Below are 57,671 nucleotides of genomic sequence, written 5' to 3'. Positions count from 1 at the left end.
ATCAGTACAGACAAACTCAATTTCATAGGGCAGATACAATTGCGTATGTTGCTGAGTCGCTTCCACCCATTCTTTCACACCACTTGGTGCCATAATTTTTAATGGCGCCTTGCGGCCATTCATGGCGGCGCTTGCCAATATGCCTGGCAAGCCATAACAGTGATCGCCATGAATGTGAGTGATGAAGATGGCTTGTAAGGCATTGATCGATAAATTGGTATGAAGTATCTGATGTTGCGTTCCCTCACCACAATCAACAAGGTACCAGCCATTGCCTCTTTCTTCGCGTACCGCGAGGCCGGTTACATTACGAGTTTTGGTGGGAACGCCTGCCGACGTTCCGAGAAAGACAATATTCATTTTTTACCTTGATACATAAAGACGGTTTATCTTGCCTAAGCCTAATGCTTTCATGACCAAGCGGCAATCTCGGGTTGTATACACGGCTTATTGTTTGCTTAGATTCAAAAAACACACATCCGTCGCTGCTAAGAATTGTTATCTTCTAAACACTTCCTGAGCTAAAATACCGACCTTATTCGTACTTTAATACAAGAGATTTATAAATGACCGCATTTGATACAAAAGTGGAAGAGCTGATTGCTAAGCATCCCCATTTAACCAAAGACGAAGCCATCAAAATTGTCACTGAGAAAAATAGCCGTAAGAAACAGAAGAGAAATGAAAGATCAAATAAAGGCGGTGCAAACAAGGGTTAGCAATACGGTATATAACACTTTGTAAACACGCGGTTTCGAAGTTGTGCCTTAGTACATTCTTGGCGAAATGACACAGCAGAAAAAAGGCCCCTTTGTCATGTTGCAAAGGGGCCTTTTGCTTAATGTCGTTTAACTTGCCATGCGGCTTGCATTGAAAATTTCAATCCAATAACCGTCAGGGTCTTTAATAAAGGCAATGTTATTCATCTTGCCATCGCTTAGTTTTTTCTGGAATGGCACACCTAGCGTTTCAAAACGCTGACACGCGCCTTCTAGATCGGGCACATGAAAACCAATGTGACCAAAACCACGAGGATCACTGTTACCATTGTGATATTGCGTATTGTCTGCGTTATCATCCCAGTTATGGGTAAGCTCTAACATGGCAGGGCGACCAAAGGTTTGCGCGGTTCGTACCGAATCATCGTTACTAATATCGGAAAAATCTTCACCGTGAGTCAGAAAATACAAACTGAATTTCATGTCTGGAAAATCGAGTTTCTTTAATAGCGTCATGCCCATCACTCGGGTATAAAAATCGAGTGTGCGTAAAGGATCGGCAATGCGCAACATGGTTTGGTTGAATACAAACCCATTCGTTGCAGGGTCTTTTTCTTCACACAAGCCCTCGGCTTGTTCAAAATGACGACTCATATTTGTACTCCCGTGTGGTAATAAATGTATAACTTAGGAGCTGGGGGCTGGCTGCGAAATTCCAACCCCTTATGACCTTAATTCGTTAGTACTCCAACGCCATCTCTGCCATTTTCATGGTGTTTTCAAAAGATTCACAGCCTGCGATAAACAAGCCGTTATGACAGAACATGGCATCGTCTAAACCAGTTACGTCTTGCAGTTCTTTATCAGACAATCCAGCCCACGGCGCGGGAAGTTTTTTACGGTCTTCAAACGAGCCTAGTTCGACTGGCACGGTTTGTATGCGCCATTGTCCTGTTTGAGATGGGTAAACCATGAACAAGGCATCTTGCGATAACCTAAGAACCGTAGTTTTCCATGGTGTGTATTGTTCTAACACGATGACTCTTGGATCTTCGGCTTTTTCGATTGCGTTGGCGACGATGGTTTTTGCGTTTACGCCACCACTGGCAGCGGCAATGAATCGAGTTAATATGCGAGATGCAAAGGCAACCGCTTCATCGAAACAGGCATCAAAATCGCCTTCTTCTTGCCATGTAGGATTAAACATAGAGATGGTTTGGCTCAGGCTAATGCCTGTTTGTACGCCTTCTACGTGTCCGCAATCTATGGCGTCGATGGTAGATACTAAATTTTTATCCAGTGAATTAGCGACTTCTTGATTGCCTGCGCATATTTCTAGGCCGTACTTTTGCCAAATCAAACCAAATGATGAAAACGGGATGCCGTTTTCGCGTGCGCCTGCGCCACCTTTCTGGTGGTGATCAAAACGGCCTTTGTCTGCGTCGTATATACCGCCTACGTCTACCACAATGTCGGCTTTGGCTATGATGTCTAAGTCACGTGTACGTACTAATTCTACAGACGGAAAAATGCTTTTAAGTGCGGCTACGGCAAATACGTCGTCTGCATGAAAGTTTGCATTGTGCGTTGCGATTACTTGAGTTTGTTCGGTCATTCTGTAGTCTCTTTTATTGATATCATTTCACTTAACAGCACACACGTCACTTCACAGTACATACGTACCAAGGGTCGGCATTTTACGGGGTTTTAATGATGGGTGACACCTTTCGTTTCAACCGTATCTCAGACAAGCTTACGTAAAAGCCAATAAGAATAGTGTGGAACCACTGAATTTGTCGGAAAAGGGTAAAGATAGTCTAGGCGTTGTGTTGCTCGCTCTGTGCTTATTGTTAAGCTGAAAAAATAGGAATATGATTCCTAAAACCTTAGGGGAGTAGTCTCTCAGCTTTGTCTGAGATAACCGTCAACAGTCTCCGAACAATCGTTCGTGGCGGTTATGTCCAGTTTTCTGGATTGACCAGACTTAAGGCAAGCGTTGTTCTCGGGGTGGAGGGCATTGCTTGCCTTTGTCTCTTCCACCCCGAGGGTAAGACTGTGTTTCCTATCATTGCTTTTCTAACTTTCGTGTTTTGTTTGTCGAGATCATTACGATTTCTGTCCACTGTTTTTTATACATCGTCTTTTTCCTTTATCCGTGAGGCAACCCTATGACGCTCGCTATTTTAGCCTTATTAGGTGGCTTTGTTTTGTTGGTGTGGAGTGCGGATCGTTTTGTAGAAGGGGCGGCCGTTACGGCAAAATACGCAGGTATGCCTCCATTGCTGATTGGTATGGTGATTGTTGGTTTTGGTACCTCGGCACCAGAAATGGTGGTGTCTGCGATGGCAGCAATGGATGGTAATCCTGATCTTGCTTTGGGTAATGCGCTTGGCTCGAACATTGTTAACACGGGTCTGGTTCTAGGTGTGACGGCAATGATTGCGCCGATTATGGTGCAATCTAATATTGTTCGAAAAGAGTTGCCCTTGTTGTTGTTAATTGGCTTGTTATTTGGCTATTTTATTTGGGATGGGTCATTAACGCGCTTTGAATCTACGCTCTTGCTTGTTGGTTTTTTTGCCTTGGTTGGTTGGAGTATATTTTCTGCCATGAAGGGCAAAGGCGATGCGCTAGAAAGCGAAATGGAACAAGAGTTGGTTACTCATGCGATGTCTATCAAAAAGGCCATTTTTTGGTTGGTTTTTGGGCTTGTTCTTTTGATCGTCAGCTCTCGTGTGCTTGTGTGGGGAGCGGTTAACATTGCTCACCTATTTGGTGTGAGTGATTTGATTATCGGCCTTACGATTGTTGCATTGGGAACGTCACTGCCAGAACTGGCGGCTTCCATTATTGCCGTTAGAAAAGGTGAACATGATATTGCCATTGGTAATGTGGTTGGTTCGAACATGTTTAACCTACTGGCAGTAATAGGGATTGCGGGTACTATATCGCCAATGACAAACTTGTCTGCCGATGTACTGTCACGCGATTGGTTGGTGATGATGGGGATGACGGTTGTGTTATTAATTATGGCATATGGTTTCCGTCGAGCTGGTCGTATTAATCGCTATGAAGGAGCCGTTCTGTTGCTCGCTTTTGCCGCTTATAATGTCTGGTTAGTCTCATCAGTCATTGGGTAATATAAAATTTTATCGGTCAGACAGGAATTAAGAAGAGAAGTCTATGGAAGAGTTATTCGCTCAATTTTGGCAAAATCATTCCAACACAATTATTGCTCTTGGTTATAAAATTGTATTGGCAATCGTAATATTCATAGCCAGTTCATACATAGCAAAAGCTGTGCGAAGGGCAATACTGAATACGAATTCTAAGCTTAATAAGCTAGATGCAACTTTGACACCTATATTTTCAACCGTCGTAAGTTATGCGGTTTATGTTATAGGTGGCGTGTTTATTTTAGATATATTTGGTGTCAATACGGCCAGTCTTATTGCCTTAGTTGGTGCGGCCGGTTTGGCAATTGGATTAGCGTTAAAAGACACATTAAGTAATATTGCCGCGGGGATTATGTTGCTGATATTGCGGCCATTTCGAGCGGGTGACTTTATTGAATTTGGCTTTACGCAAGGAACGGTAAAAGAAATAAATCTATTTACCTGCGTTTTTGAGACCGTCGATGGCTTATATATCGCTTGCCCTAATAGTGTTTTGTGGGGTGGCCACATTAAAAATTTCACTCGAAATGGTAAGAGACGAATGGATATTGTTGTCGGAATATCTTATTCGGATTCTATTGATGTAGGTTTATCTGTGCTTAGGCAAGTGGCGGTAGGTGAGCCTCGACTCTTGGTTGATCCTGTTCCTCAGGTAATGGTTGTGTCTATGATGGACAGCTCGGTGAATATTCAACTTAGAGCGTGGGCAAAAACGGATGACTATTGGCCGACTTACTGGGACTTAAACAAACAAGTTAAAGAGTCGATTGAAGCGGCAGGCTTGACGATTCCGTTTCCTCAACGAACGCTGCATGTTGTTAGTGAGCCTAGCGCGCAGGCTTTGAAAGAGAAGAGTACAACGCGGAATTTATAATGTGATGGGAAACCGCTAGGTGATTCTTCTAGCGGCTTCTTCTACTTTGCAAAGCAGTTCTAACAGCTTTTTCTGGTCAGATTTACTTAGTGTCTTTAGCAGTAATTCTTCTGTAGAAGTGGCGAGTACAACGACTTTTCCATAATGTTCTCGGCCGACGTAGGTCAGGGAAAACTCGACCAAGCGACGGTCTTGTTCATTGACGATTTTTTGCACCCAGCCTTTGCTACACAGGCTTGTTCCCGCCCGAGACGCTGCGACTCTATCTAAGCCGATGGCTTTTTCCAAATCTCTTACTGAGAGCTTGTCATACTTACCTAAGTGAGCCAGCACGCGCCATTCAGGAACGGTTAATCCATATTGATTTCTATATTTACGAGCCAAGGCTTCGGATGTTTGCTGAGCGGCCTGATTAAGGCGATATGGAATGAAGTTATTTAGATCAAACATTTACTTACCTTTTCTAAGACTCTTTAAACATCAAAAATATACAAGAGCGTGTGCTTATGGACCGCGATAGAGCCTAGTGTAAAGCTTAACTTGCAAGCAACCTATAAAAAAATTTGCCTACAAAAGCAGCTTATTCATTTCAAATGAAATGAGTTGACTCGTTTCATTTGAAATGATTATATATATTTTCACTTACTATTTCGGCTTAAGTCATGTCTTATCTCAGCGGCTTTAGAAATTATCATTCGACCGAGGCGTTAGCGGGCGTTTTGCCTATTGGACAGAACAGTCCTCAGCGCTGCGCATTTGGTTTATATGCAGAACAGATCAGTGGCTCTGCATTTACGGCACCCCAAGGGCACAATCTACGTAGCTGGATGTACCGCATTAGACCCAGTGTTGCGCATCGAGCTGACGGAGACTTGGTTGAGTTCGTTAACTGGGTATCTCAATCAGACGAAAGCAATACGCAAATTGCCTTTGATCCGCTTAGATGGAATCCATTGGCGGCTGTAGAAGGGCATTGGGTTGAGTCTGTTCGCACCTTAACTATCGCAGGCTCTGCAAGCTCGCAAATTGGTATGTCAGCGAGTATTGCTACATTGTATGAGCAGCAACAGCCTGTATTACAAAACCATGATGCAGAAATGTTGGTCATGCCGATCAGTTCCTCTATTAGCTTGCGGACTGAGTTTGGTGTGCTGGATATTGGTGTTGGCTCGCTTGGTGTTATTCCGCGTTCTGCATTTGTTGAATTAAGTACTGAAAATACAACCCAAATTTACTTGTTAGAAAATTATGGTTCACCTTTTGAATTGCCTAATCGCGGTGCCATAGGCGCGAATGGTTTGGCGAATGAACGTGACTTTGAATATCCAACGGCGAGCTTTGTAGAGCAACAATCAGCAACTTGGGTGATTGAAAAGAGAGAAGGGCGCTTTCGTGAATTCACCCTTGAACATTCGCCATTTGATGTGCTTGGTTGGCATGGAAATCATGCTCCTTATCGATATGATTTGAGACGCTTTAATACTCTTGGCTCGATAAGCTATGATCATCCTGATCCTTCGATTTTTACGGTTCTGACGTCACCAAGCCAAACTGCCGGTGTGGCAAATATAGATGTGGTGGTATTTGGTGATCGTTGGTTGGTTGCTGAAAATACCTTTCGTCCACCTTGGTATCATCGTAATGTCATGGCTGAGTTTATGGGATTAATTTACGGTACGTACGACGCTAAACCGAATGGTTTTTTGCCTGGAGGTGCTAGTCTTCATAATGCTGGTTCGCCACATGGCCCTGATTATGATGCGTTTTCAAAAGCATCAGCGTCAGAATTGACTCCCCATAAATTATCAGGAACACTCGCGTTTATGTTTGAAACCAGTGCGCCTCAGCGAATTACCCACTTTGCAGCGAATGCGACTGAACGTCAAAAAGACTATGTCGGCTGTTGGAAAGACATTCAACCAGCTAGCCAAATTATTAAAGAGTTCAACGTACCGGATAACAAAAGTAGGAACAACAAAAGTACGGACAGCCACAATGGGTAATCTTTGCTCTGGGCGTCTACAATTATCTATTGCACTCCACTGGTCTCGAAGTGTGCGGGGAATTGCTATTCCGCCGCCTTCACAGGCTTAAAATCATTGCCTTTTAAATACATTATTTTCCAAATATAACGATAAATAGGAATACAGAAATGGCAGATTTATTTGAAAACCCAGTTGGATTAGACGGTTTTGAATTTGTAGAGTTTGCAGGCCCCAACCCAGAGAAAATAGCGGAAGTGTTTCAGCTTATGGGGTTTGAATTAGTCGCGAAACACCGTTCGAAAGATGTCGAGCTTTATCGACAAGGCGGCATTAATTTTATCTTAAATAAAGAAAAAGGCAGTGAGGCCTATTACTTTGGTCAGGAACACGGCAATGCCGCAGCAGGCATGGGGTTTCGTGTTAAAAATGCACACAAAGCCTACGAGTATGTTCTATCTAAAGGTGCTAAACCAATGGATATTCCGACTGGTCCTATGGAACTTAGGTTGCCTGCAATCAAGGGGATTGGTGGCGCGCCTATTTATCTAATCGACCGTTATGACGATGGTTTATCCATCTATGATATTGATTTCGAGTTCCTGCCAGATGTAGATAAAAAGCCTGTAGGTCATGGCTTTTACGAGATTGACCATCTGACTCACAACGTCTACCGAGGTCGTATGGCCTATTGGGGGCGCTTCTATGAAACCTTATTTAACTTTCGTGAGATTCGTTACTTCGATATCAAGGGTGAATATACTGGTTTAACGTCACGAGCCATGACGGCTCCCGATGGGAAAATTCGTATTCCCTTGAATGAAGAAGCAGCTGGTGGCTCAGGTCAAATTGAAGAGTTTCTGATGTCATTCAATGGCGAAGGCATTCAGCATATTGCTTTGCGCACAGACAATTTAATGGCCAGTGTCGATTCCTTGCGTGCCAGCGGTATTCAGCTGATGACGGCACCACCGGAGACCTATTACGACATGCTGGAAGAGCGCCTTCCTGGTCATGGTGAAAAGGTCGATGAGCTGAAAGCGCGCGGTATTTTGTTGGATGGCACTATCGATGGCGCGCCACGATTGTTGCTGCAAATATTCTCTACCAATCAGTTAGGCCCAGTGTTTTTTGAGTTTATCCAACGCAAAGGCGATGACGGTTTTGGGGAAGGCAACTTTAAAGCCTTGTTTGAATCTATAGAGCGCGATCAAGTAGCTCGTGGCGTCATCGAAACTAACGCGTAAAGGATGAAGTGATGGAAAACGTTGGTACGCTTTATTCTTATTGGCGCTCTTCTGCAGCCTATCGAGTCAGAATTGCGCTTGCTCTAAAGGGGTTATCTTATGACACCGCTTTCGTTCACTTGGTTAACGGCGGCGGTGAGCAGCATTCCCCTGAATATAAGTCGTTAAATGCGCAAGGCTTGGTGCCGAGTTGGCAAGATGAAGAGGGCGTACTAACGCAATCTTTGGCTATTATCGAATACATCAATGATTGCCATCCTGATACGCCTTTGCTTCCCGCAGCGCCTTTTGCGCGCGCCAAAGTCCGTGCGATGGCGCAAGCGATTGCCTGTGAAATCCACCCGATTAACAACTTACGCGTTCTTAAATACCTTCGTACTAGTGTGGGTTTAGACGATGATGCGGTTAAAAGTTGGTATCAGCATTGGGTGAGCGAAGGCTTGGGCGCCTTGGAATTAATGGTCGAAGATGACGGTTTTTGTTATGGCAACACGCCATCGCTTGCGGATATCTGTTTGATTCCTCAACTGTATAACGCTCGTCGTTTTAACGTCGACTTAACAATCTATCCCAAATTGTATCGTATCGAAGCCAACTGTCTTCAGCTAGAAGCATTTAAGCAAGCGGGGCCAGAAGCCCAAGCTGATGCACAACTGTAAGTGAGTTAAATATGATAAATACTAAACAAAGTCACCTCAAGGAGATGTTCTGTGAATACCAATCGCATTAACAGCTGGTTGCCGAGCGCTAACATGGCAGGTTGCGAATTTCCCTTAGCGAACTTGCCTTATGCAGTCTTTTCCAGTGCCGATCAAATACATCATATTGGCGTCGGCATCGGCGATAAAATTGCTAATCTGAACGCACTTGAAGAAGCTGGGCTATTGGATAGTTTGGATCATAGCTTGCGTGACGCCGTCAAACAAAATGCTCTGAATCAACTTATGGGGCTAGGTCATACACAATGGCATGCGCTGCGTCTTCGATTGACCGAATTGTTCAGCAATAGCGCTTACCAAGACAAAGTAGAGCCTTGCTTGATTCCTCAGTCAGAGGTTGTTTTTCATTTGCCTTGCCAAATTGGTGACTACACAGATTTTTACACTTCTGTGCATCATGCCACACGAGTTGGATCATTGTTTCGCCCAGATAATCCGCTTTTGCCAAACTACAAATGGATACCGATTGGCTATCATGGTCGAGCGTCTTCCATACGTGTGTCGGGCGAAGCCTTTAAGCGTCCTGCAGGGCAGTTAAAAGCACCTGACGCCGAGCGTCCAGTATTAGAACTCTGTAAACGTCTTGATTATGAATTAGAGCTAGGGATTTTTATTGGCAAAGGTAGCCAGTTAGGAACGCCTATTTCAATGGCCGACGCTGAACAGCATGTTTTCGGTGTGTCCATGTTTAACGACTGGTCTGCTCGCGATATTCAGGCATGGGAATATCAACCTTTGGGACCATTCTTGTCGAAAAACTTCTTTTCTAGTCTAAGTCCTTGGGTAGTACCGATGGCAGCGCTGGAACCTTACCGCTGTGATTGGACGCGAGATGCTGAAGATCCTCAACCGCTTGATTATCTAGACTCTAAAGCTAATCGCACAAAGGGCGCGATAGACATCAAGTTAGAGGTTTGGATAGAAACGGCCAAAATGCGAGCGAACAATCAGCCCGCTGAACGCCTTGCAAAAAGTAACTTCAAAGACTCCTATTGGACCATTGCGCAAATGGTGGCCCACCACACCGTGAATGGATGTGATCTAAAACCGGGAGACCTATTTGGCAGTGGTACTCAGTCTGGTCCAGATCTCGAAGAGTCCGGTTCTCTTCTTGAGCTCACCGTAGGTGGAAAGAATCCCATTACATTGAGTAATGGCGAGCAACGTACCTTTGTTGAAGATGGCGACCGAATTATTCTGAAAGGTTACTGTGGAGACGATCAACTAAGAATTGGCCTAGGGCAGGTGGATAACCTTGTTCAGGCTGGCAACAAGCCTTAATGACTAGGCTTGTTTTTATATAGCATCAAGCTAAATATCTAAAAAAATAGCTCTGGTTCCAACGAACTAGAGCTATTTTTTATCTTATTCTACATACGGTAAGCTTAATAAACTGCTAGAAATAGGTCATTACTTAAAGGTTATTACTGCCAAATTTCAACTCGGTTACGGCCTTGCTCCTTGGCTCGATATAAGGCTTGGTCGGCGAGGCGGAGTAAATCTTGATAGCTCTCTACTTGATGAGCAAACGCCACGCCCATACTGACCGTCATGGTTAAGTCGGCTGCGATGTCGCTATAGTCATAGGTTTCAATACAATGACGTATATTTTCGCAATAAGCCGCCACATCTGCATCATTCATATCTTTAATCATTAAGGTGAACTCTTCGCCGCCCCAACGAGCAGCATGTATCTGATGATCGGCAAGCAGTTTTAGCTGTTTAGCGAGCGCCTTTATCGCCTTATCTCCAATCAAATGAGAATAATGGTCATTGATTTTTTTGAAGTGGTCGATATCCATAATAACCAAGGCGAGCGGTGTTTGTTGCTGCTTGGCTTGAATAAACTTGTCGCTGAGCCATTTGTCAAAAGCACGTCGATTTGGCAAGCCAGTTAACTTATCTTCATTGGCTTGACGCTGGAAATCTTCCGATTGTTGACGCAATGCATAGGTTTGTTTTTCGACTAGGGCTTTTAGTTTTAACTCACTTTTTTGCAATCGTTGTACGCGCCATTTTATGCTACCAGCAAGAATGATCAGCACCAAAAGCGCTAAGCCGATCTGTACCTCTAAGCGCTGCCAGAAGTGGGGTAAAATAGTGAACTCATAAACTTGATCAGCATTATTCCAGTCACTATATGGGTATCGGGCACTGACCAGAAACTTATATTTACCCGGTGCTAAATTGGTGTATTCGGCAATGGTATTTTTGCCCCTAGAAGCCCAGTTATCTTCAAAACCTACTAGCCTTGTCCGATATTCAATACGGGAAGACATGATGTATCCGAGTCCTGCATAGTTAAATACGACTCTATTAGTACCTGCAGGTAATATGTTTTGCTGATTGGCAGACAGTTCAAATCCGTCTGCCAATATAGATTCTATGGTGAGAGGCAAGCGTGTTGTGTTTTTTTGCGAGATAGTGGAGCTGTCTATCATGGCAACACCTTTAGAAGTGGCAAACCAGAGCTTGCCATTGTCCATAGCAACCGCTGCAGGGTTCGAGCCGCCATTTGCTTGAGCGCTTGCTAATCCGTCACTTTCTGAATAATGCTCAAACGCAATCTCATTTTGGCGACCATCAGCCACAGCATGAGCCTCATGATAGTCGACTCGCCAAATGCCACGATTACTGGTTAGCCAAAGCCCATTAGTACCGTCATAAACTACTTGGAATAGTTTATCTATGGGCAAGCCTGAGCGCCGTCCAACCAAGCCTAGCTGTCCATCTTGTTGGTTATATCGAATTAAGCCGCGGTCCGTAGCAATCCAGACATAACCTTCCTCCATCCAGAAGCCAAAAGCATATTCAGCCTCTTCGAGGTTATTAATAGGAACAATTTCAAAACCATTGGATGTTAATTTGGCAACACCCACTCCAGTTCCTACCCAAATTTGGCCTCGGTCGTCTTCCGCCAATGCCATGATGTAATTGTCAGGTAGGCCATTATTGCGAGTGAAAATTTGTTGCTGGCCAGCGGCATTTCGTTGCACAAGGCCATTGGTTGTACCAATCCATAAATTGCCGTGACTGTCTTCTAAAATGGATCTGACTTCATCGCTGGGTAATCCATTTCCATGATCAAACTGAGGGATTAATTGCTGATCTTTCCAGAGCATTAGACCATTAAGATAAGTGCCTACCCAAATACCACCATCATGCTGCTTAGCAAAGCTAAGGACAGAAACAGGAGCGCTATTATTAGCGCGCGCATTACGGGCGATATTGTTATGAATAAGGCTAAGGCCTTCACTTGAGCCAACCAGTACAGTATCGGAATCAATGTCGATAACGCTGCGAACATAATCGCCTACTAGATTGCGGCTCTTAGTCCAAGTAGTAAAAGGCGCTTTGCGCAGACGCACCAAACCGCCATTAGTGCCAATCCAAATGCTGCCTTCGAAGTCCTGTAATATGGATAACACACGATTATTCGGCAAACCAGAATGAGTATTTAGTCTTTCTATGTGGCTATTGCTGATCTTTATAAGGCCATTCTTGATAGTACCTAACCACAGGTTGTTTTCGTCATCTTCCATTAGAGCGCTAATGGCTTCACCTGCCAAACTAGGATGTACAATGCTGGCTCTATTATCTTCTAAAATAAAAGCGCCTCGTTCAGTGGCCACCAATAGACGCTTGTCGTGAGTTTCCAGAATGGAATAAACATGTAACTTTGGTAGATTGAACTTAGTTAATATGTCTTGTTTGTCTTGCCCATTTAGATGATATAAACCTTCTTCAGTTGTCGCCCAAATTCGACCTTTACTGTCTTCAAGTAATCGGTAAGCACTAATGTTCTGCAATACCCAAACTTCTTCAGTGGCAACATTTTCAATACTTGGCTTTGGCCGATGAAAAACGCCCAACCCTTCAACGGCTATCCAAAGGTCGCCGGAACTGTCTTTGAGCACGTTATTTACCATACTTGCAGCAGCAGATTGTGGCTGCCAGAGATTACCTTGGCGATACGTAATGCCACCTCTCACTCCAGCAATCCACAAGCCATTATCAGAGTCTGATACGAGAGTTCGAATACCTGAATCTAAAATGCCCGTTTTATCCGAGCGCTCATAAAAACGAAAATCACGACCATTGTAACGGGCAACACCTTCCCAAGTTGCAAACCATATATAACCATCAGAAGTTTGCGCGATGGCATTAATACTGTTGTGTGGAAGGCCTTCATGAGTAGACCAAGTGTCTTTGAAATAATCTGAAAGAGGAGTAGAGGTGTTCGCATGAGCCACATTCAAAGCGCATAACAACACAATTCCTAACCATAATGGCATTGTTCTATGCGAATAGATAAGCGTCATTTTTCCCTCATACTTATACAGATTAATAACATCGAGCCTGATTGTTATTCACTATCAAAACATCTCTAGGTAGCGATATATACAATATATTGGTTTGCGAGTTTTAATATAAATTGAACACTAAGACTAGATGAGAATCAGTCTTAGAAAATTGGCCGAATATTACCATAAAGATTTTGAATGCAATGTTTCTAAATGTTAATGAAATGCCGAGTACAGCTTGAAACTTCGTGGAAATTACACCTTATTCGCGAAATATTACAGAACTTGTATTAGGTTATGATTAATAAATTCTGCTTATGACTAATGTCTAGAATATATCGCAAAAAAAAGCAGAGGGAAGTTGATGGATTTTTACTGGAAAGGAGGAAATAAAGGGAAAGGGCCAGTACATCTGTTTATTAGCACTTAAACGTCTCAGAGACAGGTTAAATCGCGATTAACTTTTACGTTCTAACTTGTCTCTGATGGTTTTTAGCTTAAGGTCTTGATTTAAGACTTAGTAACATTTTGCCTCTTTATTCTGCGCAACCAAGGCTTCATAAATCGGCAGATTTTTTGGCAAATTGGCTTGTAAATTTTTAATACGATTAGAGTTTGATGGGTGAGTCGACAACAACTCAGGTGTTTTACTCTCGCCGCCAGCACTCATATTACGCCACAACTGAACGCTTTCTCGCGGATCAAAGCCCGCTTCCGCCATGTATTCTAAGCCTAGTAAATCGGCTTCTGATTCATGCGAACGGCTGAAAGGTAAAATAATACCGACCTGCGCACCAAGCCCCAATGCTTGGAAAATTGCAATTTTCTCTGGTGATTCCTCACCACTCAACTGATACCCTAGCGCCAAAGCTTGGCTAGTCGCCAACTGAGTCGAAACGCGCTCATTACCGTGTCGCGCAATCACGTGCGCCAACTCATGCCCAACTACTGCCGCCAACTGAGATTGATTGTCCGCTACTTTTAATAAGCCAGTATAAACACCCACCTTATAGCCTGGCAGAGCAAACGCGTTTACCTGCTCATCGTTAAACAACACAACTTCCCAATCTTGATTACGATATTTATCCGGTAACACCGCAATTAGTGTATCCGCCACACATTGTACCTGTTCACGTAACTTCGCATCCGATGATGCAGGCGTTTCCTTCTTCATCTCAGTAAAAGACTGAATACCCATCTCATTCATTTGACTGTCTGGCAGCACCGCAAACTGCTTACGACCTGTAGGCGAAGAACTACAACCCACCATCACAACTAACACCGCCGCCAGCGCGGCCTTAAAAGAAACCTTTATAAACACCATCGTAAAACCGCCTTGAAAACTGCTGGACTGTTGGATATGGATGTCATTATAGAGAAGGGTTTTTGTTAGAAGCAAATAGATATGGGATTTAGTTTGTTAAAGGTTTTGTCAGGACTAGGGCAAGTAGTGGGTAGCGTCATGTAGGATCTAACATGACGTTCTTAAAATGCGTTTTAAATTGTTCTGCTGCTTTATTGAAGACTCACTTAGAATTGTAAACGATTCTTTACAATACCAAGATCTACTTTGAGTTAGGATGTAAATATGCCAAGGGGAAGAGCATATTGTTAATGAAAGGAAAGTGACTGAAGTATTGAGATGCATAGGATGCATTTCGTTCCCTTAATATAAGCTTTGGTTGAGTAATATCTTGAAGCAATTACAGACTGCATTTTTTTATTTTATTTCGTTGTTTTTTGCTACAGCATTATTGTGCTTGCCGGCAAACGTATCTGCGCAGGATATGAATTTAGGTGACGGTTGGGAATATGCGTGGGGAGACTCTGCGTTTAATTCTGATGGTGTTCCCTTATGGACGCAACAAAATAGCCTAGCTGATTGGCAACCCATTGCTTTTCCTGCCGATCCACCTGCTCGTAGTGCTCACGATAATGTTTGGTTTCGTATAAAACTTCCGCAACATGTTTATAGAGATCCTGTATTTTACGCGTCCAGTATAGATTTATTGGCTGAAGTGTATTTGGATGGTGAGCTTATTTATAAACATGGTCAGTTAGATCAGAATGGTGTAGGTGTATTTGCTGGTTGGCCTTGGCACATGATTACTCTGCCTGAGAATTTTGCGGGCAAAACACTCTATTTTCGGGTGTATTCAAATTATATAAATATTGGCTTTTGGGGAGAGCGAAAGCTCACCGAGCGAGTTGATGCCCTGAAACAAATTATCGAAGAGTCATTGCAAGGTTTTATAGTCGCTGGCGTGACCATTTTTATTGCGTTAATGGCGGCTATTTTTGCCATGTTAAAAGGTCAGCGTCGCCAATTTCTGAATGTATGTCTCTTTTCTCTTGCGGCAGCGGGACTAGTGTTGGGAGACATTCCAGCTATGAAGCTCATTTGGGATCAACCCTTACTTTGGAACTATATCGGTGCGTACGCGTATTTTTTACTCCCAATTCCAATGTTTATGTTGTTGGCTGAGTGGTTATCAGATGCCGGTTTAGAGGTTCGTCATTTTCAGTGGCTCTGGCGTGCTCATTTTGTGTTTTTGTTGTTAGCAGCAATTGGAAGCGTGTCTGGCCTCCTTCATCTTACTCAGCTTTATCCAGCATTTGATGGCATGTTTATCGTGACGTTACTCCTGCTGGTAGTTTTTGTTCTATTGGTGTTTAACCGTGTTCGTCTGGAGCAAAAATTACTTATTCTGGCTTACTTTGGTTTTTGCTCTGTAATGATGCTTGATATGGCGGTTGCACATAATTGGATATCATGGAGTTCTGTTCCTGTTTCTAGTGGTGCGCTGCTATTTTCTGTAGCGATCATTGGTTTGTCTTTTAACCATTATTTATCTACTCAAAGAAGATTAGCGAAGCTGAATATATCATTAGAGTCTAAAGTCATTGAGCGTACCGAGCAGCTGAGCATTATGGTAAAGCAAGAAGCATTACGCGCTAATGGTTTGTTATTTCAGCAAGAAAAACTTGAAATTGTCAGTGATATTATCTTTGAACTTGAAAGCTGCCATACACTAGAAGTAGGAATTGAAAAGATAGCCAATAACATCGAAGCACTTTGTGCGCCTTTTTCTGGTGTATTTAGCATTGCGGTTACAGATGAATGGCGAAATGTTCACAGCTGGGGAGATGTCATAGACGCTCCTTTCTTTGATATTACCGCTCTGATCAAGCCTAAGTTTAATAACGAGAAGGGGTTCTTTCCTTTTAGAATCGTTAATCAGCAAGGTTCTGTTCGTTACGTCGCGATGCTGCAAGTGCTGGTAACAGAGGAACTTAATGGTTATACCACTTTGCACTTTATGAAATTGCTAAAGCGAGCCATAGAAAAAATCAACATTACCTTAGCAAATATAGCCCTACGTGAGGAACTGCAACGCTTTTCCTATGAAGACGAGCTCACAGGGTTAAAAAATCGCCGCTTTTTCTCTGAGGTTATGGAATGTGAAATTGTATCTGCTGAAAAAAATCAAGAAGCGTTGTCTCTACTGATATGCGATATCGATTACTTTAAAAAATTCAACGACACCTATGGTCATCCTGCCGGTGACGAAGCACTGAAAACCCTCGCTAGCTTACTGAGTCACTTTTTCCATGAAGGTGATATTGTTTGTCGTTTGGGGGGAGAAGAGTTTGTCGTTGTTATGCCCAGAGTCACAAGTGAAAACTGCTTGCGCAAAGCCGAGCAATTAATAGCTGCTGTTGAAAAAACTCAGATAGAATATGAAGGAAATTTGCTCGAAAATATCACCATATCCATTGGCATCTCAAGCTGGCCAGAGCTAACGTCAGATCCGCGACAATTATTTCAACAAACAGACTCTGCCTTGTATCAAGCCAAAGAAAGTGGCCGCAACTGTATTCGCGTGACGGCAAAGTAGAGCGAGCGATTTTCAGTAAGCTAGTACAAACGCCTACCATAACATCATCATCAAACCGCCTTGAAAAAATGCGTGAACTGTTGGATATAGCAGCCTTTATAGAAAAGGACTGTTGTTAGAAGCAAATGGATATTGGGTTTAGTTTCTTAGCCCTATCTTTTATTTAGCCATTGTCAGAAAAGGTTTTAAGTGATAAAAATATTCCCATGAACTCTTTATTAAATTTTTTCCAATACAGCACCTCTACCACCACGACCACAAGGTTGTTTGGAGGGTAGCTGCTATTTGATTAAAAAAGCCCTCTGAGCGAATCGCCAGAGGGCTTTTTTATGTCTATTTCTTGTTGTTCGCTCAGAGTTTTTTACTAAAAATCTTTCATTAGGAGAAAGATATGAAAACTCATCGCGAACTCGCGGAACAGCTCGATTTATTCCATTCAGAGCAACAAGCACCGGGGATGTTATTTTGGCATCCAAATGGCTGGCATTTGTTTCAAAATATACAAGAGCACATGCGACGCTGTTATCGTCAATATGGCTTTAAAGAAGTGCGTACACCTCAGTTAATGAAAAAAGAGCTATGGCACATATCGGGTCATATGGATATGTACGCTCAAGATATGTTCTTTGGTGGCGAGCAAAATGGCGACCAAGAATACGCCTTAAAACCCATGTCTTGTCCTGCTCATATACTCATGTATAAACGCGGCGTACACAGCTATCGAGACTTACCTCTGAAGCTATTTGAATTTGGTTTAGTGCATCGCAATGAATCATCCGGCTCATTAAATGGTTGCCTAAGATTGCGGCAGTTTACTCAGGATGATGCCCATGTTTTTTGCGCGTGGTCTCAGGTGAAACATGAAGTCGGCCAGTTTCTTCAACGAGCAAAACAAATTTATAACGACTACGGCTACCAAGCTCTAGAAGTCAAAATCTCTACTCAACCAGAGCAAGCATTAGGTGACGATGCATCGTGGCGACGTGCGGAAGAAATTCTTGAAGAAGCCTGTCAGGCAGAAAGTGTTCCTTTTGACATTCAAATTGGTGAAGGCGCGTTTTATGGGCCAAAAATTGAACTGGCATTACAAGATGCCATGGGGCGAATTTGGCAGTGCGGAACAATACAATTGGACTTCAACTTACCAGATCGTTTCGAATTAGAATTCGACAATGAACAGGGCAAAGCGGAACAACCGATTATCCTACATCAAGCCGTTTATGGCTCGATAGAACGCTGGATCGGCATACTGCTCGAAGTGTCGCAAGGTGTATTGCCCGAATGGATAAATCCGCAACCCGTCGCATTAGTTTCTGTTAATGACTCTGTTTTAGACTACGCCAATCTGATACGAGCAGATCTAGAGCAACAAGATATAAACGTCCTGTGTGAATTTGGCGATCACTCCGTTGGCCGCAAAATAAAACGCAGCTTTGAACTCAAAATCCCTAACATTATCATAATAGGAGAGCAAGAAGCCCAAGCGGGAAAACTCACAATCCGCAGAGGCAAACACATTGAAATGATCAACAAGGAAGAACTGATTTCCTTTCTAAAATCCAAGCAAAACCTAAGATAAAAAGGAGAGCACCATGACCTGCGAAACCAGATAGGCCGCCAAGCAATTGGCGGCTTTTTTCGTTATTGGGGTTGATTAGAGCTGGAGTAGTATCGAAATGTTTGTTGTGGTCACTTACTATACTTGGACTTGGTTAAAATAATGATGAACATTCGTAAACTCAGGAGAGATAAATGGACAAAGATACAAAAACTAGCAATGGCAGTAATGATCAGCAAAACATTGACGAGACAAAACTGCAAACACTTCGCAGCCTTATTCAAGAAGGAATCGACAGCGGTGAGGTCGAGTACAGCTATGATGGATTGATGAAAGAAATGGATGGCGAATTTTAGGTGTTACTTAATTTCTAGTTTTTAAAATCATTTGCTTTCATTTAGCCTTTAATGATTTTTGTATTTGAGTTTTTTCGTCGTTTCCAAGGTTTATACTGTTAGAATATGAAAAAATCAGACCTCATCAATAGCTTTACTTTTTACATGTAAAAGGAATTATTTATGCCAGTTGAATTATCAGATACTTTAGTTATAGGTATATCGGCCACAGCTCTTTTTGATTTGTCAGAAGCGGATAGAAAATTTAAAGAAAAATTAAAATCTGATCCTGACTCAGCGATTGATGAATATAGAAAATATATGTTAGAAAAGGAAAATGATACGCTGGAGGCTGGTACAGGTATGCCTCTTGTTAAAGCATTGTTAAATTTAAATACTTTTTTAACAGATCCGAGTGAAGCTCCAATCGTTGAAGTTGTTGTTATATCTCGAAATAGCCCAGAAACAGGCTTTCGTGTTTTAAAGGAAATTCGAAGACGTAAATTACCAATTACTCGATCTGCTTTCTTAGCTGGTGAAAAAAGCTCCAGTTATTTGGAGGCTTTTTATGTAGATCTATTTTTAACCACAAATGAAGAAGACGCTCAGGATGTTATAGATAGTAAGGTTTGTGCTTCGGCATTAGTCAAAGCCCCTCCGAAGGATGTTCATTCTCTTGATGAAAAACAAGTAAGGTTTGCATTTGATGCAGATGCTGTTTTATTTAATGAGGCAAGTGAAATTGTTAATCAAACTGAAGGATTAGGTAAATTTTGGTCCACAGAAGATGAAGATCAAGATATACCTCTATTAGAGGGACCTTACGCTAATTTATTAAAAAAATTATCAAAAGTTCAGGAGCGTTTACCTGGCCGAATTGAGTACTCGCCTGTTAAATTGGCGATAATGACTGCTAGAAATAGCCCAGCTGAAATGAGAGTAATAAAAACACTAAGAGCATGGAATGTTTATATAGATCAAGCATTTTTCTTAGGAGGTCTTGAAAAGAGTCGTTTTTTAAAAGCTTTTAAACCGCATATTTTCTTTGACGATCAAGATTCTCATCTTGATCCTGCAGCCCTTGATATTCCTTGTGCTAAGGTTTTATATCCGAGTAACTCCCCTTTAAAAAAATTGATTGAAGATAGAGCTATGAAACAAAACCACAAAGAAGATTGATAAGAAAAAGCTAGCAAGAATGTGTCCATTTTATGATGGATAACATGTTAGTTATCTTTTGTTAAGTAGCCCGAGTCAGTATTGCTTATAGTTTTAGTTACGAGTAGGTGTAATGGATTTTTTTTGTTAATGACATAGTTTGGTGGAAGATATCGCTTAATGGGCTTATGAATGGCTGGATTCCTGGAATTCTGACATTTCTTTTAGGTTTGTTGTTTTCTAAAATATTGGACCATAGAAAGCTTAAGCAAAAACTAAAAAACGATATATTGGAGATTTTCATTCCTGTATTCAATTCAGGTGAGTCCATTTCCATGCCTATGGCAGACGAAGCTTACCGCAAGCTGATAGCTACGTTCAATGCCTACAAAAGAATTTACCCTGGGATGTTCGATAGAGAAGCGGAGAGAAAATTGGGTGAGTTGTTGAGCGAAGGATTTATAGTGGATGGTGAGATCAACAAGAAATTTTTTGAGCCTGATACTATTCAAGATTTAATTAAAGGGTTGTAGAAAAGAGTGTGAGTTATCTTGTCTACAGCTGGCTTGCAATCAAGAAAGTTAACACAGCGCAGTATTCGTTCGAAAAACATGCGGGCTGGGATGGGCTTAACGCCTCTTCGCTCTGTTTCGGCCGCTGATGTGCGCGACTTTATGGAGTTTCAGAGTCAGTTAAAAATACCCTTCTTAAGAGCATCAACAGCATTCTATGCCTTACGAAAAACATCGTCTTGCTAAGCTTAACGCTAAACAGAGTGAATGAAACGTTTGGGCTGAAAGCCCGATAAAAGATTTTTTGCTTTTCTTTTAAGGGAACGTTTGCATCGTTTGGCAAAAGTCACACGCCCAGCGGGGCGGAATAAAGGTCGGGAATACAAAGCATTCGAATGGAACCAAAGAAGGATGAAATCCACAAAACCTCTGGCACTTCTGCCAAAAATCACTGTCTATTCACTTCCATGCGTATTTTTCCTTTATGATAGTCGCCATTAGAATTTGAACTTAAGTTGGAACCTGAAAATTATGAATAGCTATCCTACACACAAGCCACGTCCGATGGTTGACCTTATTGTTAGTGTTATCTTGCCATCGTTAATTTTAATGAAGTTGAGTGGTGAAGATAAGTTAGGTACGACAGGTGGTTTAATTGCCGCGCTGGCGTTTCCTCTTGGTTGGGGGCTTTTTGAGTTAGTGAAGTATCGAAAGTTCAACTTCATTGCCTTGTTAGGTTTGGTGAGTGTGTTGCTGACGGGCAGTATTGGCTTGTTTGAGTTGGACAATAAATGGCTGGCGATAAAAGAAGCCGCTATTCCAGCGATTATCGGTATTGCGGTTTTGATCTCGACTTTTACGCCTTATCCATTGGTACGAGCGATGTTCTTCAACGCTGCGATCATGGACGTTGATACTATCAAGCAAAAGCTGGAAGAGAACAACAGCACCACAATGTTTGAAAACCGCTTAATGAAAGCCACGTACTTTATTGCTGGCTCTTTTGCCTTCTCAGCGACAATGAATTACGTCTTGGCTAAATGGATCGTCACCAGCCCAGCGGGAACCGAAGCCTTTAATGAAGAACTAGGGCAAATGACGTTATATAGCTACCCAATGATCGCCATTCCATCGATGATCATGCTAATGGCGATATTTTACTACCTATGGCGCAGCATCCAAAAAGCCACCGGATTGAAACTCGAAGACTTAATCGTCAAGAAATAACACAGCCCCTAAGGTTGGGGTCAGAGCAAAAATAGGTTAAACATTATCGGCAACTTTCGCTGATCTATAGGTGTTTTTGGTTCTTTTAGTTCATCAAAGAAAACTATTTCTTGATCTGACCCCAACCATCCCTGATCTCTTAGTCTACGTTGTCGGGCTAAAGCCGCGACCTACAAAAACCAATACAAACCAATCACTTGTAGGTCGGCATTTATGCCGACAAAAAACTTTAGCACAACAAATTACGTCTTGTTGGGCTGTGATCAAAAAGGGATTCGATCCCTTAGTATTTCGAGCATCCGGTCAATACAGTCTCAAACGATCAAAAGAGATTAACCCCATCCTCCGCCTTCCCCTTGAAAACAAAAGGGGAAGGGATCTAGTGATTAGTAAGCGTTACCCTCTGCGCTTGAAATCCCGATGAAGTTAGTTCGACGCAACAGCGTTGCGCGACTTTATGGAGTTTCAGAGTCAGTTAAAAATACCCTTCCTCATCACACCAAAAATAATCTATGCCTTACGATATAACAAGCGTAGGTAACAATTATGCGCCTATGAAGAAAATCAGGCATTAAAGATCTTAAAGCGAATTTTTGGTTACTTTTTGGGCGCTAGCAAAAAGTTACACGCTCAGCAGAGCGGAATAAAGGTCATGAATACAAAGCGTTTGAATGGAACCCGCATAGATAACCCAAAGACGGTTAGTCGCTTTTAGTCTACCTCTAGTCGTTTCCAGCCACCTCCCACTTGTAGCTAAAAATTACACTGAGTCCATTGATGTTTTACCCAACAGGTAAGGAAAAACAATGAACGCAGCAGAGCTACACGACAAGTCCATTATTATTGACGGTTTGATTTGTGCGAAGTGGAATCGCGAGTTATTCGAAGACATGGCAAAGGGCAAGCTGACTGCAGCGAATTGCACTGTGTCGTTTTGGGAAAACTTCGAAGGTACGATTCGCAATGTGGTTGAGATGAATCAGCTGATCGAAGCTCACAGTGATTTGCTGACTAAGGTTTACACGACGAAAGACATTCACCGCGCTAAAGCCGAAGGCAAAACCGGCGTCATGATGGGCTTTCAAAATGCCCATGCGTTTGAAGATCAAATTGGATACGTTCAGATTTTTAAAGACCTTGGCGTGGGCATTGTGCAGATGTGCTACAACACGCAAAATTTGGTTGGCACGGGCTGTTATGAACGCGACGGTGGTTTGTCTGGCTATGGTCGTGAGATTGTGGCAGAGATGAACCGTGTTGGTATGTTGTGTGATTTATCTCACGTTGGGCCAAATACCGCGAAAGAAGTCATCATCGAATCGAAAAAGCCTGTGGCGTATTCCCATTGTTTGCCTGCGGGTTTGAAAGAACACCCACGTAACCGCACCGACGAAGAGCTTAAGTTTATTGCCGACAACGGCGGTTTTGTCGGCGTCACCATGTTCGCTCCTTTCTTAAAAGCTGGTATTAACGCGACTATTGACGATTACGTGGAAGCGATTCAATACATCTACAACATTGTTGGTGAAGATGCGATTGGTATCGGCACTGACTTTACTCAAGGTCACGGTTACGACTTCTTCGAATACCTAACCCACGACAAAGGTTATGCCCGCCGTCTAACGCGCTTTGGCGAGATTATTAATCCACTTGGTATGCGCACCGTTGGCGACTTCCCTAATTTGACCGAAGCCTTGTTGAAGCATGGTTTTAGTGAACGTCAGGTGGTGAAGATTATGGGTGAGAATTGGGTGAACCTTTTGCAGGAAGTCTGGGGGGAATAGTCAATCGACTATGCTCGTAACGCTTTGCAGTATTTGATCTTAACGAAAAGAATTAAAGGAATTAGATATGAGTTCTCATGCGCCAGAAATGCCAATTGTTGTTGATGATGAAACGGGTGTTTGGACGACGGATGCGCTGCCAATGCTGTATGTGCCGCGTCACTTCTTTGTTAATAACCACATGGGGATTGAAGACGAGATTGGTGCCGAGCGTTATGCCGAGATCCTTTATAAAGCGGGTTATAAGTCAGCGTATTTTTGGTGTGAACAAGAGTCCGAATGCCATGGTATTTATGGCGAGGAGATTTGGCACCATTATTTGAAACGCCTATCGCAGCGCGGTTGGGGCTTTTTTATTACCGAAGAATTAGACATCGAAAAAGGCACGGCAAAAGTGCGCTTGGAAAACTCGGCCTTTGTTTATCACTACGAAAAAATCCACGGTAAGAAAGTTAACCGTAAGGTGGATTATATGTTTACGGGTTGGTTTGCTGGCGCGTTGGATCAGATCTTAGAAAGCAAGGGGTTGGCGACTCGAACTAAAGCGATTCAAACCCAAAGTGCTGCGGAAGAGGGTGTTGACGTCGGTTATTTCCAAGTCACTCCTTTATAGGGTTACGACTATTGCATTCGTAACGTCGTTATTTGTTTTTCAGTCTGTAGTTTTTTAGGCAGGGTTACTATGTCCCAGTATGATGCGTTGTTCGAGCCACTTAACATTAATAAATTAACCATCCGCAATCGTATTGTCAGTACGGCTCATGCTGAGGTGTATGCTACTGATGGCGGCATGACGACAGACCGCTATGTGAAGTATTACGAAGAAAAAGCCAAAGGCGGTTGTGGCCTGTGTATTTGCGGTGGTTCCAGTGTGGTGTCTATTGATAGTCCACAAAGCTGGTGGAGTTCAGTCAATTTATCGACTGATCGTATTATTCCTCATTTCCAAAATCTTGCAGATGCGGTGCATAAGCACGGCGGCAAGATCATGATTCAAATTACTCACATGGGACGTCGTTCTCGTTGGGATGGTGAAAATTGGCCAAACCTGATGTCGCCTTCTGGTATTCGTGAGCCTGTTCACCGTGCGACTTGCAAAACTATCGAAGTTGAAGAAATGTGGCGCATCATTGGTGATTTCGCCCAAGCAGCGCGTCGTGCCAAAGAAGGTGGTTTGGATGGCGTGGAGTTGTCTGCGGTTCATCAACATTTGATCGATCAGTTCTGGTCGCCACGAGTTAACAAACGCACCGACGAATGGGGCGGCACCTTTGAAGGTCGCATGAAGTTCGGCATGGAAGTATTAAAAGCCGTGCGCGCTGAAGTTGGGCCTGATTTTGCTGTTGGTATGCGTATCACAGGTGATGAATTTCATCCTGATGGCTTAGGCCACGAAGAAATGAAAAAGATTGCTCAGTATTACGATGCGACAAATATGTTGGATTATTTTGGTGTTGTGGGTTCTGGTTGCGACACGCACAATACTTTGGCAAACGTGATTCCAAACATGAGCTATCCACCAGAGCCTTTCTTATATTTAGCGGCGGGCATCAAAGAAGTGGTGAAAGTGCCTGTTATTCATGCACAAAACATCAAGGATCCGAACCAAGCCAAACGTATTATAGAAGCCGGTTATGTGGACTTTGTTGGTATGACTCGTGCTCACATGGCTGATCCGCATTTTATCGCCAAGATCAAAATGGATCAGGTCGATCAAATCCGTCAGTGTGTTGGCGCGAACTATTGTATCGACCGTCAGTATCAAGGCTTGGATGTCTTGTGCATTCAAAACGTCGCGACATCTCGTGAATACATGGGGTTGCCACATATCATTGAAAAAACCACAGGTGTAATTCGCAATGTTGTTGTGGTTGGCGGTGGCCCAGGAGGATTAGAAGCCGCTCGTGTTGCCGCAGAACGAGGTCATAAAGTGACCTTGATCGACAAAGCAGACGAGCTTGGTGGGCAATTGGTGTTAGCAGCCAAAGCGCCACAGCGTGATCAAATCGCCGGTATCACTCGTTGGTTGGTCATGGAAATTGAGCGTTTGGGTGTGGAGGTGCGTTTAGGCACCGCCGCCAGCGAAGAGATGATTAAAGAACTCAATCCAGATATTTGTATTTTGGCCATGGGTGGTCGTCCTTTCTTGGAGCAAAATCCAGAATGGGGCGCAGCAGAAGGTTTGGTGGTGTCCACTTGGGATATTCTCAGCGGTAAGGTCGAACCGGGTAAAAACGTCTTGGTTTACGACACGATTTGCGAATTCTCTGGCATGTCGGCGGCGGATTACTTGGCTTCCAAAGGTTCATTAGTGGAATTGGTAACAGACGATATCAAACCCGGTGTCGGCATTGGTGGCACAACTTTCCCGACCTATTACCGTTCCTTGTACGAGAAAGAAGTCATTATGACCTCGGACATGTTGCTCGACAAAGTCTACCGAGAAGACGGCAAGCTGGTCGCTGTGCTTGAGAATGAATACACAGCACAAAAAGAAGAGCGTGTGGTGGATCAGGTAGTCGTCGAAAACGGCACTCGTCCGAATGAAGACTTGTATTACGCTTTGAAAGCCAGTTCGCGCAATAAAGGGCAGATTGATAACGAAGCGTTGTTCGATGTGAAACCTCAACCAGTTCTGAATGATCAGAATGGTGAAGGCATGATCTTGTGGCGTTTGGGTGATGGTGTGTCGCAGCGTAATGTTCACGCCGCAATGTATGACGCTTTGCGCCTCTGCAAGGATTTGTAGGAGTAATAGATCATGATGCTTGATTGGTTACCTCCAACTTTGATAGGTGTTCTGCTTGTGCTCGCCGGAATTGGTGCAGTTCGCCGTATGAACTTATGGCGTGCAGGGCAGGCTGAAAAAGTCGATATTCTAGCGGGCTTGCTGGCAATGCCGAAACGCTATCTGCATGACCTTCATCACGTGGTTGATCGGGATAAGTATATATCTCGCACCCACGTGGCGACGGGCGGCGGTTTTGTATTGGCGATGGTGCTGGTGGTGTTTGTTCACCTGTTTGGCATCGATAGCAAGATTCTGGCGTGGGCGTTATTAGCGGCTTTGGTTATGATGTTTTGCGGTGCACTTTTCGTTTATAAGCGTCGTTTGAATCCGCCTTCGCGCCTTTCTAAAGGGCCGTGGATGCGCTTGCCTAAAAGCTTGCTGACCTTTTCGATCACCTTTTTTGTGCTGACCTTGCCTGCTGCTGGTGTGCTACCGGAGGGCTTTGGTGGTTGGCTGCTTACTTTAGTCTTGTCAGCTTTGATCTTAATGAGTCTCAGTGAAATGCTGTTTGGCATGACGTGGGGCGGGCCGATGAAGCACGCTTTTGCGGGTGCGTTACACCTTGCCCTTCATCGTCGTCCAGAGCGCTTTGGTGGTGGACGTTCTACTGGTTTAAAACCTGCTGTTTTAGGTGAAACGTCACATGGTGTGGCGAAACCAACGGATTTTAAATGGAATCAGTTATTAGGTTTTGATGCTTGTGTGCAATGTGGTCGTTGCGAAGCGGTTTGTCCTGCGTTTGCTGCGGGTCAGCCATTGAACCCTAAAAAGCTTATTCAAGATATGGTGGTGGGTTTTGCGGGTGGCACAGACGAAAACTATGCTGGCAGCCCTTACCCTAATGTTGAAGTAGGCAATGCGAAAGGCGCGCCGAATCAAATCATTACTGACGGTTTGATCCATCCAGATACGCTTTGGTCGTGTACTACTTGCCGAGCTTGTGTGGAAGAGTGCCCAATGATGATCGAGCACGTGGATGCCATCGTCGATATGCGCCGTTTCTTGACACTGGAAAAAGGCGACACGCCGAACAAAGGCGCGCAAGTACTCGAAAACATAATCGCTACGGATAATCCGAATGGTTACTCGCCAGCGAGCCGAACCCATTGGGCTGCGGATCAAAACTTGAATCTGATGAAAGATGTGAAACAAGCGGATGTATTGTTTTGGGTGTCTGACGGTGCTTTTGATATGCGCAGCCAGCGGATTCTTCGAGCATTTGTGAAGTTGATGAAAGCCGCCAATGTTGATGTCGCTATTTTGGGAGATGAAGAATTAGACAGTGGCGACGTTGCCCGTCGTTTAGGCGATGACGCTACTTTCCAAAGCTTAGCAAAACGTAACTTAGCGACCTTGTCGAAATATCAGTTCAACAAGATTGTGACGACTGATCCTCATGCCTTCCATTGTTTGAAAAATGAATACGGTGATTTTGGCTCTGATGCTCTACAGAACGTAGAAGTTTTACACCATACGACTTTCCTAAATCAGTTAGTGAAAGATGGCCGTTTGCAGCTGGATACCTTCAAAGGCGGCAAGGTGACTTATCACGATCCTTGTTATTTGGGACGTTATAACGGCGAGTACGAAGCGCCTCGTGAGCTGTTGGCGAGTTTGGGAATTGAAGTGGCTGAAATGGAACGCTCTGGTTATCGCTCACGGTGTTGTGGCGGCGGCGGTGGCGCGCCAATAACTGACATTCCTGGCGAACGTCGTATTGCTGATATGCGCATGGAAGACGTTATCAGTACAGGTGCAGATATGGTGGCTGTAGGTTGCCAACAATGTACTGCTATGTTGGAAGGCGTGGTAGAACCAAGACCCGTTGTAAAAGATATTGCAGAAATTTTGGCAGGTCAGTTAATTGATAGGCAGTCAATTGAGGAGACACACTGATGAGTCATTTTTCTTCAAAAGACAGCTCTTTAGATAACCTGCTACGCAGAGATCCAAGAACTGAGTGGATTGCTCGAAATCGTTTGCATCCTTTGCATAGTAGTGTGGTTTCTGCCGGACAAGGTGAAATTCGTGGACCATCGGGTTTGTTGCGTAAGAATCCTCATGTTATTGGCTTTATTGGCCCGAATGGCATTAAGCGTATTGATAGGGCGAACCTGTATTCTGCAGGACTTAATAGTAAAAAACGGTCTGGCGAAGCGAAAGAAACACAGCTGCCGTTGCATATCGTCGACAAGCCAGATGCTTACATCATGGTGGTGGCGGATATGATCGGTGGACGTTTGACCAGTCATGACAAAGATATTCTGGGCTTGGCTCATCAGCTAGTGACTGAAGGAAATCAGAACACAGCGGTCGTTTTGGTGTGCTTTGGCGAGAGCAAAGAAACTCAGTTTGATTTGGCGGGTGTGGATCGCTTGATTCATTTATCGGCTGACGAGTTTGAAGGTTTCGCGCCAGAAGTGAGAGTGGCTGCCTTGATACAGATCGAAACTCAGTATCGACCAGAACATTGGCTATTTCCAGATAGTGTTCATGGCGGAAGTGATTTAGCGAGTCGTTTAGCTGCTAAATTGGGTGAACGACCCGCTGCGCAAGCATGGCTAGTGACTGCATCAACTACCGTGAGTCGTGGTGCATCAGGTAGTCAGGACATTCGACGAGAAACTCCACGTATTTTAATGCTCATGGAAGAGTGCGCGAATGCTATCGAAGATACTCGGCATCAGGTTTTACCGCTAGATTTGTCGGAAGAGTTTGTTGTTCCATCGGGTTCTTGCTTGCTTGATAAAGGGCAAATCGAGGTGGACTCTAACGCTGTACCTTTGGCAGAGGCGGAGTTTATTTTGTCAGCAGGTAATGGTATTCATAATTGGGATCAATTCCATTCGGCAGCAGCCGCACTTGGCGCGACCGAGGGGGCCAGCCGTGTTGCGGTTGATGATGGCTTTATGCCTAGGTCTCGTCAAGTGGGCGCGTCGGGGACTTGGGTTACCGCTCGGGTATATTTGGCGGTGGGTATTTCTGGTGCAATTCAACACATGCAGGGTATCGGGCAGTGCGATAAGGTGGTTGCTATTAATACAGATGCTGGTTGTGACATGGTGAAGCGTGCCGATTTGGCGGTGATTGCCGATAGCGAAGCCATATTAGAAGAACTTACTAAGCTTGCTCAGCAATATTCCTTATCTAAAAGCCAAGAGGAGAAAAGCGATGCTGCCTAATATCAATGTGGTTTCTTTGGTTTCGGTAGGGCGTCATCCTCAATCAGGTCGTGCTCGTCGTGCTGAACAAGATGGACGGGCGGTAGAGTTAGGCTTAAATCTTGCTGGTAACACATTAACTGTAGTTCACGCTGGTAATGCACAAGAGCCTGTTCTCCGACAATACGCAGGAATGGGATTACCTTCGTTAACCGTATTGGCACAAGAGAGTGATTGTGATGCTCTGCCTGCGCTTGTCTCATTTTTAAAGGACAAGCATATTGATGTGGTGCTCACTGGCGTTCGCGCAGAAAGCGGCGAGTCGTCTGGAATGTTGCCGTATTTATTGGCCGAGCAATTAGGTTGGCCTTTAGTGCCTCGTGTGGCAGAAATATTGAATATAAAAGAGGGGGAAGCTGAAGTGCTTTTAGCCTTGCCCCGTGGTCAACGCCGTGCGGTGATAGTCAAATTACCTTTTATTGCCAGTGTTGACAATGCAGCGCAAGAGGCACGGCAAACGGCATTTGGTCCAGGACTGAGAGCTGATTTTAAAGTGCTGATCTTAGAAAGAGTTGTTGATGAAGCTGCGAGCCAATGGCAAATCAACATAGCCAAACCTCGTCCTAAACGTTTAAAAGTAGTGAAAGCAAAGACTGCTGCAGATCGAATGAAAGCAGCGACAGCGAAACCAGTTGGCGGAGGTGGTAAAATAATGAAGGACGAAACAGCGGCAGAGAAAGCACAAGCTATCTTTGATCTTTTATTAGAAGAGAAAGTGGTTCGCTAAGTGCTCATTTAGGTATAAGCTATATGTCCCATTGGTTATTGATTGAACAAATTGTTTGTTTATAGGTATGCAATATGATGATTGTAGATTTGGTCGACGAAGTCGATTTTAAAGAAAGACTCATCGCGTTAGGAGCGCCCGTTACTCAAGAGCAAAGTTTGGCACAAGTACAGTCCGCTGTGCTGTCTTGGTTGCAGTCATATCCAGAGCAAACTCCGTTCGTAAAAGATCTTTGTACCGAAATGCAAAAAGACAACACGACTGTTTTGCCAGAAGTCTCTACTGTCATGGCTGCATTTGGTTAACATTAGCTTTTTTGAAATATAAGCTTCATGTCTATCAATAAATTTTAGTTATGAAGTAATAAGCTTGTATGAGTTTTATTACTTCATAATAAGATTTTCATCCTCCTCTTTTTCATAAGCTTTATCTCTCTAAAATAGATTTTTTCTATACTCTTTTCATAATCGTTACATTTTGAAATTTTCTATGGTTTATACGCCTATAATGCAGTATTTTATCGATGTATATGGATAATAAAGTAGTGGTAAGGAATAAATGTATCTGGTTGTGGTCTTTTATAAAATATCATCAATAATGATGTTTTTGGGTTATTAATAATCATTTTCAGTCTATGAGTTAATGTTGATTACCAGCTAGTGAATTTATAAAGAAATTCCTTCTTGGATCCATATGGCTATTATAATATTTGGGTAAATTCTATGAAAATCAAAACGAAGTTGTTGATTGCTTTTTCAATTGCCACCGTGTTGCCCGTCTTAGTTGTCAGTTCAATAACTGCCTATCTAGCGTCAGACCAAGCATTGAAGAATTTTTCAAAAAATAGCGGGCAAACGCTTGGTGCCGTTGAAAAATCCTTTGATCAATTTGTAAATGATATCAAATATGTTGTTGGTTTTATTGCTGACAGTGACCCTGTGACGGTCTCTGATGCAAAACCATTAACGACTTATTTTGAATCTAAAGGAAAAGCACCGAGTAAAATTGCTGAACAAAACGGTGGTCGTGAAGCCGATGTATTCAATATGTTTGAGGCGATTGGTAAAAACAATCCCAACTATGTTTATGTTTATATGGGTGATGATAGTGATGGTTATTTAGAATGGCCGGGGACCTATGAATACGCTGAATGGCATCCGAAGCAACGTGGTTGGTATACAAGAGCTATGGAAACACCTGGTAAGGTCGCTTTACGTGATGCCTATTACTGGGAGCCTGATGATGCGGTTTATGTGTCTGCGGTACGGACTTACAAAAAAGGTAATAGTATTGGCGGTGTCGTTGCGGTTGATGTATCGATCAAAACCTTAACTGAAATGGCGAATAAAACTAAGCTGGGTAACTCTGGTAGTATCATGGTTATTGAAAATACCGGTACTATTTTGGTTGATGCACTTCATGCAGATAATAACTTCAAGAAAATCAGTGAGGTAACGGGTGATGCGTATCAAAAAATCGCTCAAACCTCTTCTGGTTTGATTAACTTTAAGCTAGATGGCGAAGATTATTATGCTGATGTATATACTTCTCCTAATTTAAAATGGAAGTTTGTTGGTCTAATGCCAGCAACTGAAATTTACTCTAGTACTGTTGAGTTAATTCAAACAACGGTCGTTGTTTGCATCTTGTTATTACTCGTTTTTGGTTTTATTGCTTATTTGATGGCGAAAAGCTTAATTACTCCGATTGAGTCTGTTTCGGATCATTTGCGTATTCTAGCCGAAGGCGAAGGGGATTTAACTTCGAAAATTGACATTAAAACCAATGATGAAACAGGTACATTGTCTAACTGGTTTAATCAGTTTATTGAATCAACTCGTAAACTCATTCTTGGTATTAAGCACTCAGGTATACAGATCGATAAGATTGCTGCAGAAACATCAGCTAAAGCGAACGAAGTCGCGCAGTCTGCTACAGATCAATTGCAGTCTATTGAGTTAATCGCAGAAGCAGGGCAGCAAATGCTGATTGCGTCTAATGAAGCTGCTGAAAGTTGTGCTAATTCTGCTCAGTTTTCTGAGAAAGGTTTAGAAACTACTATCGCGGGTAAAAATCTTCTTAAGAGCAGTGCTGAAGGCGTGAATCGTTTAGGTGCTCGTTTAAAAGATTCGAATCAAATCATTACTGAGTTGCAAAAAGAAACCACTAATATTAATCAGATTCTATCAACCATACAGGCAATTGCTGAGCAAACTAACTTGTTGGCCTTGAACGCGGCTATTGAAGCGGCTCGTGCCGGTGAACAAGGCCGAGGTTTTGCGGTAGTGGCTGACGAAGTACGAACACTTGCAGGACGTACACAAGAATCTACAGAACAAATTAGCAATATTTTGGGGCTGCTTGCTAGTAGAACCAAGCAAGCGTCAGAGTCTATGGTGACGAGTTTAGCGGAATCTGAAAATGCCATTAGTCTGTCAGATAAGGCGCTTAATTCTTTTGAACAAATTGAAGAAGTTGTGAAGCAAATGCGTGATATGACGATGCAAACGGCGGCTTCTGCTGAAGAACAGCGTGCGGTAACAGAGGGTGTTAACGAAAACATTGGCGCTATTAGTGATGCGGCGCATCGTGTTTCAAGTATATCTGGGGATGTTGCGGATCTTTGTAAGAAACAGGATCAGTTGAGCAAAGAACTGCATTCAATGGTTGTTCGATTCCGTACAGAATAAACCGAGAGTTATGGATATAGTTAGCGATTAAAGGCCACTTTTTAGTGGTCTTTTTTTCGTCTATCTTCTTAGGCTTTTAGTATGGTTTTTTAAGCACTAATTCATAGTCTAATTAATTTACTTAGCACATAAGTAAAAATACTAGAGAATTGATTTTAAAATATAGTGATAACGATTATCATACCGAACAAATTTACTAATGAAGGTGTAAGCATGGTTAAGTCGTTTGTAATGCTTCTGTTCACTCTTTTTATGAGTGCAAGCTGGGCTGGTGAAGTAACGGTGAAGGATGTCCTTGGTCGTGATGTCACATTTAATGCGCCAGCTCAACGTGTTATTGTCGGGTTTTATCCTGAAGACTATATGGCAATTGGCACGGAAGCCGCTTACGACAAGGTTGTTGGTATGTCTAGGTATATTTGGGAAGCTCGTTCGGCTAACTGGGAAATGTATGTTAAGCATCGTCCATCTTTACAAGACATTCCGGCCATTGGTCGTGTAGACACGCAAACTTTTTCGGTAGAAAAAGTGATTGGCTTGAACCCTGATGTGTTGATGTTAGCAGATTGGCAATATAAAGCCTTAGGAACGGATATCGAGCGCCTCGAAAGTGCTGGTATCAAAGTGATTGTTGTGGATTACAATGCGCAAACAGTAGAACGTCATGTTAAAAGCACTGAGATAATTGGTGTGATTACAGGACAAGAAAAACGTGCCGCAACTATCGTAGCCGAGTATAAAAAAACCGTCGAGACCATTAGTAAACGTCTAGCTGATGCGAATTTGCCAGAACCAAAAGTGTATACTGAGTTTGGTGCTTCCGGCGTGCAGGAGCTTGGTTTTACCTTTGGTAAAAACATGTGGGGAGCCATTTCTACTATGGCAGGTGGCGATAATATCTCTGCGCCATTTGTTGAATGGTGGGGTAAGTTAAACCCTGAGCAAGTGATTGCTTCGAATCCTGATGTTATTGTTATCACAGGGTATGAAACAGGCGCAGTCCTTGATTCTATGATCATGGGGCAGGGCATTGATAAAGCAGAGGCTCGTAAACGTTTAGAAGGTTACAAAAAACGCTTGGGTTGGTCTTCAATTTCGGCAGTAAAAAACAATCGTTTGTACGGAGCTTATCATGGCGCATGCCGCACCATTTTAGATGCCGCGATGTTCGAGTTTTACGCAAAAGCTATGTATCCAGATTTATTCTCCGATTTGAATCCTGAGCAAGCCTATTTAGATTTTTATAAGAAATATTTGCCAGTGACGCCTGAAGGCACTTTTATGGTGTCGTTAGAAAATTAATTTCTTGTATTGAAAAATTTTGTATTGAAAAAAGGGCTTTCTACATTTTTTGTAGAAAGCCCTTTTTCGTTTTATGTCGGCTCAACTCAGTAGTTACTTGAATGCATAACGTGTAACTTGTCGGTAAGTATCTTCTGGTGCAAGTAATATTGGTGGAAAGTGAGACTGGTTAATCGCATCCGGCCAATGTTGTGCTTCAAGAGCAAGACCTGCATAGGCAGTTAATGCGCCTTGGTTAATATTCGATTCTGCGTCTAGTCGAATATGACGGCCGTCGTAAACTTGTAGGCCCGGTTCTGTGGTCTGATAATTTAATGTGAGGCCAGTGATTGGGCCTTTCAGAGTCGCTACCGTTTGTAATGGGCGATTACTGGCAAGAGATAGGCAGAAGTTGGTATCCAGTTCAGGATAGTCTTCACGACCGATGGTGCGAAGCTGATGAAAATCAAACGCGCTGCCAGCCGTTGGCGTGACTTCTCCTGTTGGAATGAGCCCTGCATCAACAGGTAAATAATGATCCGCTTTGATACTTAGTTGATGGTCTAAAATAGAGCCTTTGCCGTCAAGATTAACGTAGCTGTGACCGGCAAAATTACAAATTGTCAGCTTGTCTGTAGTGGCGGTAATTTCCATTTCCAATGTGCTATCGAGCAAACGATAAAATACATCCACAACCATGTTACCTGGATAGCCCATTTCGCCGTCAGCAAGTGTAGTTTGTAGCTGAACCATGTTGTCAGTTTGTTCGATGATTGACCAGTTTTTGCTGCCTGTTCCATCAGGACCACCGTGTAAGTGGTGAGCTTCTGGCAGAGTAGGTGGTAATTGGTAGGTTTTACCGCCAATCACGGCATGACCTTTGTTAGTTCGGTTTGCAACTCGTCCGACTACCGCACCAAAGTATTTTGCACCCTGAAGGTAATCGGTCAGCTTTGGCGAGCCTAATACTAAAGAATGCTCATAGCCATTTAGATAAACGGATTGAATGCTAGCGCCCAGTGTCAAAATAGACACTTTGAGTTGAGCGTTTTGTAGCGTGACACATTGAACTTGGTTTAAATCTGGAGCGAGATTCACGGAAGTATCCTTTTCAAATAAACGGGAGCCGAAGCTCCCGAAAGTATAGAAATATAGATAGATTAGATATTTTCTAATAAGTCGTTAACTCGATATTGCGCTGTTTTTAGTGCATCGTCTATAGATTTGTTGCCGCTAATGGCAGAACTCAACTCTTCACCAATGATGTCTTGAATGGCAAATTGACGTAACACTGCCGAAGGTAAGGCTTGTCCTGTTTTGGCGATTTTAGCAATATCACTACGGTGAGGTAAGGATTTGAATTCGTTGCTGGCAATCACTTTTTTCACAGTTGGCAAATGTCCGGTTCGAGACCATTCATAGTTGTTGTCATAGAAAAATTTAAATAACTTGCCAATGGCGGCCATTTTTTCATCGCTACGGTCACCACGCGGAACAACCCAGCCATGCCCATCTGTATAGGTTACGTCTTTTTGTTTAAAAAATTGTGGGACAGGAAAGACGCTATAACCGTTTGATAAAGCGTTATTGGACTCTTTAGACTGAGCGTCATAGGAGCCAATTAACCATGTTCCGTTAACCGCAATACCGCCATCACCATTGGAAAAAGCTGATACAGCTGCTGGGTAGTCCAAGTTTTTGGTGCTAAGCCCTTGATCTACGATATCTTTCATAAAGGTAAGTGCGGCTTTAGCGTCTTGACCGCTTAAATCAATATGGCTTGGATCATCAAAGAATTTACTGTTCTGCTGCATCATTAGGGTATAAAAAATACGCGCATAAGTGGCTGTTTCATTTGCTAGTACTTGCACCAAATAAGGCTTACCTGTGGCGTCTTTAAACTGCTTGCCCTGCGAAAAAAGCTCATCACGGTTGGTTGGTAAAATAGGGTTGCCATCTGCTTTCATTAGGCCGGCTTTTTTCATTAAGTTGTTATTAACGTGGAATAGCATTGTCCAGTTATCGAAGGGTAAAGCGTATATTTTGCCTTCTTTAGTGACACTGGTAATGGCTGCATCGGTAAAATCGGTGGCTTTAATGCTTTGGTCTTTTAGTAGCTTATCAAGTGGAACTAAAAGACCACGGGATTGATAATCTGACATGGCCGAGTAGTGCATAGATACCACATCTGGAGCAGATCGAGATGCCAATTGGGCATTAAGCTGGTCGTATCCAGGCCATTCTACCGTGCTGACTTTTACGTTTATGTCTGGATTTTCAGCTGCGAACTTATTGACGAGAGTGGTGATGATGCCGCATTCGCCAACGGCAGCAGATACATCAGTTGCTTTGCCGTATTCCGCTTCGCAGGCACCAAAAAAACGCTGTAATTCAATTGTTGTGTTGGCATTAGCCAATGGTGATAACGCCAATAATCCAATTGCTGTTGTTCCGAGAAGTAGCTTTTTCATTATTGATTCTCCTAGGTCGTTGTTATTGTTGTAGTCCTATTTCACTTTCAATTTTTCTTAAATCACTTTTCATTTCAATTTCTTAGTCAATATGACGATTGCTATTTCACGGCTCCTCCTGATACCGCGGTAACTATATGGCGTTGAAAAAAGATGTAGACGATCACCACGGGTAACGAGGCAAATACAGCTTGTGCGCCCAAAAAGCCTAGCCCTTCTGATTGCGCAAAGTTCGTTTGTGACGAAGCTATGCCTATGGTGAGTGTGTACATGTCGGATTTGGTCGCGGATATAAGCGGCCACCAATAATCATTCCAAGCTTGCAAGAAAGTGAAGATGCCCAAGGTCGCTTGCGCGGGTAACGTCAGCGGTAGCAATACTTTCCAGAAAATACGAAAGGTCGAGGCGTTATCCAGCATGGCAGCTTCATCAATTTCTTTTGGGATGGCCCGAAAGAATTGTGTCATTAAGAAAACGCCAAACGCTGATGACAAGTTGGGTAATATTAAGCCGATATGGGTGTTATGCAGATCAAACCAATTAAACATCTGGTGACGAGCAATAATTACCGCCTGTTCTGGTACCGCTAAACCAAACAACACAATGATGAATAGCGTCTTACGGAACGGGAACTCCAGCCTTGCAAATGCGTAACCTGCTAACGAAGAAAGCAGTAACACACCGACGGTTTGACCGACTGCCACTATCATAGAATTCATAAACCAGCCGAAAACGCTGGAAGATTCAAGGATGTTGGCGTAATTCAATAAGGTATACGGGAATGAAAAGACAGCTTCCGTACCTCTGAGCAATTCAGCATTGTCTTTCAGAGATAACCCTATTATCCATGCCACTGGCGCCATCATGATGACACCAAGCACTGCAGCTATCCAAAATAGCTGACGGTTAGAGGTCAAATGCTCAGGCGAATAGTTGAATGCTTTCATGCGTCTACCTCCTCTTTACGAGTGCTGACCCAATACTGAAGCATGGCGGCACACAGAATAATTAAGAACAGGATTTGCGACGCAGCCGCGCCCAGACCAATATCCCAACGTAAGAAACCCACTTCATAGATGTACATCACAATAGGGCGAGATGACCCAGCTGGACCACCATTGGTCATCAACTGTGCCTGACCAAACAACTGAAATTGCATCACCACTTGAATAATGGCAACCAACATAATAGTGGACTTAATGGATGGCAGAGTGATACGAGTGAGCACTCGCCAGCGGGAAGCGTTATCTAACGCTGCTGCTTCATAAAGGTCTTTCGGTATCTGTTGTAAGGCAGCTAAGAAAAGCATCATGGGTAAACCAATACACCACCAAACAGTTGCTACCCCCACTGAAAACAACGACCATCCTGTAGTTGAAAGAAAGCCAATTGGTTGCCAGCCGAAAAACTCAAAAATTAACGACATTAAACCGTCATTGGGAATGAAGACGATTCGCCAAATGAGCGTCACTATGGTGACGGACAAAATAGAAGAGGCAAAAAACAAACCTCTCAAGAAAGACGACCCTTTGCTGGTTTTATTCAAAGCTAACGCTAGAAACAACCCAAGAATGACCAAGGTAGGAACAGACACTCCGACGAAAATTAGAGTGTTTTTTACCGCTTGACCAAAAATTGGGTCGCTTAATACTCGTGCATAGTTTTTTAAGCCGACGAAGCGCTCGCCACCAAAAAGATCGACTTTATTGAGCGACAGCCAAATTCCACAGCCAAGAGGAAATACCAACAAGGTTAAAAAAACACTGAGATACGGGACAACAAATAGACCATTCGTCCAACGGGAACGACGATAACTTTCTGCCATCTTACACCTCCATTTGACTGTGATAAGCAAGGCCATCACCGTCAAAAATATGCGCCGCCTGTGGCGAAATTGACACGCGTACCGTATCGCCAGCTTTTACTTTTGAGCGTCCTGAATCTTCGACGATAAGATCTGTGCCATCGATTAAAATACCGTAAAGAAGCGTACGATCACCGAGACGCTCAATCACTTTTATGGTCAGATCAAGGCCATCTTCTTCAGCGGCAACCACCGCGGTGTCTTCCGCTCGAATACCGATAACCGCATTTGTGGCGTTGAACTCTGGTGGAAGGACAATCGCAGTAACGACTTTGCCAGCACCGCTGACTTCGACCGTCACACCATCAGGCGTATTTTCAATACTATTAATCGGCAACATAGACATTGGCGGAGAGCCAACAAACTCCGCGACAAAACGACTCGCCGGATATTGGTAAATCTCCATGGGTGTGCCGATTTGTTCGATTTTTTGGTTGTGCATGATGACAATGCGATCCGCCAGTGTCATGGCCTCCACTTGGTCGTGAGTCACGAAGATCATGGTTGAGCCAAGGCGCTGGTGGAGTTGCGCCAGTTCCAATCGTGTTCTGCCGCGTAACGCTGCGTCTAAATTGGATAGTGGCTCATCAAATAGGAAGGCTTTAGGTTCTTTGACAATGGCGCGACCTATCGCGACGCGCTGACGCTGGCCACCAGAAAGTCGTCCTGGTTTACGATCCAGCAAGTGATCTATTTCGAGAATTTTCGCCGCATCATTAACACGACGATCAATTTCGTCTTGGGCGACTTTGACGTTCTCTAGGCCAAACGCCATGTTTTGGCGAGTCGTCATGTGAGGGTAGAGCGCATAGGATTGAAATACCATGGCGACGCCACGTTGACCTGGAGGCAAGGTATCAATGCGTTTTTCGCCAATATCGATAGAACCTTCTGTAATGGATTCCAGCCCCGCAATCATGCGCAATAAGGTGGATTTTCCGCAGCCAGAAGGGCCAAGGAATACAACAAATTCACCGTCTTCGATGTGTAAGTTGATGTCGTCTAATACGGTAACGCTGTCATATCGCTTTGTTATATTTTTTATAGAGATAGATGCGGACATGGTTTCCTCTCTCAGCAAGTTTTAAACGGAAAATCTTGGGGTATTACACCCCAAGTCGAATCATGCGATAGCTCATAGGAGCAATGCTTGCCGTTAATTGTTGCTGTTTGACTGCTGCGCCTTGGCCATCTTTTGGTGCTACTTGCTCTGCATCTGGACCATTTTTTGCGTCAAGTGCATGGCCCGCCATGACTTTATCCATAATGACTTTCTGATATGTAAATCCTTGCAGAGACAGATCCAATTCAATGCTTTCGTCTGGGTGACGGTTAACAATAAAGAAAGTTAGTGCGCCATCTTTATCGGATTCCACGGCAGAAATATCCAGATAGGAAACATTACTGGCGAACTCTGTATCGTAGCCTTGGCATTGCACCGCAAGATTGAGTGCTGTGCCGCGGCCGTATTGGGACGCATACAAATATGGATAGTAAGTCGACTGACGCCACGCTGGACCGTCTTTGACTGTCATAATCGGCGCGATAACGTTGACCAATTGCGCCAAACAGCCAATTTTGACCACATCACTATGGCGAATAAAGGTGTTCAGAATACAGCCAACTTGTAGCGTATCGGCAAAGTCATAAATGTCTTCTAACAAAGCTGGAGCATGTGGCCAACCGTCATTGCCACCGAGAATTTTTTTGTCTTGTTCATTGGAGTGATACCAGACGTTCCATTCATCGAAGGAAATATACACATCGTGTTTGGAGCGTTTTTTGGCTTTAGTGGCTTTAATTACCGCCGCGATGGTGTCGATATAGTTATCAAGTAAGCTAGCTTTAGCTAAATAATTGGCGGTGTTTTTTTCGTGATTATCGAAATACATATGCAGTGAAATGTAGTCGACTGTGTCGTAGGTGTAATCTAGTACTGTGCTTTCCCATTCAGGGTAGGTTGGCATTTTAGGGGAAGAAGAGCCACAAACGACTAACTCGATATTTTTATCGAAAGCGCGCATGGCTTTAGCAGTTTCAAATGCTACTCGACCATATTCAGCGGCAGTTTTTTGTCCGATTTGCCAAGGTCCATCCATTTCATTACCCAGACACCAAAGCTTAACGTCCCAAGGTTCTTCACGGCCGTTTTGCTTGCGAAGGTCAGACCAATAAGAACCGCCTGGGTGATTCACATATTCAAGAAAAGCACGCGCTTCGTCTAAGCCTCGTGAGCCAAGATTCACCGCTAGCATCATTTCTGTACCGGCTTGTTCTGCCCATTCAGCGAATTCATGAATACCAATTTCATTACTTTCTGATGTGTGCCAAGCAAGATCTAGGCGAGTTGGGCGATCTTCTTTTGGCCCAATGCCATCTTCCCAGTTATAAGCAGAAACGAAGTTACCACCGGGGTAGCGAGTAACGGGCACATCAATGTCTTTAATTAATTCGATAACATCTTGGCGAAAACCATGTTCATCAGCAGTTGCATGACTTGGCTCGTAGATACCGCTGTAAACAGCGCGTCCTAAATGTTCGATGAAAGAACCGTAAAGGCGAGGGTCTATTTTGGCAATCACATAATCTTTGTGTGCGGTTACGTTAGCGCGCATGCTTATTCCTTTCTTATTTTTGTAGGATATTAAGATTTATTAAGTATCTGAATTTTTGTTTCTTATCTAATAACTGGATATTAAAAGCATGCTTGACCTGAGGTCAATCAATAAGACGTATATTTTTTGTGCAACTAAATACCAGAATTGGTATGTATAAGTGCGATTTGCAACGAAAAAAGAAAGAGGTAGGTGCTTGGGAAATTACTAAAGTATTGAAATTTATAGTTTTTTAATTTTGATTTATTAGAGCAGGCTTACTGACATCTACATCAGAAAATAAGATGCTGTGTGTGAGGTTAAGATTGAAGGCGTAATACAATATCTTGGTCGTAATTGCCAAATTGTTTGCCAAAAATATTGATGCCGCCAGGGTGTTCAGCATCATCGGGAACAGAGATTCGCACACGAATGGATCTATGGTCTTCCAGTGCAAGATCTTTCAAAGAGATATCAGAAACCCGTACACCATCGATGTAAGTACCATCTTTTGTGACACGAAAGCTTTTTAAATGGCCGTATTGACTGCCAGCAAGCTTCCACCAATCGGGTGTATGTTTACCACGACGATCGCCGTAATCGCCGGGAGCAGTCCAGATCGCAGCCGTTTTGCCGTTGATAGAGATATGAATATCTGAAGGCCAATTTTCTGACGTGCCAGGCACTTCGGATGACAGCTCCATCACCAGCTCTAGCTCTTTCACTATCTGGCCTGCAATACGAGCATTGTTGGGGAATTGATATTCCACATAGCCTTTGGTAAACCACAACAAACTGGCACGCATACGATCAGGAGAAAGATAAGTATCTGGGCTGTCTAAGAAGCCAACAATGCCAGATTCCGAACACAAACCACAAGGCGCCATCACATCAAACTCAGAATATAGGCCCACAGGCATAGCGACTTCGACGACGTTGTTTTGATTTTGTTTGGTGTTACTGAAAGATAAGACGATTTCTTCGTGTGTCGCGCGGCAAATTTTCTGGCTGCCTTTACGGCCTTTTTGGCTTTCGGTGGTAATTAAACCGGCACTTTCGAGGGAATTAATATGACTGGAGGTTGATGATTGGGGCAGTTCGAGAAGGTCTGCAATGTCATTGACATTCATCGGCCCTTTTTCATGTAACAAGGACAATATTGCCAATCGTGCAGGCGCTGCTAGGCTTTTTAGAACATCTGCTCCATCTTCGGGGGTTAGCAATAAGAACTTTTTACTCATCGTCATCTCCAGTTGAAGGTGACTTTATATCGAGATTTATGATTCTTATCAAGTTTTAGTTGTTGATTAATTGTTACTAAAAGTAAGTGATGATCGCTTTATTAATACAAGAAAACGATCATCAACCTTTAGTTTTAAATAGCTTTTTTAAATGTTTTTTAGTGATTTCTAAAGAGTTTTTTGAATTAAGCCAACGGTCCACCAATAATAGTAGTACGCAATCCTGCAATAATGTTTTCGCCTGTTTCATGTCTTAGTTCGTCGTACCAAGCTTGGGTTTCTTGCATGTCTTTACCATGGGTAACATCACAACGTTTACGAGCTTTTAGTACAAGATCTTTGACGCGGAAGCGACGGGCTTCTTCGTAGTTTTTCAATGCAGCGATAACACCTGAAACGGTTTTGCCTTTCTCTTTAAATTGATCAGCAAAGCACTGTCCGAGAACAACAGCATCTTCCAGTGCAGAGCATCCGCCTTGGCCTATGTCTGGAGTTGTACTGTGGGCAGCATCGCCGAGTAGGGCAATATTGCCTTTTACCAAGGTATCGAATGGTTCTATGTCATGAATTTCGATGCGGTTGGTGGTTTCAGGATCAATGGCTGCAATCAGTTTTTGAACGGGTTCAGCCCAACCTGCAAAATAACCCGTTAGATCGGCAATCACTGTTGTTCTATCTTCTGCTAGGCCTTTTGGTAATGGCACATCAAAGAAGAAGTAAAAACGACCGTCGGCAATAGGCATAATAGAAACGCGTTTGCCTTCGCCAACAAAGGTTGTCCATTGATTGGCAGGGGCAATACTTTCATCGATTTCTACCAAGCCATTCCAGTTTACATAATTAGCGTAGCGGCGCTCGGTTTGATAACCAATGACATCAGCACGTACGGCAGAATGTGTGCCGTCGGCCGCAATCATAAAATCACCTACAGCACTGGTACCATCGGTAAAATACGCGGTTACACCTGTGTCACTTTGCTCGACTTTCTCAATGCGTTTGCCAAACTGAACTTTATCACGTCCCCACCAATCGATCATTTGGCTTTGTAGGTCTGCTCTAGATACAGGGCAAGGGCGTTCGCCAACAGCGTCAACTAATGGGGCAAGACTGAACTGCGTCATCACGCTTCCGGTTATACCGTCGTGGTACGCCATGTTGTGCATCGGGCCGCCGAGTTCATCCATAATGCTGCCCATACCTAAATGGTTCATGCATTTTACGCCGTTAGACCAAATAGAGAGCGCGGCACCAACAGGTTTGATTTCTTTTACCGCTTCAAAAATATCGCATTCGATGCCTTGTTGTTTTAATGCTGCTGCCGCTGACATGCCACCGATACCAGCGCCTATAATAAGTGCTTTCATATGATTCCCCTTTAATCTATCGCTCGTTTTCGCGTTGTCTTAGCGAACTTTTAATTTCTTGTTAAAGGAGTAAATGGCAATAAATATGCCATGAAACAAATGAACCTATATTTTAGTGTGTGAAACCTTTGTTTTAGGGCGATACGTAATCAGTGGTGATAGGTCAAAGAAGAAAGAGGCTTATTTTCTTCTTTGACCAACAGGGCAGAAAATGATTTATCTTGGTGCGGATTTTGTAATATTTGCTTCATTCTGGCTCATTAAGCCTTGGGCTGAAGCCTAATTACATAAGACTAGCTGCCACGATAAGTGCTGTAAGAATAAGGCGAGACAAGCAGTGGAATGTGATAATGGGCGTTTTCATCATTGATGCCGAAGCGAATGATGACCGTGTTTAAGAAACTAGGAGCGGTAGGTTTGTTATTGTCTGAGTCTTCGAGAGAGTCAGCGAAGTACTCATCAATGCCAAACTCTAGTTCGTACACACCCACAGAGAAGCTATCAGCTTGCAGCAAGGGTTGATCACAGCGGCCATCGTTATTGGACACAGTGCTATGAATAAGCTGTCGTTGGCCGTCTGCAGAATGCTGGTAAAGATGTATTTTTACGCCAGCCGCAGCAACGCCTTTTGTTGTATCTAAAATGTGAGTGGTTAAGTATCCCATTGTTTTACCTCAATCTAATGTGAAAGCTTGCCTGATTTTTGCAGTAAGCGTCTTTATAAGTGAAATGGATCTGAAAATATTGTTTCATAGAGATCAATATTTGTGCCATGTGTTTCTGTATAGCGTATTTTGTTATTCATACAGATCTTTTTTTATAAGAATTTTTTAGAGCCGTCAGAATTTGGAGTCCTATTATGCAAGACCCGTTAGCTGCGATTAGTCAAATGGAAGAAGTGGATTTTATCGCTTTATTTAGCAGTATTTATGAGCATTCCACTTGGGTTGCAGAAGAATTATGGCGACAAAAAGTCGAGCATCCAAGTGAGTATTTCGACAGTATCGACAAAATCAAAGACACCATGGCTGACATCGTAGAGCAAAGTACTGACGAACAAAAACTCATACTGCTTCGCGCTCATCCAGATTTAGCAGGCAAAGCGGCTTTAGCGGGTGAACTCACTCATGCGTCAACCTCAGAACAGTCAGGAGCAGGGCTGGATCAATGCTCAGAAGAAGAGCTAGCGCATTTTCTACAGCTGAACGATACCTATCGAGAGAAGTTTGGTTTTCCCTTCATTATGGCTGTGAAAGGCGCTACCAAGGATCAGATACTTGCAGGGTTTGAAGCCAGAACGCCCAATGACTGGCAAACAGAGTTTGACCGAGCCATGAGTGAAGTGCATAAGATTGCAAGTTTTAGATTAGCGGACCTCTAAAATCGTTCTGAGTTGTTAAGATAGAAAACGCCATCGGTTTGTATTAATCGATGGCGGTTTGTTGTTTATCTTTCTATTTTTTCTTTGGATAAACAATAAGTTTAAACAACAGAGAAGCTGATTTTTTTTCCTAGTGCCTCTAAGGCAGAGACTAACGTATCGATTTTTGTATTATGGCCAAGGTTGATAATACGTTGCATTTCTTGCTTCTTTTTACCAATACGTTTTGCCAGTTCTGCTTGTGATACATGCTCTTCAAGCATGGTATTCAGCAACAGGACTTTGCTCCAAATACTTAGCGGTACACTGACAGATTCGCCTTTTACTTTAGATGGTAAGGGAACTGAGCGCTCATCTTCAAAATAGAACTCAAAAGCTGTAACCAAGGCGTCTGCAGCTTCGGCTAATGCTTCTTCGTAGGTGTCTGCACAGGTTAGCGCCTCAGGGATATCTGGAAAGCTGACGCTGTAGCCATTTCCGTCTTTTTTAATAATGACTGGGTATTTCATATTCTTCTCCAGCTGTTGGAAAGAGTACCTTTAAGATAGGTTTCAATCGTCTATTCCTAGTTGTTTGAGAATTGCTTTTCTTGTGCCTTCGGCTATTTCTTTGCAGGGATGTCTTGGCATAACAGATCGCTTGTCTTTGTAATAGAGCTTTAAGTGGTTGGTACCTTGTTTGACCTCTACGCCCATTTTTCCAAATATCGTCTGAATTCACTTTGCTTCATCTTGCCTCCGTGCTGATGAACTGAATATATAGTAATCAAAAATGTTTACTAAGTAAAACGTAAGGTAAGCTTTTTTGTTTACTAATTGATGCCTTAAAGGTTAATTTTATATTGAGTGAGGCATAAAAAACCGCCATCGTTTTGTAATAATCGATGGCGGTTTATGTTGTGTAGTATGAAAGTTTATTTATCGACGAAGTTAGCCTGAATGCGTTGGGTTAAAAAGTCTGCAGCGCTGATAGGTTGATAACGTTTTGCAGGGCCTTGGATGATCTGCGTTTTATTGGCTTGGCAGAAGAAGGCGATGGAATGACGGCTGCCGCAGTATTCGTCGACGCGTGGTTGACGTACTCGGTGCAGGTTGGATTTAAGTTGGTCGTCGCTCCAGCGCATGAGCATATCGCCGATGTTGCAGGTGATCACGCCGCCAAAGGGCGGAATGCTTGTCCAACGTTGAGTTTCAGCTTCCGCACCCGGGCAAACTTGTAAACCGCCGTGGCCTTCGTGTTGAAATAATAAGGTTAAACAATCGAAATCCGTATGCGCGCCAGCACGCCAAATATTACCCTGTTCGGTGACACCTTCTGTGGCGTAATAATGCAACAAGCGTAAGGTACTTTGGTAGTCTGGCTGGCGAGGATCGTGTGCTTTGCTAAAGAAGTCTCGATCAAAACCTAGCTTGTCGGCAAAGCAAGACAATACCTTCATGCCCACTTCCCAACATTGTTTTTCAAAATGCAGCGTATTGGCTTGAAAGTTTGGTAACTCATCTTCGCTCGGCCACAAATTATCCATGTGGTATTGGGTAATCTGATAAGACTCTTTTTGATCTTTGGTGCCAGTAGAAGGGCGTATTTGGCTACGGCTTTCCCAGCCCGCATTGACGCTTTTGGGTCGTGGGTATTTTCCTTTAATGCTTTCTGGAAGATTAAAAAAACGCTCGGATTCTTTGAATGCGGCTTTGATTTCTTGTGGATCGATGCCGTGGTTACTTAATTGGAAAAAACCAATCTCGGTGGCCGCAAGCCAAAGTTGCTCAGTGATTTCTTCTCTGCGATTTTCAAAATCGCTCATGTCGATGATGCGAATTTCTCGTTCGTTGGTGTCTTCGCCTGCACCACCAAAAGTGGTTTCGCGTTGTAGTTCTTCAAGTGAATATGAATTAGTCATGGTTTTCTCCCATTCTCCTAGGTTTAAAATAACTAGGCGTTTTTGCCTAGTGGAAAATGGAGCAATGACCGAACGCACTCTTACTCTTACTCTTTTAATAGAGTAACAGAATAATAGAACGCGTCTGACTGCTTCTACTCCGATTATTTAGTGTTACCAAACACCCTCATGCAATTTCGCTGCCTCTTCTTCAAGGCAAGGCCCAATAACTTCCACTTTTCGTTGTCCCGATTCAAACACGGTGCGACAGGGCAAAGCCAAGGTTGGGTTTTCTGGATGATTCCCGGTGATTTGTTTTAAGCTGTCTTCGCTTAATCCATACACTAGGCGTCCTAATCCGGCCCAATAGGCAGAACCTGCACACATGGCACAAGGCTCGGCGGAAACATACATGGTGCATTTCGCCAGAAAGTCAGGACGATAGGCTTTGCTAGCGCGCGTCATTAACTTGCGCTCTGCGTGCCCTGTCATATCGAAATCTGGCAAGTAACCGTTCACTTGTTTCATTAGGACATTGTCTTCATCGTCGACCAAGATCGCCGCAAACGGGTGGATGCCTTGTTGTTTGGCTTCATCTGCAAGGGCAAAGCTTTGGCGTAAAAATTCGGTGTCTTTTGTATTAAGCTTCATATTCATTCCCAGTCTTCAATAGGGTATTTAACAGCACAATAATCGCAAACTATTTTTTCTTAGGAAGGCTCCACGGAAAAAACCACGCCTGAATCCACTGTATCGATTTAAATAACAACAAACTAATAACCGACAAGAAGATCAGCCCTGCAAAAGCTTGTGGGATTTTAAAGAAAGAGGTGGAGAACTGAATGAAATACCCCAATCCTTCTTCGGCTGCGACGAACTCCGCCACCACGGCACCGATAATCGCCAAAGTGATAGACACTCGAAGCCCACTAAAAATGTGTGGAATCGCATAAGGAATGCGAATCTGCCAGGTTTCACGATAACGCGGAGCACGCAAAGATTGGCTTAGCTCGATCATTTCTGGTGGTGTTTCCAACATGCCCGTCGTCGTTGATACTACAAGCGGGAAGAAGGTGATCAAGCAAGTGATCAGCACGCGAGATGGATCGTCTGTACCTAGCAGTACGATGATCAAAGGTGCAACCGCCACCACAGGTGTCGATTGAATCACGATCAAGGCTGGATAAAGCACTCGGTTCATTAGCTCAGAGCGCATCATGCCAATTGACAGTGGAATAGCAATCACGATAGACAAGGCAAAACCCATTAAAGCCACGCGTAACGTCGCCCAAAGATGCGTTAACCAACGAGAAAACTCCACATCAAAAAAGGCGGTAAAAATCGCTGATGGTGATGGCAGAATATAGTTTGGCACATTGCCAAAACGACAGACTAATTCCCATAACAGCACAAGGCCGATAAAGAACAAGCCAGGCGCGAAACGGTTTGCCTGATGTGCAAGCCAAGATTTAGGCTGGTACGTTTGGTTCATAAATATAGCCTCTAATTAAATCGGTTAGCTCAGCAAAACGAGGGGAGTTAATGGTTTTCGACGAGCGCGGGCGAGGTAAGTCCACCTCGATCAAATCCAGAACCGTGCCGGGGCGTTTGCTCATCACCAAAATGCGATCAGATAACAAAACGGCTTCACTAATGGAGTGAGTGATAAACAGCACGGTTTTTGGATTCTTCTTCCAAATATCCAGTAGATCAAAACCGATTTGCTCTCGCGTTAATGCATCTAACGCCGAGAAAGGTTCATCCATCAAAAGAATGTCTGGGTTGAGCAAGAGCGCGCGAATAATACCAACACGTTGTTGCATGCCACCAGATAACTCGTCTGGCATCTTGTCAGCAAACTGGGTTAAGCCCGCCATTTCCAATAGCTCGTTCGCGCGTTTTTCATCTGTGGCGGAGTAGCTGCCGTATTTGTGTTTGAGTGGAAACAACACATTTTTACGTACGGTCAACCAAGGCAATAAATTGGCCTTTTGAAACACTATGCCCACATCATCACGAGGTTCTGTTACGGGCAGATTGAATACCGACACTTCACCATGTGACGGAATTAGCAACCCCGCCACCATGCGCAACAGCGTTGATTTACCACACCCAGAAGGTCCCACCACCGCCACGAACTCGTGACGGTGGATGTCGAGATCAATACCTTGCACTACCATTGGTGTTTCTGGACGTGGATCGTATTTATGACCCACGTTTTTCATGCTGACGTAGGCCGCTTTAGCATTATTTTCAATGGAGTTCATATCTTCCATAGCCTTGTTGTTTTCCATATGGCTTTTGTTTTCCATGTGGTTACTCCGGTTTAAAGCTGCTGTTTACTGCGGTTTTTGGATCGATAGCATCCATTTTTAAACCATTTGCTTCCGCCACGTATTCCCATGTTTTTTGAATGCGTTCGTCGGTGAAATTACCGAAGCCATCTTTTGTGGTGACATCGTTATACACCAAACTATAAATGCTCTTAATTTGTGCAGAGACAATACTGGCATCCACTTCAGGCACCATTTTGTGCAGGTCGATACCCGCTTGGTCTGGATTGGCGTAAGTAAACTCGATGGATTTGGCAAAGGCTTTGATAAAGCGTTTGGCGACATCAGGACGTTCTTCTAAAAAGCGTTCAGAGGCTAAAACTGATGAACTATAAAGTGACAAACCAGAATTAGACCATGGCATTTCGATCAACTCTTTGCCTGCACCTTTTGCTTGTGCATCATAAAGTGCCGTGTTGGTAACCCAAGCAATAATGGCATCTGTACTGCCGGTAATCATCATGGGAGCCAAGGCACCTGGATCCGATTTCACTAATTTAATATCGTTTTCGCTCAAACCATTTTGTTTCAATACCAAAGGCAAGAAAGCATTTGATGAAGTGAAAGGCGAAGTCGCGACCTTTTTGCCTTTCAAATCTTTAATGGATTTAATACCGCTGCTTTTCAGCACAAAGAACGCATGAGGAGCTTGTGTGAAGTATGGGAAGACAGCGACTACAGGTACATCGGCTTGTGCTTTCGCTGCCATCAAAGCACCAATATCGGAACTACCAATATCAGATTGGCCCGTTGCCATCTTAGTCAACGCATCGGTAGAACCACGACCGCTGGCAATCTTGACTTCCAAGTCTTCATCAGCAAAGAAACCTTGTTGAATACCCACATAAACAGGCGCTTTATCACCGCCTGGTAGCCAATCTAATTGAAACGTCACTTGATCTGCCGCCATGACAGAAGTACTTGAGATGAGACTGGCTAAAAGAGTCAATCGGATTGCTGTTTTTTTTGCCGCTTTCATAAACATGCTCCATACAATTAATAGGGACTAAAGACCCGCTTGTTTCACATAGGTATAAGTTAGCAACATTTGTTCCATTTTTTCATGGAGGTGTGGATTTTTATTTAAGTGATTGAATTTATTGTAAAAATAAAAAATATAAGGCCTTGAGTGATAAGGCTTGTAAGGTTCTAAGTAGAGAGAGTGAAACAAAATGGTGCATTAAAAAAGTAATATTGGGTGTAACAGTAGACGGGGAAGTAAATATGATTTGCTTGGAAATGGAGGGTAGATATCAAATCTAGTTCTATGAGGTTTTACTGGGTGGTAGCAATTCTGTGTCTTTTTTTCGTTTACTGTAAAGCACACTCGCCATGTAGCAAACCACTACGACATTTAGCAAAAATACGCAGACAGTCAAAATGTGTGTATGAAAAATGATTTCATAGATCTCAAATGGTAAATAGATTGCCCCACTTACCAAGGCAAACCATTCAGTCCAAACAAACGCTTTCCATAAACCATAGGCTTCAACGAATCGAACCAGAGAATAAGCTAGGGCACCCAAAGCAATCAGGCTCATATTGCTGTCTGTTATTGAACTCGCAGCATGGAGGAAAATACTTGGAAAATGGCTTGCGGGATTTAGATGAGCGTGAGAGACGATGGATTCAGCTATTTTTTGTAAATTCTCGCCAGCTAAGACATGGATTCCTAATCCTACGATAAGAGACATTAAGCCTTTTAGCGCCTCTATAAATGCGATGGCTTTCAGCCCATTTTTGGATGGTGTCATCTCGACCTCTTAATAAGCCAAATAGTATGTGTATAACAAGTGCATGCTTAGTTATACCAGTATAAAGCCAATAGATTGTTGAAAAATAAATAATATTTACGGTAACTTGAAAAGTGTTGTCTAGCTTGCTTGTCTAGGCTTTTTTTGCGAGAGAATTAAAATCAATCAATCAATCAATCAATCAATCAATCCGAGAGGCGAGTTTTTTATAAACTGCGTCTTTGTCTCGTTTTCCAATTGCCAGCACATAAACGACGACTTCATCGTCTATGACTTCATAAGCTAGGCGATAGCCTGAGGTTCTTAGTTTTATTTTGTAGACGCAATCATAACCGCGTAGCTTTGAAGCAGGGACATGCGGGTTTTCTAGTCGCTCCGCTAGCTTCTTTTTAAATTGTGTTTGAATTTGTGGTGCTAATTTGCGCCACTCTTTTAGTGCAGCAGGGAGGAATTTTAGTTTATAAGTCATCTAGACTAACTTCGACCGCTTTTGATAAATCAGCACGACGGTTTTCGACAAGTTTTGCCAGTTCAATATCATCTACCATCTCCATCAAAAGCTCATAGGCTTCAGCTGGGACGAGGTAAGCAGCTGGCTTATTATGGTTTAAAATAGCAATAGCAGAGCCACCAGATTCGTTAAGTAAAGCCGTTGGGTTTTTCTTTAGCTCAGAAATGCTGGCGGTGTAATTCGCTAATACTTGTCTCATGGGAACCTCAAATAAGCACTAAATTTAGGTCATATTTTAGATCTTTTTTTTGTGAGGAGCTACATTTTTTTGTGCTTCAATCCTTTCTAGCTTCTTTAGCAGAGAGTGCTTTGAGTGCTAGTCTAGAAAGAAGGTGCATTATTAAAAGAATGCTTATAAAAAGCGTCACGGCGCTTGTTCCGCCTGTATTATTAGTTTTTAATTAAAACTTTGTACGATTGGTCAGCTTTTTGCATTTCAACTACAATCATAACCACCATCATAGACACTATTTTAAATAAGGAGAGCGCTTTGAAATTTATGCTAAACGATGAGCTCATCGAAGATAACACGCTCCCTAGCGACTTTACCGCTTTGCGTTACCTAAGAGAAAAGCGTGGATTAACGGGTACAAAAGAAGGCTGTGCATCTGGCGATTGCGGTGCGTGTACGCTTCTTGTTGGTGCGTTGGAAGACGGTAAGCTGACGTATTCGACGTTGAATTCGTGCATTACGCCGATGCAGTCTTTGACTGGCAAGCATGTTGTCTCGGTTGAGTATTTGTCTAAGACGGGTGAATTGCACCCAGCGCAGCAAGCAATGGTGGAATCTCATGGCTCTCAGTGTGGTTTTTGTACGCCAGGTTTTGTTTTGTCCTTAGCTGGGCTTTATGAAAACACACAGAGCAACGAACAACCAATTGACCGTGAAGCGGTTTGCGATGCGATCTCTGGCAACTTATGTCGTTGCACTGGCTATCGCCCGATCATTGATGCGGGCTTGTCCATGTTTAAAGAGTCCATGGTTAAAGAGCCGATGATTGAAGGCTCTAATGAAACACCTTATGTCGAGCTGATGAGTAAAAATGACAGTATCAAAACTCAGCTTAAAAGCCTACAAACAGAACCACATGACAGCAGCAACTATTTGCAACCCACAGATTTAGATCAACTCGCTCACGCATTAACCTCGAATCCAGAAGCTGTCTTGATCGCGGGTGGAACCGATTTGATGCTAGAGAATACTCAGCGCTATCGTGACTTTAATACCTTGATTGATGTGTCTCGTGTGACTGAGCTTAAACATTTACACATTGGTGAAACGTCATTGACCATCGGCGCGTCGGTGACTTACAGCGAATTGGAAGATTTCAGTAAGACGCTTTATCCGCATATTAATTCCTTGCTAAGCCGCATCGCGTCTCGACAAATTCGTAACCGTGGCACGATTGGCGGCAACGTCGCGAACGCCTCACCAATTGCTGATTTACCGCCTTTATTATTGGCGTTTGATGCAGACATTCAATTGTTGAAAAACGACGGCAGCACAAGAGTGGTGAATATCGCGGACTTTTACCAAGGTTATAAACAAACACAACTAGCGAAAGATGAGATGATCGCGTCCTTTGATGTGTCTCTCGATAAGCTCGCTCAATTTCATCGTTTTTATAAAGTATCGAAACGCATGGAAGACGATATTTCCAGCGTCATGTTGGCAGTTCGCTTCGAAGTCGATAACGGCACGTTAACCGATGTGCGTTTGGCATTTGGCGGCATGGCGGCCACGCCGATTCGTGGACTGAAAGCCGAAACCGCGTTGACAGGTAAACTGATCAATGACGAACAAGCGATAAACCAAGCCATCGAAGCATTACGCAGTGAATTAACACCATTGAGCGACATGCGAGCCAGCGCGAAATATCGTTTGGACATGGCGAGTAATCTGATCCGCAAAGCGTGGCTGGAACTGAATGGCACCAACGTGGTGACTTTCTCTGGTCACGCTGTCACTGACTCAATTTTATCGACTGGTTCGGAGGCAAGCACTCATGCGTAAACTTCCACAAGATTTCACTTTAGGCACAAAAAACGGCGCTAATAATAGACTTTTACCTGTTCATGAATCGGCTATTAAACACGTGACAGGCCAAGCGGTTTACATTGACGATATGCCAGAATGGCCAAATGAACTGCATGTGGCGACCGGTTTATCGACCGAAGCTCACGCGGATATTGTGTCGATCAATTTGGATAAAGTTCGCGCTTATCCTGGCGTGGTCGATGTGATTGTACAGTCCGATATTCCTGGTGAGGTCGATGTGTCGCCTGTGCTGAGCGGCGATTTACTACTCGCTGGCGACTTTGTGCATTTCATTGGGCAATCGATTTTTGCTGTCGCTGCAACTAGTTTACGCGCTGCGAAACAAGCGGCTGCGCTGGCGGAGGTTGTCTATAAACCGCGAGAAGCGACCTTGCATCCTCGTCAATCGCTAGAGCGCCAAGAATTTGTTTTACCAACTCATACCATTAGCTGTGGCGATGCCAAAGGCGCACTGGAAAGCGCGCCTAATAAGCTTAAATCGGATATGTACATCAAAGGCCAAGAGCATTTTTATTTAGAAGGGCAAATAAGTGTCGCCGTTCCCAATGAAGATGGTGGCGTTCAAGTATTTGCTTCGTCTCAGCATCCTGCCGAAGTGCAAAAGCTGGTGGCGCGTGTTCTGGGTTTGCCAGTGGCGCATGTTCTTGTCGAAGTGCGACGTATGGGCGGCGGCTTTGGCGGTAAAGAATCTCAAGCGGCAGTGCTTGGTTGTATGGCGGCAGTGCTCGCCGTACGTAACCGTTGTCCGGTGAAATATCGCATGCCACGCCAAGACGACATGGTGCAAACCGGTAAACGTCATGATTTCTGGAATAGCTACGAAGTGGGATTTTCTGATGCGGGTGAAATCCTCGCGGCAGAATACGACATGGTGGGCAAATGTGGTTGTACGGCAGATTTGTCGGACGGCGTTGTCGATCGCGCTATGTTCCACGCGGACAATGCTTATTTCTTGCCGAACGCTCGTATCAGCGGTTATCGCGGTAAAACTCACACGGTTTCTAATACCGCTTTCCGAGGCTTTGGCGGACCCAAAGGTGTTTTGCTGGCAGAAAATGTCATCGAGGAAATCGCCTGCGCGGTAGGCAAAGACTCGTTGGATATTCGCAAACTCAATTGCTATCAAGCGAATAAAGACACCACGCCGTATGGACAAAAAGTAGACGACGATGTGTTACTGACGCTTATCGAAGAATTGGAAACAAGCTCAGATTATCGTACTCGCCGTGAGGCGATTAAGGCCTTCAACAAGCAGAACCCTTTCTTGAAAAAAGGTCTAGCACTCACGCCAGTAAAATTCGGCATTTCCTTTACCTCGAAACACTTAAACCAAGGTGGCGCTTTGCTGCATGTTTACACTGACGGCAGCGTGCATGTGAGCCACGGCGGAACGGAAATGGGGCAGGGACTTTATACCAAGGTGGCGCAGATTGTTGCCAAAGCCTTTGGCATTGATTACCAGCGTGTCAACGTTGGCTCTACTCGTACCGACAAAGTGCCAAACGCGTCGCCAACCGCGGCATCAGCAGGAACAGATTTGAACGGTATGGCGGCATTGGATGCCGCGATGACGATCAAAGGTCGCTTGCAAGAATTCGCCATGGAGCATTTTGGTATCGCAGCGGATGCCTTCGCTATTGAAGACGATCAAGTGATTCTAGGCAGCGAGACAATGAGCTTTCCTGAATTCATCAAACTGGCGTACATGAACCGCGTGTCTTTGTCGTCTACTGGGTTTTATAAAACACCAAAAATCGGTTACGACCGCAAAGCGGCCAAAGGTCGACCCTTCTTGTATTACGCCAATGGCGCCGCAGTGGCAGAAGTGATCGTCGATACCTTTACCGGCGAATACAAAGTCACTCAAGTGGATATCCTTCACGACGTGGGGGATTCAATTAACGCGGACATCGACATCGGACAAATCGAAGGCGCGTTTGTGCAAGGCATGGGCTGGCTCACCTCAGAAGAACTCAGCTGGGATGATAAAGGCCGCATCACCACCAACAGCCCAGCGAATTACAAGATTCCAACCTCGGCGGACATTCCCGAAAAATTCACCGTCAAACTCTTTGATCGTGCCAACAGTGAAGAATCGGTGTATCGCTCAAAAGCCGTGGGTGAACCGCCACTGATGTTGGGGATTTCCGTTTGGTGCGCGTTAAAAGACGCCTGCGCTTCGGTTGCTGACCATAAATTCTCGCCACCATTGGCCGTGCCAGCGACACCAGAAGCGGTATATTACGCCATGCAAGCGGCGCAAAATCACAAAGCGGGAATGAATGGAGAAGTAGCGAAGGAAGCCAGCCTATGATGTCTTCCATGAGTTGGGTTCATGCTTTACAGGAAGTAGAAAAAGCAGGGCAGGCTTGGGTGATCGCCACCGTGATTGGCACCCAAGGTTCTGCGCCTCGGGAATCATCGAGCAAGATGATCATTACTGAGGAACACAGCTTCGACACCATCGGCGGCGGACAGCTGGAATACGCTGTCTGCCAAAAAGCCCGCGCCATGTTGCAAGATGCGTCTTCGCCTTCTCATCTGCTGGAAAACTTTCCCCTCGCCGCTAAAACCAACCAATGTTGCGGTGGCACGGTTAGCGTGCTGCTGGAATATTTCCCAGAGCCCGCCAACAAAATCACCATCTTTGGTATGGGACACGTAGCGACCACCTTGGTCAATGTCTTGGGCAACATGCAGGCGAAAATTTCATGGGTCGACAGCCGTGAGAACCTAGCTCAAGACCACAATATTAAAGGTCTTCCGAGCAACGTCACACCGTTTTTGTATGAATCCATGTTGGAACACATCGACCACATGAGCCATAACGAAATCGCCTTAGTCATGACCCACGACCACGCCTTGGACTATCAGCTAGTGGAAGCGTTATTGGATCGAAAAGACTGCCGATTCATCGGCCTAATCGGCTCGAAAACCAAAGCCCTTCGTTTCAAAAAACGCCTAGTCAGCGCTTCCTTCAGCCAAGCAGAAATCGACTCAGTACATTGCCCAGTGGGACTAAACGAAATCGCAGGCAAAAAGCCCTTCGAAATCGCCATCTCCATCGCAGGGCAAATCATCCAAGTCACCCAAACAAAAACACCCACGAAAAAGGGCAGTGGACTGACTTGGAAAGAAATCAACAACGCCTTAAGTGACGTGAAAGAGAGCTCAGTGGTTTAGTTAGCAGATTAAAATGAGCTTTTGGGGTTGAATTGAAACAAATGACATTCCTTCCTCGAAACTACCGCCTACCTCGTAGGAATGTCATTTTTCAATTCTAGCTTGTTTAGCGGTGGTTAAAGTCTTTTGACCTCGTTCTTGGCGTTGGCCTTGCTCCGCATCAACCTTGTAAGTTGTTGATTTAACTTTTTTTGTAGGTCGCGGCTTTAGCCCGACAACGTAATTTTTCCCTCCCCTTATGTCTTCCAAGGGGAGGGCGAGGGAGGGGTTATTACTTTGGTGCTTTTACGTTATAACGCTACAATGTAAAGGCTACAAAGGAATCGTCGAGGCATAACATGAGTAATTTATCAAAGCGTTCAACCGTTTATTTTGAACCAGATACCCTCAAAGCGCTAAAAATGCGAGCGGCATCATCGGATGTCTCTATTTCAGAACTAATTGATGAAGCGGTACGCTTGCTGATGAGAGAAGATCAAGAAGACCTTATAGCCATATCAGAGCGTTCAGATGAGCCAGAAATGTCTTATGAAGACTTTCTGAGTGAATTAAAAATTGATGGCAAAATATAAAATCTGTATCAAAGTGCTTCAATAACCCAAAGTGTCGAGCCCCTTTTCCTCCAACGTACTATCAGAAACAACAAGCCTTCATGGAAAAGGGCTTTGACCCTGACTTCAGCAAACATTATGCTCCTTGACCGCACCTGTTAACGGGTGCTATTAATAGCACTTGATTGCTCGCTAGGAAGTCACTATGCAGATTAAATTTTCCGAGGATGTTATTCCTCTATCAGACCTTAAGATCAATCCCGGAAAGGTAGTTGGTCGAAC

At 43.7% G+C, this 57,671-nt stretch carries 54 protein-coding genes (2 of these 54 cut by a window edge); 29 read left to right on the top strand and 25 right to left on the bottom strand.

Annotation, left to right across the window (positions count from 1 at the left end):
• A protein-coding gene (locus TY87_RS00845) for a ribonuclease Z (RefSeq protein WP_100185651.1) crosses the window boundary here: on the bottom strand, positions 1-360 show its beginning. It extends 597 nt beyond the left edge of the window; 360 of the gene's 957 nt are visible here — the first part of the coding sequence; its start codon is at positions 358-360; its stop codon lies beyond the left edge, outside the window.
• Positions 361-566: 206 nt separating this feature from the next.
• Here TY87_RS00845 and TY87_RS22580 point away from each other — a divergent pair, with 206 nt between their 5' ends.
• Positions 567-719, top strand: coding sequence for a hypothetical protein (locus tag TY87_RS22580; protein WP_175550774.1), 153 nt, complete (start codon positions 567-569; stop codon positions 717-719).
• Between the two features lie 129 nt (positions 720-848).
• On the opposite strand, the gene gloA is transcribed toward TY87_RS22580, so the two are convergent.
• The gene (gene gloA, locus TY87_RS00840) at positions 849-1,373 is read right to left on the bottom strand and encodes a lactoylglutathione lyase (RefSeq protein WP_100185650.1); all 525 of its coding nucleotides are present in this window, start codon (positions 1,371-1,373) and stop codon (positions 849-851) included.
• 85 nt (positions 1,374-1,458) lie between these two features.
• Complete coding sequence (locus tag TY87_RS00835) at positions 1,459-2,334, bottom strand: MYG1 family protein (protein WP_100185649.1); 876 nt, start codon at positions 2,332-2,334, stop codon at positions 1,459-1,461.
• A gap of 553 nt (positions 2,335-2,887) precedes the next feature.
• On the opposite strand from TY87_RS00835, the gene TY87_RS00830 reads away from it, so the two are divergent.
• A complete protein-coding gene (locus tag TY87_RS00830; RefSeq protein WP_100185648.1) occupies positions 2,888-3,859 on the top strand; it encodes a calcium/sodium antiporter in 972 nt (323 codons plus the stop codon).
• A gap of 43 nt (positions 3,860-3,902) precedes the next feature.
• Complete coding sequence (locus TY87_RS00825) at positions 3,903-4,769, top strand: mechanosensitive ion channel family protein (RefSeq protein ID WP_100185647.1); 867 nt, start codon at positions 3,903-3,905, stop codon at positions 4,767-4,769.
• Between the two features lie 15 nt (positions 4,770-4,784).
• Here TY87_RS00825 and TY87_RS00820 read toward each other — a convergent pair whose 3' ends face one another.
• Complete coding sequence (locus tag TY87_RS00820) at positions 4,785-5,219, bottom strand: MarR family winged helix-turn-helix transcriptional regulator (RefSeq protein WP_100185646.1); 435 nt, start codon at positions 5,217-5,219, stop codon at positions 4,785-4,787.
• Between the two features lie 212 nt (positions 5,220-5,431).
• On the opposite strand from TY87_RS00820, the gene hmgA reads away from it, so the two are divergent.
• The 4 genes from hmgA (at position 5,432) to fahA (ending at position 9,998) form a co-directional block, all read left to right on the top strand.
• Complete coding sequence (hmgA, locus tag TY87_RS00815) at positions 5,432-6,772, top strand: homogentisate 1,2-dioxygenase (protein ID WP_100185645.1); 1,341 nt, start codon at positions 5,432-5,434, stop codon at positions 6,770-6,772.
• Between the two features lie 149 nt (positions 6,773-6,921).
• Complete coding sequence (gene hppD / locus TY87_RS00810) at positions 6,922-7,998, top strand: 4-hydroxyphenylpyruvate dioxygenase (protein ID WP_072840037.1); 1,077 nt, start codon at positions 6,922-6,924, stop codon at positions 7,996-7,998.
• Positions 7,999-8,009: 11 nt separating this feature from the next.
• Complete coding sequence (gene maiA / locus TY87_RS00805; protein WP_100185644.1) at positions 8,010-8,657, top strand: maleylacetoacetate isomerase; 648 nt, start codon at positions 8,010-8,012, stop codon at positions 8,655-8,657.
• A 51-nt stretch (positions 8,658-8,708) separates the two neighbouring features.
• Positions 8,709-9,998, top strand: a complete 1,290-nt coding sequence (fahA, locus tag TY87_RS00800) for a fumarylacetoacetase (RefSeq protein ID WP_100185643.1) — start codon at positions 8,709-8,711, stop codon at positions 9,996-9,998.
• Between the two features lie 143 nt (positions 9,999-10,141).
• On the opposite strand, the gene TY87_RS00795 is transcribed toward fahA, so the two are convergent.
• Both TY87_RS00795 and TY87_RS00790 read right to left on the bottom strand, forming a co-directional pair.
• Positions 10,142-13,039, bottom strand: coding sequence for a ligand-binding sensor domain-containing diguanylate cyclase (locus TY87_RS00795; protein WP_100185642.1), 2,898 nt, complete (start codon positions 13,037-13,039; stop codon positions 10,142-10,144).
• 499 nt (positions 13,040-13,538) lie between these two features.
• Positions 13,539-14,345, bottom strand: a complete 807-nt coding sequence (locus TY87_RS00790) for a M48 family metallopeptidase (RefSeq protein WP_100185641.1) — start codon at positions 14,343-14,345, stop codon at positions 13,539-13,541.
• A gap of 370 nt (positions 14,346-14,715) precedes the next feature.
• On the opposite strand from TY87_RS00790, the gene TY87_RS00785 reads away from it, so the two are divergent.
• The 16 genes from TY87_RS00785 (at position 14,716) to TY87_RS00720 (ending at position 34,225) form a co-directional block, all read left to right on the top strand.
• Positions 14,716-16,920 (top strand): GGDEF domain-containing protein, encoded by a 2,205-nt coding sequence (locus TY87_RS00785; protein ID WP_157789857.1) that lies wholly within the window; start codon positions 14,716-14,718, stop codon positions 16,918-16,920.
• A 391-nt stretch (positions 16,921-17,311) separates the two neighbouring features.
• On the top strand, positions 17,312-18,499 hold the full coding sequence (thrS, locus tag TY87_RS00780) for a threonine--tRNA ligase (protein ID WP_100185639.1): 1,188 nt from the start codon (positions 17,312-17,314) through the stop codon (positions 18,497-18,499).
• Between the two features lie 173 nt (positions 18,500-18,672).
• On the top strand, positions 18,673-18,834 hold the full coding sequence (locus TY87_RS22575) for a type II toxin-antitoxin system ParD family antitoxin (protein WP_198432013.1): 162 nt from the start codon (positions 18,673-18,675) through the stop codon (positions 18,832-18,834).
• A gap of 162 nt (positions 18,835-18,996) precedes the next feature.
• Positions 18,997-19,992, top strand: coding sequence for a 5'-nucleotidase (locus TY87_RS00775; RefSeq protein ID WP_100185638.1), 996 nt, complete (start codon positions 18,997-18,999; stop codon positions 19,990-19,992).
• Positions 19,993-20,159: 167 nt separating this feature from the next.
• Complete coding sequence (locus TY87_RS00770) at positions 20,160-20,504, top strand: hypothetical protein (protein WP_100185637.1); 345 nt, start codon at positions 20,160-20,162, stop codon at positions 20,502-20,504.
• A gap of 18 nt (positions 20,505-20,522) precedes the next feature.
• Positions 20,523-20,729 (top strand): hypothetical protein, encoded by a 207-nt coding sequence (locus tag TY87_RS22685; protein ID WP_157789856.1) that lies wholly within the window; start codon positions 20,523-20,525, stop codon positions 20,727-20,729.
• Between the two features lie 285 nt (positions 20,730-21,014).
• The gene (locus TY87_RS00765; protein ID WP_100185636.1) at positions 21,015-21,710 is read left to right on the top strand and encodes a VC0807 family protein; all 696 of its coding nucleotides are present in this window, start codon (positions 21,015-21,017) and stop codon (positions 21,708-21,710) included.
• Positions 21,711-22,516: 806 nt separating this feature from the next.
• The gene (locus tag TY87_RS00760) at positions 22,517-23,494 is read left to right on the top strand and encodes a dipeptidase (protein WP_100185635.1); all 978 of its coding nucleotides are present in this window, start codon (positions 22,517-22,519) and stop codon (positions 23,492-23,494) included.
• A gap of 67 nt (positions 23,495-23,561) precedes the next feature.
• Positions 23,562-24,107 (top strand): DUF5943 domain-containing protein, encoded by a 546-nt coding sequence (locus TY87_RS00755; protein ID WP_072840476.1) that lies wholly within the window; start codon positions 23,562-23,564, stop codon positions 24,105-24,107.
• A gap of 69 nt (positions 24,108-24,176) precedes the next feature.
• A complete protein-coding gene (dgcA, locus tag TY87_RS00750; RefSeq protein ID WP_072840477.1) occupies positions 24,177-26,243 on the top strand; it encodes a dimethylglycine demethylation protein DgcA in 2,067 nt (688 codons plus the stop codon).
• Positions 26,244-26,255: 12 nt separating this feature from the next.
• Positions 26,256-28,181, top strand: a complete 1,926-nt coding sequence (locus TY87_RS00745) for a (Fe-S)-binding protein (RefSeq protein ID WP_100185634.1) — start codon at positions 26,256-26,258, stop codon at positions 28,179-28,181.
• Positions 28,181-29,467: an electron transfer flavoprotein subunit alpha gene (gene etfA / locus TY87_RS00740; protein WP_100185633.1), complete on the top strand. Its 1,287-nt coding sequence runs from the start codon at positions 28,181-28,183 to the stop codon at positions 29,465-29,467. The genes TY87_RS00745 and etfA overlap by 1 nt, the downstream gene beginning before the upstream one ends.
• Positions 29,457-30,233 carry an electron transfer flavoprotein subunit beta gene (etfB, locus tag TY87_RS00735; protein WP_100185632.1) on the top strand — a complete coding sequence of 259 codons (777 nt, stop codon included), beginning with the start codon at positions 29,457-29,459 and terminating at the stop codon, positions 30,231-30,233. Before etfA ends, etfB begins: the two co-directional genes overlap by 11 nt.
• A 74-nt stretch (positions 30,234-30,307) precedes the next feature.
• Entirely contained in the window at positions 30,308-30,538 is a 231-nt protein-coding gene (locus TY87_RS00730) for a hypothetical protein (protein WP_072840481.1), read from the top strand.
• A gap of 417 nt (positions 30,539-30,955) precedes the next feature.
• Positions 30,956-32,923: a methyl-accepting chemotaxis protein gene (locus TY87_RS00725; RefSeq protein ID WP_100185744.1), complete on the top strand. Its 1,968-nt coding sequence runs from the start codon at positions 30,956-30,958 to the stop codon at positions 32,921-32,923.
• 213 nt (positions 32,924-33,136) lie between these two features.
• A complete protein-coding gene (locus TY87_RS00720) occupies positions 33,137-34,225 on the top strand; it encodes an ABC transporter substrate-binding protein (protein WP_100185631.1) in 1,089 nt (362 codons plus the stop codon).
• Between the two features lie 93 nt (positions 34,226-34,318).
• On the opposite strand, the gene TY87_RS00715 is transcribed toward TY87_RS00720, so the two are convergent.
• The 9 genes from TY87_RS00715 to uraH form a co-directional block, all read right to left on the bottom strand.
• Entirely contained in the window at positions 34,319-35,302 is a 984-nt protein-coding gene (locus tag TY87_RS00715; RefSeq protein ID WP_100185630.1) for an aldose epimerase family protein, read from the bottom strand.
• Between the two features lie 62 nt (positions 35,303-35,364).
• Positions 35,365-36,675, bottom strand: a complete 1,311-nt coding sequence (locus TY87_RS00710) for an extracellular solute-binding protein (protein ID WP_072840484.1) — start codon at positions 36,673-36,675, stop codon at positions 35,365-35,367.
• A gap of 101 nt (positions 36,676-36,776) precedes the next feature.
• Positions 36,777-37,622, bottom strand: a complete 846-nt coding sequence (locus TY87_RS00705) for a carbohydrate ABC transporter permease (protein WP_072840485.1) — start codon at positions 37,620-37,622, stop codon at positions 36,777-36,779.
• On the bottom strand, positions 37,619-38,500 hold the full coding sequence (locus tag TY87_RS00700; RefSeq protein WP_100185629.1) for a carbohydrate ABC transporter permease: 882 nt from the start codon (positions 38,498-38,500) through the stop codon (positions 37,619-37,621). The genes TY87_RS00705 and TY87_RS00700 overlap by 4 nt, the downstream gene beginning before the upstream one ends.
• A 1-nt stretch (position 38,501) precedes the next feature.
• A complete protein-coding gene (locus TY87_RS00695) occupies positions 38,502-39,602 on the bottom strand; it encodes an ABC transporter ATP-binding protein (protein ID WP_072840487.1) in 1,101 nt (366 codons plus the stop codon).
• Between the two features lie 43 nt (positions 39,603-39,645).
• Positions 39,646-41,154 carry an arabinosylfuranosidase ArfA gene (gene arfA, locus TY87_RS00690; RefSeq protein WP_100185628.1) on the bottom strand — a complete coding sequence of 503 codons (1,509 nt, stop codon included), beginning with the start codon at positions 41,152-41,154 and terminating at the stop codon, positions 39,646-39,648.
• A 299-nt stretch (positions 41,155-41,453) separates the two neighbouring features.
• Positions 41,454-42,374 carry an ArsR/SmtB family transcription factor gene (locus tag TY87_RS00685; RefSeq protein ID WP_100185627.1) on the bottom strand — a complete coding sequence of 307 codons (921 nt, stop codon included), beginning with the start codon at positions 42,372-42,374 and terminating at the stop codon, positions 41,454-41,456.
• A gap of 185 nt (positions 42,375-42,559) precedes the next feature.
• Positions 42,560-43,738: an FAD-dependent urate hydroxylase HpxO gene (gene hpxO, locus TY87_RS00680; protein WP_100185626.1), complete on the bottom strand. Its 1,179-nt coding sequence runs from the start codon at positions 43,736-43,738 to the stop codon at positions 42,560-42,562.
• Positions 43,739-44,031: 293 nt separating this feature from the next.
• Positions 44,032-44,403 (bottom strand): hydroxyisourate hydrolase, encoded by a 372-nt coding sequence (gene uraH / locus TY87_RS00675; RefSeq protein WP_072840491.1) that lies wholly within the window; start codon positions 44,401-44,403, stop codon positions 44,032-44,034.
• Between the two features lie 194 nt (positions 44,404-44,597).
• Here uraH and uraD point away from each other — a divergent pair, with 194 nt between their 5' ends.
• The gene (uraD, locus tag TY87_RS00670) at positions 44,598-45,119 is read left to right on the top strand and encodes a 2-oxo-4-hydroxy-4-carboxy-5-ureidoimidazoline decarboxylase (RefSeq protein WP_100185625.1); all 522 of its coding nucleotides are present in this window, start codon (positions 44,598-44,600) and stop codon (positions 45,117-45,119) included.
• A gap of 101 nt (positions 45,120-45,220) precedes the next feature.
• On the opposite strand, the gene TY87_RS00665 is transcribed toward uraD, so the two are convergent.
• The 10 genes from TY87_RS00665 to TY87_RS00620 form a co-directional block, all read right to left on the bottom strand.
• A complete protein-coding gene (locus TY87_RS00665; RefSeq protein ID WP_100185624.1) occupies positions 45,221-45,628 on the bottom strand; it encodes a type II toxin-antitoxin system HicB family antitoxin in 408 nt (135 codons plus the stop codon).
• A gap of 42 nt (positions 45,629-45,670) precedes the next feature.
• Positions 45,671-45,814, bottom strand: a complete 144-nt coding sequence (locus tag TY87_RS22970; RefSeq protein ID WP_425435122.1) for a type II toxin-antitoxin system HicA family toxin — start codon at positions 45,812-45,814, stop codon at positions 45,671-45,673.
• Between the two features lie 218 nt (positions 45,815-46,032).
• Positions 46,033-47,019 carry an isopenicillin N synthase family dioxygenase gene (locus TY87_RS00655; RefSeq protein WP_100185623.1) on the bottom strand — a complete coding sequence of 329 codons (987 nt, stop codon included), beginning with the start codon at positions 47,017-47,019 and terminating at the stop codon, positions 46,033-46,035.
• Positions 47,020-47,172: 153 nt separating this feature from the next.
• Positions 47,173-47,649: a nucleoside deaminase gene (locus TY87_RS00650; RefSeq protein ID WP_100185622.1), complete on the bottom strand. Its 477-nt coding sequence runs from the start codon at positions 47,647-47,649 to the stop codon at positions 47,173-47,175.
• A gap of 49 nt (positions 47,650-47,698) precedes the next feature.
• Positions 47,699-48,490, bottom strand: coding sequence for an ABC transporter permease (locus TY87_RS00645; protein WP_100185621.1), 792 nt, complete (start codon positions 48,488-48,490; stop codon positions 47,699-47,701).
• Positions 48,468-49,310 (bottom strand): ABC transporter ATP-binding protein, encoded by an 843-nt coding sequence (locus TY87_RS00640; protein WP_232617028.1) that lies wholly within the window; start codon positions 49,308-49,310, stop codon positions 48,468-48,470. Before TY87_RS00640 ends, TY87_RS00645 begins: the two co-directional genes overlap by 23 nt.
• A 4-nt stretch (positions 49,311-49,314) precedes the next feature.
• Positions 49,315-50,310: an ABC transporter substrate-binding protein gene (locus TY87_RS00635; protein ID WP_100185620.1), complete on the bottom strand. Its 996-nt coding sequence runs from the start codon at positions 50,308-50,310 to the stop codon at positions 49,315-49,317.
• A gap of 286 nt (positions 50,311-50,596) precedes the next feature.
• Complete coding sequence (locus TY87_RS00630; RefSeq protein WP_100185619.1) at positions 50,597-51,085, bottom strand: DUF2127 domain-containing protein; 489 nt, start codon at positions 51,083-51,085, stop codon at positions 50,597-50,599.
• A 181-nt stretch (positions 51,086-51,266) separates the two neighbouring features.
• Positions 51,267-51,554, bottom strand: a complete 288-nt coding sequence (locus tag TY87_RS00625) for a type II toxin-antitoxin system RelE family toxin (protein WP_100185618.1) — start codon at positions 51,552-51,554, stop codon at positions 51,267-51,269.
• Positions 51,544-51,795 carry a type II toxin-antitoxin system Phd/YefM family antitoxin gene (locus tag TY87_RS00620; RefSeq protein ID WP_072840500.1) on the bottom strand — a complete coding sequence of 84 codons (252 nt, stop codon included), beginning with the start codon at positions 51,793-51,795 and terminating at the stop codon, positions 51,544-51,546. Before TY87_RS00620 ends, TY87_RS00625 begins: the two co-directional genes overlap by 11 nt.
• A 300-nt stretch (positions 51,796-52,095) precedes the next feature.
• Here TY87_RS00620 and xdhA point away from each other — a divergent pair, with 300 nt between their 5' ends.
• The 5 genes from xdhA to TY87_RS00595 all read left to right on the top strand — a co-directional run.
• The gene (gene xdhA / locus TY87_RS00615) at positions 52,096-53,610 is read left to right on the top strand and encodes a xanthine dehydrogenase small subunit (RefSeq protein WP_232617037.1); all 1,515 of its coding nucleotides are present in this window, start codon (positions 52,096-52,098) and stop codon (positions 53,608-53,610) included.
• On the top strand, positions 53,603-55,969 hold the full coding sequence (xdhB, locus tag TY87_RS00610) for a xanthine dehydrogenase molybdopterin binding subunit (RefSeq protein ID WP_100185616.1): 2,367 nt from the start codon (positions 53,603-53,605) through the stop codon (positions 55,967-55,969). Before xdhA ends, xdhB begins: the two co-directional genes overlap by 8 nt.
• A complete protein-coding gene (xdhC, locus tag TY87_RS00605; protein ID WP_100185615.1) occupies positions 55,966-56,838 on the top strand; it encodes a xanthine dehydrogenase accessory protein XdhC in 873 nt (290 codons plus the stop codon). Before xdhB ends, xdhC begins: the two co-directional genes overlap by 4 nt.
• Positions 56,839-57,176: 338 nt before the next feature.
• Positions 57,177-57,410, top strand: a complete 234-nt coding sequence (locus tag TY87_RS00600; protein ID WP_100185614.1) for a ribbon-helix-helix domain-containing protein — start codon at positions 57,177-57,179, stop codon at positions 57,408-57,410.
• A gap of 184 nt (positions 57,411-57,594) precedes the next feature.
• Positions 57,595-57,671 carry the beginning of a type II toxin-antitoxin system Phd/YefM family antitoxin gene (locus tag TY87_RS00595; RefSeq protein WP_100185613.1) on the top strand. It continues 193 nt past the right edge of the window, so 77 of the gene's 270 nt are visible here — the first part of the coding sequence; it begins with the start codon at positions 57,595-57,597; the stop codon falls past the right edge of the window.

This window comes from Marinomonas sp. BSi20584 (assembly GCF_002792415.1).
GTDB classification, from domain to species: domain Bacteria; phylum Pseudomonadota; class Gammaproteobacteria; order Pseudomonadales; family Marinomonadaceae; genus Marinomonas; species Marinomonas polaris.
Note: the sequence above shows the minus strand (reverse complement) of the source record. Positions and strands in the feature narration are given on the sequence as shown.

What these genes read in the sequence shown, in the direction of transcription:
- TY87_RS22580 (WP_175550774.1), top strand. Translation starts at nt 567, where the DNA reads ATGACCGCATTTGATACAAAAGTGGAAGAGCTGATTGCTAAGCATCCC.
- gloA (WP_100185650.1), bottom strand. Translation starts at nt 1,373, where the DNA reads ATGAGTCGTCATTTTGAACAAGCCGAGGGCTTGTGTGAAGAAAAAGAC.
- TY87_RS00835 (WP_100185649.1), bottom strand. Translation starts at nt 2,334, where the DNA reads ATGACCGAACAAACTCAAGTAATCGCAACGCACAATGCAAACTTTCAT.
- TY87_RS00830 (WP_100185648.1), top strand. Translation starts at nt 2,888, where the DNA reads ATGACGCTCGCTATTTTAGCCTTATTAGGTGGCTTTGTTTTGTTGGTG.
- TY87_RS00825 (WP_100185647.1), top strand. Translation starts at nt 3,903, where the DNA reads ATGGAAGAGTTATTCGCTCAATTTTGGCAAAATCATTCCAACACAATT.
- TY87_RS00820 (WP_100185646.1), bottom strand. Translation starts at nt 5,219, where the DNA reads ATGTTTGATCTAAATAACTTCATTCCATATCGCCTTAATCAGGCCGCT.
- hmgA (WP_100185645.1), top strand. Translation starts at nt 5,432, where the DNA reads ATGTCTTATCTCAGCGGCTTTAGAAATTATCATTCGACCGAGGCGTTA.
- hppD (WP_072840037.1), top strand. Translation starts at nt 6,922, where the DNA reads ATGGCAGATTTATTTGAAAACCCAGTTGGATTAGACGGTTTTGAATTT.
- maiA (WP_100185644.1), top strand. Translation starts at nt 8,010, where the DNA reads ATGGAAAACGTTGGTACGCTTTATTCTTATTGGCGCTCTTCTGCAGCC.
- TY87_RS00795 (WP_100185642.1), bottom strand. Translation starts at nt 13,039, where the DNA reads ATGACGCTTATCTATTCGCATAGAACAATGCCATTATGGTTAGGAATT.
- TY87_RS00790 (WP_100185641.1), bottom strand. Translation starts at nt 14,345, where the DNA reads ATGGTGTTTATAAAGGTTTCTTTTAAGGCCGCGCTGGCGGCGGTGTTA.
- thrS (WP_100185639.1), top strand. Translation starts at nt 17,312, where the DNA reads ATGAAAACTCATCGCGAACTCGCGGAACAGCTCGATTTATTCCATTCA.
- TY87_RS22575 (WP_198432013.1), top strand. Translation starts at nt 18,673, where the DNA reads ATGGACAAAGATACAAAAACTAGCAATGGCAGTAATGATCAGCAAAAC.
- TY87_RS00775 (WP_100185638.1), top strand. Translation starts at nt 18,997, where the DNA reads ATGCCAGTTGAATTATCAGATACTTTAGTTATAGGTATATCGGCCACA.
- TY87_RS00770 (WP_100185637.1), top strand. Translation starts at nt 20,160, where the DNA reads ATGAATGGCTGGATTCCTGGAATTCTGACATTTCTTTTAGGTTTGTTG.
- TY87_RS00765 (WP_100185636.1), top strand. Translation starts at nt 21,015, where the DNA reads ATGAATAGCTATCCTACACACAAGCCACGTCCGATGGTTGACCTTATT.
- TY87_RS00760 (WP_100185635.1), top strand. Translation starts at nt 22,517, where the DNA reads ATGAACGCAGCAGAGCTACACGACAAGTCCATTATTATTGACGGTTTG.
- TY87_RS00755 (WP_072840476.1), top strand. Translation starts at nt 23,562, where the DNA reads ATGAGTTCTCATGCGCCAGAAATGCCAATTGTTGTTGATGATGAAACG.
- dgcA (WP_072840477.1), top strand. Translation starts at nt 24,177, where the DNA reads ATGTCCCAGTATGATGCGTTGTTCGAGCCACTTAACATTAATAAATTA.
- TY87_RS00745 (WP_100185634.1), top strand. Translation starts at nt 26,256, where the DNA reads ATGATGCTTGATTGGTTACCTCCAACTTTGATAGGTGTTCTGCTTGTG.
- etfA (WP_100185633.1), top strand. Translation starts at nt 28,181, where the DNA reads ATGAGTCATTTTTCTTCAAAAGACAGCTCTTTAGATAACCTGCTACGC.
- etfB (WP_100185632.1), top strand. Translation starts at nt 29,457, where the DNA reads ATGCTGCCTAATATCAATGTGGTTTCTTTGGTTTCGGTAGGGCGTCAT.
- TY87_RS00730 (WP_072840481.1), top strand. Translation starts at nt 30,308, where the DNA reads ATGATGATTGTAGATTTGGTCGACGAAGTCGATTTTAAAGAAAGACTC.
- TY87_RS00725 (WP_100185744.1), top strand. Translation starts at nt 30,956, where the DNA reads ATGAAAATCAAAACGAAGTTGTTGATTGCTTTTTCAATTGCCACCGTG.
- TY87_RS00720 (WP_100185631.1), top strand. Translation starts at nt 33,137, where the DNA reads ATGGTTAAGTCGTTTGTAATGCTTCTGTTCACTCTTTTTATGAGTGCA.
- TY87_RS00710 (WP_072840484.1), bottom strand. Translation starts at nt 36,675, where the DNA reads ATGAAAAAGCTACTTCTCGGAACAACAGCAATTGGATTATTGGCGTTA.
- TY87_RS00705 (WP_072840485.1), bottom strand. Translation starts at nt 37,622, where the DNA reads ATGAAAGCATTCAACTATTCGCCTGAGCATTTGACCTCTAACCGTCAG.
- TY87_RS00700 (WP_100185629.1), bottom strand. Translation starts at nt 38,500, where the DNA reads ATGGCAGAAAGTTATCGTCGTTCCCGTTGGACGAATGGTCTATTTGTT.
- TY87_RS00695 (WP_072840487.1), bottom strand. Translation starts at nt 39,602, where the DNA reads ATGTCCGCATCTATCTCTATAAAAAATATAACAAAGCGATATGACAGC.
- arfA (WP_100185628.1), bottom strand. Translation starts at nt 41,154, where the DNA reads ATGCGCGCTAACGTAACCGCACACAAAGATTATGTGATTGCCAAAATA.
- TY87_RS00685 (WP_100185627.1), bottom strand. Translation starts at nt 42,374, where the DNA reads ATGAGTAAAAAGTTCTTATTGCTAACCCCCGAAGATGGAGCAGATGTT.
- hpxO (WP_100185626.1), bottom strand. Translation starts at nt 43,738, where the DNA reads ATGAAAGCACTTATTATAGGCGCTGGTATCGGTGGCATGTCAGCGGCA.
- uraH (WP_072840491.1), bottom strand. Translation starts at nt 44,403, where the DNA reads ATGGGATACTTAACCACTCACATTTTAGATACAACAAAAGGCGTTGCT.
- uraD (WP_100185625.1), top strand. Translation starts at nt 44,598, where the DNA reads ATGCAAGACCCGTTAGCTGCGATTAGTCAAATGGAAGAAGTGGATTTT.
- TY87_RS00665 (WP_100185624.1), bottom strand. Translation starts at nt 45,628, where the DNA reads ATGAAATACCCAGTCATTATTAAAAAAGACGGAAATGGCTACAGCGTC.
- TY87_RS22970 (WP_425435122.1), bottom strand. Translation starts at nt 45,814, where the DNA reads ATGGGCGTAGAGGTCAAACAAGGTACCAACCACTTAAAGCTCTATTAC.
- TY87_RS00655 (WP_100185623.1), bottom strand. Translation starts at nt 47,019, where the DNA reads ATGACTAATTCATATTCACTTGAAGAACTACAACGCGAAACCACTTTT.
- TY87_RS00650 (WP_100185622.1), bottom strand. Translation starts at nt 47,649, where the DNA reads ATGAAGCTTAATACAAAAGACACCGAATTTTTACGCCAAAGCTTTGCC.
- TY87_RS00645 (WP_100185621.1), bottom strand. Translation starts at nt 48,490, where the DNA reads ATGAACCAAACGTACCAGCCTAAATCTTGGCTTGCACATCAGGCAAAC.
- TY87_RS00640 (WP_232617028.1), bottom strand. Translation starts at nt 49,310, where the DNA reads ATGGAAAACAAAAGCCATATGGAAAACAACAAGGCTATGGAAGATATG.
- TY87_RS00635 (WP_100185620.1), bottom strand. Translation starts at nt 50,310, where the DNA reads ATGAAAGCGGCAAAAAAAACAGCAATCCGATTGACTCTTTTAGCCAGT.
- TY87_RS00630 (WP_100185619.1), bottom strand. Translation starts at nt 51,085, where the DNA reads ATGACACCATCCAAAAATGGGCTGAAAGCCATCGCATTTATAGAGGCG.
- TY87_RS00625 (WP_100185618.1), bottom strand. Translation starts at nt 51,554, where the DNA reads ATGACTTATAAACTAAAATTCCTCCCTGCTGCACTAAAAGAGTGGCGC.
- TY87_RS00620 (WP_072840500.1), bottom strand. Translation starts at nt 51,795, where the DNA reads ATGAGACAAGTATTAGCGAATTACACCGCCAGCATTTCTGAGCTAAAG.
- xdhA (WP_232617037.1), top strand. Translation starts at nt 52,096, where the DNA reads ATGCTAAACGATGAGCTCATCGAAGATAACACGCTCCCTAGCGACTTT.
- xdhB (WP_100185616.1), top strand. Translation starts at nt 53,603, where the DNA reads ATGCGTAAACTTCCACAAGATTTCACTTTAGGCACAAAAAACGGCGCT.
- xdhC (WP_100185615.1), top strand. Translation starts at nt 55,966, where the DNA reads ATGATGTCTTCCATGAGTTGGGTTCATGCTTTACAGGAAGTAGAAAAA.
- TY87_RS00600 (WP_100185614.1), top strand. Translation starts at nt 57,177, where the DNA reads ATGAGTAATTTATCAAAGCGTTCAACCGTTTATTTTGAACCAGATACC.